The organism is Citrobacter sp. CFNIH10 (assembly GCF_002934585.1).
GTDB lineage: Bacteria > Pseudomonadota > Gammaproteobacteria > Enterobacterales > Enterobacteriaceae > Citrobacter_A > Citrobacter_A amalonaticus.
The window spans coordinates 3106877-3163329 of sequence record NZ_CP026216.1 but is presented as its reverse complement, the minus strand read 5'-3'; the positions used below and the strand labels follow the sequence as shown (position 1 = coordinate 3163329).

Genomic DNA, 56453 nt, shown 5'->3' with positions numbered 1-56453 from the left:
CACAGTAAACTGCTTATCCTGGGTTCCGGCCCGGCGGGATATACCGCAGCGGTCTATGCTGCGCGCGCAAACCTGCAGCCGGTACTGATTACCGGTATGGAAAAAGGCGGTCAACTGACCACCACCACAGAAGTGGAAAACTGGCCGGGCGATCCGAATGATCTGACCGGACCACTGCTGATGGAACGTATGCACGAGCATGCGACTAAGTTTGAAACCGAGATCATCTTCGATCACATCAATAAAGTGGACCTGCAAAACCGTCCGTTCCGTCTGATCGGTGACAGTGCAGAGTACACCTGTGATGCGCTAATCATCGCTACCGGTGCGTCCGCTCGTTATCTCGGTCTGCCGTCAGAAGAGGCATTCAAAGGCCGTGGCGTTTCTGCCTGCGCTACCTGCGACGGTTTTTTCTATCGTAACCAGAAAGTCGCGGTTATCGGTGGCGGTAACACAGCCGTCGAAGAAGCGCTGTATCTGGCAAACATCGCCTCTGAAGTTCACCTGATTCACCGTCGTGACGGCTTCCGCGCGGAAAAAATTCTGATTAAGCGTCTGATGGACAAAGTGGAGAACGGCAACATCGTGTTGCACACCCACCGCACGCTGGAAGAAGTGACTGGCGATCAGATGGGCGTCACGGGTCTGCGCCTGCGTGATACGCAGAATGCGGACAACATTGAGTCGCTGGATGTCGCAGGGCTGTTTGTTGCCATCGGCCACAGCCCGAACACGGCGATTTTCGAAGGACAGCTTGAGCTGGAAAACGGCTACATTAAAGTGCAGTCCGGGAGTCACGGTAACGCGACCCAGACCAGCATCCCGGGCGTCTTTGCTGCGGGCGACGTGATGGACCACATTTACCGTCAGGCTATCACCTCCGCAGGCACCGGTTGTATGGCTGCGCTGGATGCTGAACGCTACCTCGACGGTTTAGCCGACGCGTGCAAATAGTTTTTACAAATCAGCAACAAAAGTAAATAAGGCGACTATAGGTCGCCTTTATTTTTGCCCCGTTGTAACATTGCCCTGGCAAAAAATTCTGATAACTCACCTGCAAAGCGCGCAATGAATAAAACTCGTCAACAAGAGCTAACCCGCTGGTTAAAACAGCAAAGTGTCATTTCCCAACGCTGGCTTATGATTTCCCGTCTGCTGGGGTTTGTGAGTGGCGTACTGATTGTCGCTCAGGCCTGGATCATGGCTCGCATTCTGCAACATATGATCATGGAAAATATCCCGCGCGAGGCGTTGCTGTTGCCATTTGTCGTGCTGGTGCTGATCTTTATCCTCCGTGCCTGGGTCGTCTGGTTACGCGAACGCGTCGGATTCCATGCGGGCCAACACATCCGGTTTGAGATCCGCCGCCAGGTGCTCGACCGCCTGCAACAGGCCGGTCCGGCGTGGATCCAGGGAAAACCCGCAGGAAGCTGGGCCACGCTGGTGCTGGAACAGATTGACGATATGCACGACTACTACGCTCGTTATCTGCCGCAGATGGCGCTGGCGGTGTGTGTGCCCATCCTGATTGTCGCGGCTATTTTTCCGTCAAACTGGGCCGCCGCGTTGATCCTTCTCGGCACCGCGCCGCTGATCCCTCTGTTCATGGCGATGGTCGGTATGGGCGCTGCTGATGCTAACCGGCGTAATTTCCTCGCCCTGGCGCGTCTGAGCGGACATTTCCTCGATCGCTTACGCGGAATGGAGACCCTGCGCATTTTTGGCCATGGTGAAGCTGAAACCGAAAGCATTCGCGTCGCCTCGCAAGATTTCCGCCAGCGTACGATGGAAGTCTTGCGCCTTGCCTTTTTATCCTCGGGCGTACTGGAGTTTTTTACCTCGCTTTCCATTGCGCTGGTCGCGGTTTACTTTGGTTTTTCCTACCTCGGCGAACTTAATTTCGGCCACTACGGCACGGGCGTCACGCTGGCAGCAGGCTTCCTCGCCCTTATTCTGGCCCCTGAGTTTTTCCAGCCGCTGCGCGATTTGGGGACGTTTTATCACGCTAAAGCACAGGCAGTTGGCGCGGCAGACAGCCTGAAGACTTTTATGGAAACGCCGCTCGCCCATCCTGAACAAGGTGATGTGGAACTATCCACGCAAGAACCTGTTTCCATTGACGCCGTCGATCTCATCATTACATCGCCAGAAGGTAAGACCCTGGCGGGACCACTGAACTTCTCCCTCGCTGCCGGGCAGCGTGTCGTGCTGGTCGGTCGCAGCGGTTCGGGTAAGAGTTCTCTGCTGAATGCGCTTTCCGGCTTCCTCTCTTATCAGGGATCGCTGCGCATTAACGGGGTGGAACTTCGCGATTTGTCGCCAGAGTCCTGGCGTAAGCATCTCTCCTGGGTGGGGCAAAACCCGCAGTTGCCCGCGGCGACGATACGGGAAAACGTTCTTCTGGCTCGCCCGAATGCCAGTGAGCAAGAGTTGCGTGCCGCGCTCGACAGCGCCTGGGTCAGTGAATTCCTGCCGCTGTTACCACAGGGCGTGGATACGCCCGTTGGCGATCAGGCCGGATGTCTGTCCGTTGGTCAGGCGCAACGCGTGGCAGTAGCTCGTGCACTCCTTAATCCCTGCAAGTTGCTGCTGCTGGATGAGCCGGCTGCCAGCCTGGATGCCCATAGCGAACAGCGGGTCATGCAGGCGCTGAAAGCCGCCTCAAAACGCCAGACCACCCTGATGGTCACGCACCAGCTTGAAGATCTGGCTGACTGGGACACGATTTGGGTGATGCAGGACGGACAGATTATCGAACAGGGCTCCTGGGCCGAACTGAGTACCGCCAATGGCGCATTTGCGACGCTGTTGGCCCATCGTCAGGAGGAAATCTAATGCGCGCGCTACTGCCTTATCTGACGCTCTATAAACGTCACAAATGGATGTTAACGCTGGGCATCGTGCTGGCGATCATCACCCTGCTCGCCAGCATTGGCCTGCTGACGCTGTCCGGCTGGTTCCTCTCTGCGTCAGCCGTCGCGGGCTTTGCCGGTATCTACAGTTTTAACTATATGCTGCCTGCCGCAGGCGTGCGCGGTGCGGCTATTACCCGGACTGCCGGACGCTATTTTGAGCGGCTGGTCAGCCATGATGCCACCTTCCGCGTGCTGCAACATTTACGTATTCACACCTTCAGCAAGCTGCTGCCGCTCTCCCCTGCCGGGCTGGTTCGTTATCGTCAGGGTGAACTGTTGAACCGCATTGTGGCGGATGTGGATACGCTGGATCACCTCTACCTGCGCGTCATCTCCCCCCTGGTGGGAGCCTTCGTGGTGATTATGGTTGTGACGATCGGTCTGAGCGTGCTGGATGTCACCCTCGCCTGCACCCTCGGCGGCGTGATGCTGCTGACGCTGTTTATTATGCCGCCGGTGTTTTATCGCGCCGGGAAAACCACCGGACAAAACCTGACGCACCTGCGCGGACAGTATCGCCAGCAGTTGACCTCATGGTTACAGGGTCAGGCTGAACTGACCATTTTCGGCGCCAGCGACCGCTACCGCGCACAGATGGAGGCCACCGAGTTACAGTGGCACGAAGCGCAGCGCCGCCAGTCTGAACTGACGGCACTGTCACAGGCGCTGATGTTGCTCATCGGTGCCATTGCCATTTTGCTGATGTTGTGGATGTCGGCAGGCGGCGTAGGGGATAACGCTCAGCCTGGCGCGCTGATTGCCCTGTTTGTCTTTTGCGCGCTGGCAGCATTTGAAGCGCTGGCTCCGGTTACCGGCGCATTCCAGCATCTGGGACAGGTCATCGCCTCCGCCATGCGGATCACCGAACTGACCGAACAGAAGCCGGAAGTCACTTTCCCGACTGACGTATCCGACGTCCCGGATCAGGTCACTCTGACGCTGCGTGACGTTTCATTCAGCTACCCCGAACAGGCGCAAAAGGCGCTGGATTCGCTCTCCCTGCAGGTGAATCCAGGCGAGCATATCGCCATTCTTGGGCGCACCGGGTGCGGTAAATCGACATTACTCCAACTGCTCACGCGCGCGTGGGATCCGCAGCAGGGCGAGATCCTGCTCAACGGTTGTTCGATTGCAACCTTGAATGAAGCGACGCTGCGCAAGACCATCAGCGTTGTGCCGCAGCGCGTGCACTTATTCAGCGCCACCCTGCGCGACAACCTGCTGCTTGCGGCACCTGACGCCAGTGACGACCAGCTGACAGACACGCTGCGCCGCGTCGGGCTGGAGAAACTCCTGGACGATGCTGGCCTCAACAGTTGGCTGGGCGAAGGCGGTCGTCAGCTATCCGGTGGCGAACTGCGTCGTCTGGCGATCGCCCGTGCGCTTTTGCACGATGCGCCGCTGATGCTGCTTGATGAACCGACGGAAGGCCTGGATGCGACGACCGAAAGCCAAATGCTTGAATTGCTGGCAGAGGTGATGCGCGATAAAACGTTACTGATGGTGACGCATCGCCTGCGCGGGCTCGCGCGTTTTGATCAAATAATAGTGATGGACAACGGCCAAATTATTGAGCAAGGTAATCACGCAGATCTGTTAGCGCGGCAGGGTCGTTATTACCAGTTTAAGCAAGGTCTGTAAGCTATTATTGAACGATCCGACTCGCGTACTGGAGTTCTGCTGTCATGCGCCTGGTTCAGCTTTCCCGACACTCTATCGCCTTCCCTTCGCCGGAGGGCGCTTTACGCGAGCCAAACGGCCTGCTGGCGCTTGGAGGCGATCTCAGCCCTGCGCGCCTGCTGATGGCCTATCAACGCGGTATTTTTCCGTGGTTTTCGCCTGGCGACCCTATTCTTTGGTGGTCACCGGATCCCCGCGCCATTCTGTGGCCTGACGCGTTTCATGTCAGCCGCAGCATGAAGCGCTTTCATAAGCGTTCTCCGTATCGCGTCACACTGAATTATGCGTTTGGCCAGGTCATCGAAGGGTGCGCCAACGATCGCGATGAAGGGACATGGATCACCCAGGGCGTGGTGGAGGCCTATCATCGACTGCACGAACTGGGACATGCGCATTCCATTGAGGTCTGGCGTGAAAATACGCTGGTTGGCGGGATGTATGGCGTTTCCCAGGGGGCGCTGTTTTGCGGCGAATCGATGTTCAGCCGACAAGAGAATGCGTCAAAAACCGCACTGCTGGTTTTTTGCGCAGAATTTGTTCAGCAAGGCGGTAAATTAATGGATTGTCAGGTGCTCAATAGTCATACCGAATCGTTAGGCGCGGTCGAAATTCCGCGTCGGGTGTATCTGGAACACCTCGATGCATTACGCCAGCAACGTTTACCTCGCGATTTTTGGGTCCCTCGCACGTTATTTTTGCCCCAGGGGTGAATGTTTTCGGCACATTTTTTATCAGGGTGTTATAATTGCGGTCGCAGAGTTGGTTTAGCCCATTACCCCGCTGCCGTTAAGGATCCGTTCGCGTCAGGTAACGCCATCGTTTATCTCATCGCTCCCTTATACGTTGCGCTTCACGTGCGGCTTTGTCGTGTGTTTTTGAAGCGAATCGGAGTAATGCGCCAAATTTTGTTTGCTGCGTTTTAAACGTGCAAATCTTTACTTATTAAAAGAACTTCGGCATTATCTTGCCGGTTCAAATTACGGTAGTGATACCCCAGAGGATTAGATGGCCAAAGAAGACAATATTGAAATGCAGGGTACCGTTCTCGAAACGTTACCTAATACCATGTTCCGCGTAGAGTTAGAAAACGGTCACGTGGTTACTGCACACATCTCCGGTAAAATGCGTAAAAACTACATCCGCATCCTGACGGGCGACAAAGTGACTGTTGAGCTGACCCCGTACGACCTGAGCAAAGGCCGCATTGTCTTCCGTAGTCGCTGATTGTTTTCACGCCCGAATGGCGTCCAGATGATAAAAGGTCGGTTAAGCCGGCCTTTTTTGTTGCATGAAAATCCCCTACTCCTCCGCCATTCGCGCATACTCATCCGTCAGAAAATCCACCAGCGCTCTGACCGATGGCAGTAATCCCCTGCGTGAAGGGAAAACCGCGTGAATGACCTCTCTTCGTGGTTCCCAACCTTCCAGTAACGCAACCAGTTCCCCCGCCGCAAGCTGTTCTTTCGCCATTAAGATGGGAAGTTGCACGGCACCGACGCCGGCGATGGCCGCCTCGCGCAATGCCAGCATGTCGGTCGTGATAAATCGCGGGGTAAAGTGCACTTCCGCTCTGGCCCCTTGTGGACCATACAGTTCCCAGCGATGAATATGTTTGCCTGCCGAGAGACTCAGTCCGGGCCAACAGCTTAATTCCGACGGCGCCGTAGGGGTACCCATGCGTGCGATCAGCGCCGGGCTGGCAAACAACCGATGGGCGCGGTCGGCAAGCACCCGCATCACCAGATCGCTGTCCTCAATCGGGCGCGGACGCACTCTGATCGCAATATCAACGCCTTCCCCTACTACATCAACGCGACGGTTCGTGGCTTCGAGTTGCAACGTTACGTCGGGGTAACGCGCCATAAATTTCGCCAGCATTGGCCCCACGTGGACATGAAGCAGCGTCACCGGACACGTTAGCTTAACCACGCCCCGAGGCTCAACCTGCAATGCGGCAATCGCATCCTGCGCTGCCTGTGCTTCTACCAGCATGGCTTTACAGTGCTCATAGAACGTTTGTCCCACTTCCGTGACGTTAAACTGCCGTGTCGTCCGCTGGATGAGCCGCACCCCCAGTTGCTCTTCCAGTTGTGCAATGCGCCGGCTGAGCTTTGATTTCGGTTCATCGAGTGCACGACCTGCAGCAGCAAACCCGCCCTGCTCCACGACATGAACAAACCACGCAAAATCATTGAGATCTGGCTTTACCATTTATTGTTCCATTTTCAGAACGATGAAATCCATTTTAGCCACTACTCACCTCGCTGTCATGAATATAAGCTTATTCATAACGTAACAAGCCATTGAGGAGAGAATGATGAAAAAGGTTACAGGCGTCTATACCGCACCTCGTCCGCACTGGGTTGGCGATGGATTTCCGGTTCGTTCACTGTTTTCGTACCAGTCCCATGCAGAACAGTTGAGCCCATTTTTGCTGCTTGACTATGCCGGTCCCCATACCTTCGCGCCGGGAACGGAAAAGCGCGGCGTGGGTGAACATCCCCACCGTGGTTTTGAAACGGTGACAATTGTATACCGCGGTGAGGTTGAGCATCGCGACTCAACCGGTCGAGGCGGCATTATCGGCCCCGGCGACGTGCAATGGATGACCGCGGGTGCGGGCATTCTGCATGAAGAATTTCACTCTGAAGCCTTCACCCACAAGGGAGGAGAACTGGAGATGGTGCAACTGTGGGTGAACCTGCCAGCAAAAGACAAAATGACGGCGCCGGGTTATCAGAGCATCACCCAGGATTACATCCCAACCGTTGAGCTGCCGGACAATGCCGGGACAGCGCGAATTATTGCCGGTCAGTATCAGCAGACGACCGGTCCGGCACACACGTTCTCGCCGCTGAACGTCTGGGATATGCGGTTACAACAGGCGCGCCCGGTGACGCTTTCGCAGCCTGAAGGGTGGAGTACCGCGCTGGTCGTCCTGAAAGGCTCAATCACGGTAAATGGATCGACAACAGCAAGCGAGGCGCAACTGGTGGTATTAAGCCAGCAAGGGGACGCACTGCATCTGGAAGCCACCCACGATGCCAGCGTGTTGTTACTGTCGGGAGAGCCGCTGAATGAACCGATCGTCGGCTACGGTCCGTTTGTCATGAATACCAGACATGAAATCGCAGAAGCCGTTCGCGATTTTAACGCGGGCCGCTTTGGTCAACTCTGAGCGTGAGAAGGTCGTGAAGAGCCGCGAAAAGTGGATTCACAACGCTAAATCGCTTCCCCGACGGCTTACGTTGGGGAAGATGTACAATGCGTAACCAAACGAGAAGTAAAGCGTAAATACTGCTTGACCGTTTTAGTGCAACTCCCTATAGTAGCGCCCCGTTGCCCCCCAAGTGGTCAGGCAGCAATACAATATGGTGAGGTGTCCGAGTGGCTGAAGGAGCACGCCTGGAAAGTGTGTATACGGCAACGTATCGGGGGTTCGAATCCCCCCCTCACCGCCATCTTTCAGAAAAGAGCCGGTACTTATGTATCGGCTCTTTTCTTTTATGTTCCCCAATAGGGGGGATGAGAATCCCCGACCGGGGTTCGACAACGGGCACAGCCCGTTGGACGGAATGGCCGCAGGCCATGACGCCCGCAGGGCGAGCGAAGCGAGTCAATCCCCCCCTCACCGCCATCTTTCAGAAAAGAGCCGGTACTTATGTATCGGCTCTTTTCTTTTATGTTCCCCAATAGGGGGGATGAGAATCCCCGACCGGGGTTCGACAACGGGCACAGCCCGTTGGACGGAATGGCCGCAGGCCATGACGCCCGCAGGGCGAGCGAAGCGAGTCAATCCCCCCCTCACCGCCATCTTTCAGAAAAGAGCCGGTACTTATGTATCGGCTCTTTTCTTTTATGTTCCCCAATAGGGGGGATGAGAATCCCCGACCGGGGTTCGACAACGGGCGCAGCCCGTTGGACGGAATGGCCGCAGGCCATGACGCCCGCAGGGCGAGCGAAGCGAGTCAATCCCCCCTCACCGCCATATTCGAGAATGAGCGCGTACGCAAGTACGGGCTTTTTTTCGCATAAAAAAACCGGGCACACGGCCCGGTTTATCAACCAGTTATAGAGAGGTGAGATTAATGCGCGGCTTCCGGTTTGTGCTTCTGGGCACTCTGGAAACCATAGGTCAGCTCATTTTTCTCTTTATCCAGTGCCACGGTCACCTGCCCGCCATCCACCAGAGAACCAAACAGCAACTCGTTCGCCAATGGTTTTTTCAGGTTATCCTGAATCACGCGCGCCATTGGACGTGCGCCCATTGCCCGATCGTAGCCTTTCTCAGCCAGCCAGTTACGCGCTTCCTGGCTGACTTCCAGGGAGACACCTTTCTGATCCAGTTGAACCTGCAGCTCGACGATGAACTTATCGACAACCTGGTGGATCACCTCAGTAGACAGGTGCTCGAACCAGATAATATTGTCGAGACGGTTACGGAACTCCGGCGTGAACACTTTCTTGATTTCGCTCATCGCGTCAGTGCTGTTGTCCTGATGAATCAGGCCAATCGATTTACGCTCCGTTTCACGGACACCGGCGTTAGTCGTCATCACCAGCACTACGTTGCGGAAATCGGCTTTACGCCCGTTGTTATCCGTCAGCGTGCCGTTGTCCATCACCTGCAGCAGCAGGTTAAAGACATCCGGGTGCGCTTTTTCGATTTCATCGAGCAGCAGTACCGCATGGGGATGCTTGATGACCGCATCCGTCAGCAAACCGCCCTGATCGAAACCAACGTATCCCGGAGGCGCGCCAATCAGGCGGCTGACCGTATGACGTTCCATATACTCGGACATGTCAAAACGCAGCAATTCAATTCCCAGCGCTTTAGAAAGCTGCACTGTTACCTCGGTTTTCCCGACCCCGGTCGGACCGGCAAACAGGAAGGAACCGACAGGCTTATGCTCGTGTCCCAGGCCCGCACGGCTCATCTTGATGGCTTCGGTCAGCGCCTCAATGGCTTTATCCTGCCCAAAGACCAGCATTTTCAGACGGTCGCCAAGGTTTTTCAGCGTATCACGATCGCTTTGCGACACGCTCTTCTCCGGGATACGCGCAATACGCGCCACAACGGACTCGATATCCGCCACGTTGACGGTTTTCTTACGCTTGCTGACCGGCATCAGGCGCGCACGCGCACCCGCTTCATCAATGACGTCAATCGCTTTATCCGGCAGATGACGGTCGTTGATGTATTTCACCGCCAGTTCAACCGCCGCACGTACCGCTTTCGCGGTGTAACGGACATCATGGTGCGCTTCATACTTCGGTTTCAGGCCATTGATGATCTGTACGGTCTCTTCTACCGACGGTTCAGTAATATCAATTTTCTGGAAGCGACGGGCTAACGCACGGTCTTTCTCGAAAATATTGCTGAACTCCTGATAGGTTGTGGAGCCGATCACGCGGATCTTACCGCCGGAAAGCAGCGGTTTAATCAGGTTTGCCGCATCCACCTGACCACCCGACGCCGCACCGGCCCCGATGATAGTGTGGATCTCGTCGATAAACAGAATGCTGTTGCTATCCTGCTCCAGCTGTTTCAGCAGCGCTTTAAAGCGTTTTTCAAAGTCACCGCGGTATTTGGTGCCCGCCAGCAGCGAACCGATATCCAGCGAGTAGATGGTGCAATCGGCCATCACTTCCGGCACGTCGCCCTGCACGATACGCCAGGCCAGGCCTTCGGCTATCGCCGTCTTCCCGACGCCAGATTCCCCCACCAGCAATGGGTTATTTTTACGCCGACGGCACAGTACCTGAATGGCGCGCTCCAGTTCTTTGTCACGGCCGATCAGCGGGTCAATACCGCCAACCCGGGCAAGCTGGTTAAGGTTAGTCGTGAAGTTCTCCATACGTTCCTCCCCGCCAGCTTGCTCGTCGGTATTGGGCTGACTGCCAGGATCAGACGACTGACTCGGCTCATCTTTGCGCGTACCGTGAGAAATAAAGTTGACCACATCAAGACGGCTGACCTCATGTTTACGCAGCAGGTAAGCAGCCTGAGATTCCTGTTCGCTAAAGATGGCGACCAGCACGTTCGCGCCAGTCACTTCACTGCGCCCGGAGGACTGAACGTGGAAGACCGCACGTTGCAGTACGCGCTGAAAGCTCAGCGTCGGCTGCGTGTCGCGTTCTTCTTCGCTGGCAGGCAATACGGGTGTGGTTTGTTCAATGAAGGCTTCGAGTTCCTGACGGAGCGCCACGAGGTCCACGGAACACGCTTCCAGCGCTTCGCGGGCCGATGGGTTACTGAGCAGCGCCAGTAACAAGTGCTCGACGGTCATAAACTCATGACGGTGCTCGCGCGCTCTGGCGAAAGCCATATTTAAACTGAGTTCCAGTTCTTGATTGAGCATAGGCACCTCCCCCCAATTTTTATGCCTGCATTCAGGCTTTTTCCAGCGTACACAGCAACGGGTGCTCGTTCTCCCTCGCATACGTGTTCACCATCGCCACTTTGGTCTCCGCGACCTCTGCGGTGAAAACGCCGCAGATGGCTTTACCGTGATAGTGAACCGCAAGCATCAGTTGCGTTGCACGTTCTACATCATAAGAAAAGAATTTTTGTAACACGTCAATAACAAACTCCATCGGAGTGTAATCATCATTGACTAATATCACTTTATACATAGATGGCGGTTTTAGCGCGTCACGCACTTTATCAGCCGCCAGCTGGTCGAAATCCAGCCAGTCGTTCGTCTTACCCATTGTCAGTCGTCATCTTCAGTTACGGTTACCGGCAGAACAGTCTGCCGCTGACAAGAGCGGATGTGCACAATCAATCTACCTCAATTAATAGATAACTATCATCTATCACTGGCATCCGCGACATCTGTCACATTCCCGCCAATAGCGTTAACTGCTTCAAATTTTTGATTCATTTTTACCCACCGACCCCCGTCAGACGCTTGACGCCCCGCCTGATTTCTCTAAATTGTAATTTCGAGAGTTGGCGAGGTTTTGAACAACCCCCACTCCACCACCGGTTCATTCCATCTTACTTATATAAGATTTACGAAGGATGTCGAAGCATGGAAACGGGTACTGTTAAGTGGTTCAACAATGCCAAAGGGTTTGGGTTCATCTGCCCTGAAGGCGGCGGCGAAGATATTTTCGCTCACTATTCCACCATTCAGATGGATGGTTACAGAACGCTAAAAGCCGGACAGTCTGTCCAGTTTGATGTTCACCAGGGGCCAAAAGGCAATCACGCCAGTGTCATCGTGCCTATCGAAGCAGAAGCTGTTGCATAGCTCTTCTGTCTCATTGTGTACATCCCGCAGGTAAAATGCCAGCCCGATCGGCTGGCATTTTTATTTCCCGGGACGTTACTCTCGCGCTAACGCATCGACCGGATCCAGTCGCGCCGCGTTGCGCGCCGGTAACCAGCCAAACAGGACGCCTGTAAAGGTAGAGCACAAAAATGCCGTCAGCAGCGCGACCGGCGAGAAACCAATCTCCCAACCGGGCAGGAACAGTTGCAGCGTGAAGGCAATCAGCATCGACAGGCTGATACCCAGCGCGCCACCCACCAGACAAACCAGCACCGCTTCAATCAGAAACTGCTGCAGCACATCACTGGCGCGCGCGCCAACCGCCATCCGGATGCCGATCTCCCGCGTACGCTCTGTGACCGACACCAGCATAATGTTCATCACGCCGATCCCGCCAACTACCAGCGAAATCACCGCCACCAGCGTCAGGAATAACTGAAGAGTACGTGTGGTCTTTTCGGCGGTTTTCAAGACACCGTCCATATTCCAGGTGAAGAAATCCTTTTTGCCATGACGCAGCGTCAGCAGTCGGGTGAGTTGCTGTTCGGCCTGTGCGCTGTCGAAGCCTTCCTTCACTCGTACGGTGATCGAGTTCAGCCACGACTGCCCCATAACGCGCCCGGACATCGTGCTGTATGGCAACCAGACGCGCAGGATTTTGCTGCTGCCAAACATCGACTGCTTCTCTTCCGCCACGCCAATGACCGTCGCAGGCATGTTGCCCACGAGGATCACCTCGCCCACCACGTTCGCCTTATGCGGGAACAACTGACGTCGGGTGTTGCTGTCGAGCACCACCACCTGCGCACGGCCGTTAAGCTGTTCGCGGTTGAACGTTGTCCCTTCGCTGAACGTCATGCCATAAACGTTAAAATAGTCGCCGCTGACCCCGTTCGCGCTGGCGGCGACGTCGATATTGCCATAGCGTAAGCGCAGGTTCTGCGACACCGCGGGCGTCGCAGAAGTCACCCAGGGTTGTTTTTGGATCGCCGCAAGATCGTCGTATTTCAGCGCCTGCTGATACTGTGGATCGTCGTCGCCAAAATCTTTGCCGGGGTAGATATCAATGGTGTTGGTCCCGATGGCGCGGATGTCCGCCAGCACCAGCTGTTTCGCTGCGTCGCCAACCACCACAATCGACACCACCGACGCGATACCGATGATGATCCCGAGCATCGTCAGCAGCGTGCGCATTTTGTTGGCCGCCATCGCCAGCCACGCCATTGTCAGCGCCTCGCGAAACCCGCTGACAAACTGGCTCCAGCCGGACGCCGTTTTCACCGTCGGTTCCTGAATGCCCTGCCCCTGCGCGGCGTGTTTTGCGGGCGGATTGCGCACAATTTCGCCGTCATGGATCTCAATCACCCGCTCTGCCTGGGCGGCAACCTGGGGATCGTGGGTGACGATAATGACCGTATGCCCGCGATCGCGCAGCTGGTGCAGAATTGCCATCACCTCTTCACCGGAACGGCTGTCGAGCGCACCGGTGGGTTCATCGGCGAGGATAACTTGTCCGCCGTTCATCAGCGCGCGGGCAATACTCACGCGCTGCTGCTGACCGCCGGAAAGCTGCGAGGGTTGATAATCAACGCGATCGCCCAGACCAAGCCGCTGGAGCAGCTCCTGCGCGCGCGCCAGACGCTGTTTCCTTTCCGTACCGGCGTAAACAGCAGGGACTTCGACGTTTTGTGCTGCCGTCAGATGTGACAGCAAATGGTAGCGCTGGAAAATAAAACCGAAATGCTCCCGACGCAGTTGCGCCAGCGCATCGCGGTCCAGCGTTGAGACATCGCGTCCCGCGACCCGGTAGGTGCCGCTGGTGGGTTTATCGAGACATCCCAGAATGTTCATCAGCGTGGATTTGCCGGAGCCAGACGCCCCGACGATCGCGACCATCTCCCCTGCATTGATCTGTAGCGTGATGCCTTTAAGCACCTCCACCTGCTCTTCTCCCGAGGGATAACTGCGGCGAATATTGCTCAGTTCAAGCAATGCCGTCATTGCGCGACTCCTGGTTTGCCCTCGCCCGTCACCACTTCATCACCGGCTTCCAGCCCTTTTACAATCTCTACGTCGGTGTCATTGCGCGCGCCAATTGACACTTCGCGTTCACGAGTTTCACCGTTACGCAACAGGGTCACCTTGTAGCGATTATCCCCGACCGGATCGCCCAGCGCGGAAAGCGGGATCGTCAGAACGTTTTTCACATCCGTTAGCTGAATATGGACCTGTGCGGTCATCTCCAGGCGCAGAATACCTTTGGGGTTGGGCACTTCAAATCGGGCGTAATAGAAAATGGCATCATTCACTTTTTCCGGCGTCGGCAGCACATCTTTCAGCGTCCCTTCGTAGCGGGTCTGCGGATCGCCCAGCACGGTGAACCAGGCTTTCTGCCCCGGTTTAAGGTGAATCACATCAGCTTCAGAAACCTGTGCTTTCACCAACATCGTACTCATGTCCGCCAGTGTCAGAATGTTCGGCGCCTGCTGCGCGGCAATCACCGTCTGCCCCTGTAGGGTGGTGATCTGCGTGACTTCACCAGCCATCGGCGCAACGATGCGGGTGTAGTCGAGGTTGGTCTTCGCGGTATCCAGAGATGCCTGATTGCGTTTGATCTGCGCATCAATGGTGCCGATTTGTGCCTGTTTCACCGCCATCTCCGTCGCGGCGGTGTCCAGATCCTGTTGCGACACAGCCTGAGTTTTTGCCAGCTGTTGCTGGCGGGCGAGCGTCACCCGCGCCAGCTTCCACTCGGCTTCAGCCTGCTGGCGTTGAGCGCGAAGCTCCATCAGCGTCGCTTCCACCTCTTTGATCTGGTTTTCCGCCTGTTCGGGGTCGATAACGCCCAGCAACTGGTCTTTCTTCACTTTATCGCCAATTGCTACCGACAGCGTTTTGAGCTGACCACTCACCTGCGCGCCCACGTCAACTTTACGTAAGGCGTCGAGTTTGCCGGTTGCCAGTACGCTCTGCTGCAAATCTCCCGGCCGCACAATCAGCGTCTGATAATTTGGCACCGGCGCATTAAGCGTCCGCCAAAGGGCAAATGCCCCCAGGATGAGAATGAAAATAAGCAACAGATAGCGCTTTTTAATTTTATTTCCCTTAATACCCATAGCGATCCTGATGGTAAGTTTTCAGCTGAAATTCAACAGTATCTAAACAAACCGCAAGCGAAAAGGATAGCGCTCGAGGCATTGATGATTGGTTAAGATTCAGCGTGTTTCAATTTCCACAATCATCGCATTGCGGATTATGATCATGTCACAGATTACTGATAATACCTTTTACACTTCAGACGTTGCGTCTCCTTTACAATTATTTATGCGCCTGACAAGGGGTCAATTACTGCCGGGTAAATTCTGGCGGAAGGCCAGCTTTCGCCGTAAGTTTTTAATTCGCTCGTTACTGATGCCAAGGGCTACCCGTCAGTTGCTGGAAAACCTGACCCAATGGCCTGAGCTGAATACGCTGCTGGCCCGACAACCCCGGTTGCCAATTCGTCTGCATCGCCCGTATATGGCGGTGAATATTAAGCGCGAAACCGCACTGACCGCGCTCTGTAGTCATTATGACCTGCTGCGTCAGTTATTCAGCCGCGAACAACTGGCCCGTTATTTAAGCCAGAACGGTCTCAATCTGGCAAAATTTGAGGCCAAAGACGGTGCGTCATTCCAGCTTGATTTAGTCAGCCTGGTCTCACTGGATAAAGAAGGTGAAAGTACCGTCGTGATCCGCGACGAGCAGATGCGTATTCTGGCAGAAATTACCTTCACATTCTGCACGCTAAACGGAAAACGCACCCTGTTTATTGGCGGCTTGCAGGGCGCGGCAAATGATGTTCCACATGAGGTTATTCAGCAGGCCACGAAAGCCTGTTACGGCCTGTTCCCCAAAAGAGTGGTAATGGAAGCGCTGTGTCAGTTCGCACACATCGCCAGGGCGGAGCAGATTCTGGCGGTCAGCAACGCGGTTCATGTTTATCGCAGTTGGCGCTATATGGACAAAAAAACGCAAATGCATGCCGATTACGACGCCTTCTGGGCGTCCCTGGGCGGTGAAAAAACGCAAGGAGATTACTTCTCGCTGCCGCTGACTATTGCGCGGAAAAGCGAGGCGGATATCGCCAGCAAAAAACGGGCTGAATACCGCCGCCGCTATGCGCTGCTCGACAGCGTCGTCACGCAGGTTCCACAGTGCTTACAGGGTTAGTCCGCTCTGCCGCGCGCCAGCCACAGCACCCGGGAGAACATTTTTCTCAGCAGCGTCGGCACCGCATCCACACCTCGCCGCCCGGCTTCCATCGCCACTTCGATGGCTAAGTCGGGCTTCGATGAGCGATGGATCGCCTTCGAAATGATTTTGCGCATATTCATTGGCACATTTTCCGGGATTTGCGCCACCCGGTGAAAAACATCGGCAAACCCCTGCCGGTACATAAAGTGTTCCATATCCAGCGCTGGCAGCGTCGTCAGGTGTTCGCGCTCTTCTTCCCGGTCGTTATTCAGCAGGCTGCGCACCGTGGCGGCATATTTTTTCCCGGCTTCATCACCATCCACCAGCACGTGCCACTCAATGCCCATCCGCCGGGCAAATTTCACCAGCGGTTTAAGACCGGACTGCGCGAATTCGATCACCTTAATCCCTTCGGCATCAAAGTGATGACCGCACTGACGGGCCAGTTCGTTGATAACCCAGGTTTCTGTTTCCCCTTCCACCAGCAGCCAGCAGCGGGCAAACAGCGAGGAAGCACGGTTAAAGCGAATGTGGAACGCAATGCGTCGACCATCCTCTGCGCTCAGCCCCCCCGGTCCCAGACGCCAGGCCGCCACGCGCGAGGATTCACGCACCAGACGGCAGACATGTTCCACCGGGGTCAGCGAAAGCAACTCGCCCGAGTTGGTGGTGGTGATACGCTGAAGCGGTAGCAGATTCAGCAACTGCCACGCCACTGACAGCATGATGGGATGCAGACGCGTTTCCGGATCTTCTACTAACAGCAGTGGTCTGGCGTCTTTATGCAGCCTGACCGTGCCCTTCGCCTGCAACAGCGTGGAGAACAGCCCCAACAGAATCACCCGGTGAGTACGTCCTCCCGGTTTGTCGATCATCCGGTTGATAATATCGAGATAGCGCCAGCTTCGCTGTTCGTTGGTGGAGCGTCGGCGCATTAAGCGGTGGCGGGACTGCGAAGTGCCCTGCTCGGTAAAATAGTGCTCAAGCAGTTGCACCATCGCCGAGAGTCCCTGCCGAATCTGTCCGTCGGTGAGATTCTGCGGACGCATCGCCAGTTCGCGGGCGAGAAAATCCAGTTGGCGGGCGGTGACTTCGACATCAGCAACCTCCGGCACCGTGCCGTTACGAATACGGCGCATAAACCGCGCATCGCGTAAACGCAGCACCGGCATCAGGCGCACCAGATGCCGCGCCTGTTCGTTGATATCGTCTACCGCCAGCGGATGCCCGTCACCGTCGAGAAAACTGCGCAGCGTCATCACGCTGCCATCCTCGCCACATTCGCCTTCAAGTCGATAAAAGATGCGTTGAAAACCATCGTGACACGGTGCCCAGCACGCCTCGAGCGGCCGATAGCGGCGAACCCGGTAGCGCCCAGGCTGAGATTCACGAAACGTCAGTACGATATGCAGATGATGTTCGCGGCCTTTCATATCACCAGGAGGAAACCAGAAATCATCGCGGTCAAAATGATACAACTCAGATTCGGGTGACAGCAGCAGTGTTAACGCATCCAGTAAACTTGATTTACCCCATGCGTTCTCACCGATCAGGACGTTATTCTGCTCGAGCATCAACGACAGTCGATTGATACCGCGAAATCCCACTATCTCAACGCGTTCGAGAATCATGTATCCTCCAGAAAATCTTCACTTTCCCTTTACTCTCCTCGCAGTATAACCGCAAAACCCGGCGCGGGACGTGACAGGCATATTATTACGCAAGCTAACTGTCTGAAGGATGAACGATTTATTCTTTACTCTTTCATTCGTAATACAGAAACGCACGTTTTGCAGGATGCAAAAAATAAATCCGTTTTTGACAATCCATTTTCACAGGACTTTGCACTACACTTCCCTTAAGAGAAATCTATGGAAGGAATGACGCCGCATTGCCCTAAATCAAACTAACGGGTTTTATTTGACTAGAGAACGGATGACGATCGTTTTTAAAATAGCGAGCTATTTATTTGTCGTCATTCAGGCAGACAATAAATATTGATTACCACTATTTTTTTGTGGTTATTTTTTACATTGAGGTGGATATGTTGAGAAAATTAGCAGCCGAATGTTTTGGTACATTTTGGCTTGTTTTTGGTGGCTGCGGCAGCGCCGTTCTGGCAGCAGCGTTTCCGGAATTAGGTATTGGTTTTGCGGGTGTTGCCCTGGCCTTCGGCCTGACCGTATTAACCATGGCCTTTGCTGTTGGCCATATTTCCGGCGGGCATTTTAATCCGGCGGTGACATTAGGCTTATGGGCTGGCGGCCGTTTCCCGGCAAAAGAGGTTATTGGCTACATTATTGCCCAGGTAGTCGGCGGTATTATTGCAGCGGCAGTCCTGTATTTAATTGCCAGCGGTAAAGCCGGTTTTGATGCAACCGCCAGCGGTTTCGCCTCCAACGGTTATGGCGAGCACTCTCCGGGTGGCTACTCCATGCTGTCCGCGATTATTATCGAAATCGTGCTGACTGCCGGCTTCTTGCTGGTGATTCACGGTGCAACGGACAAACATGCACCGGCAGGTTTTGCGCCGATCGCTATCGGTCTGGCATTAACCCTTATCCACTTGATCAGCATTCCGGTGACCAATACGTCTGTGAACCCGGCGCGGAGTACCGCGGTCGCTATCTTCCAGGGCGGTTGGGCGTTAGAACAACTGTGGTTATTCTGGGTGATGCCAATTATTGGCGGGATTCTCGGCGGTCTTATTTACCGTACGCTGCTCGAAAAACGCGATTAATGTCAGAACACCCGACGGCGCATACCCGTCGGGTCAAACGCGCTTCAGCCGGACCTTGTCCGGCTTTTATTTTGCATCTTTACTGAACCCGCGTAATTGGGTAGTGTCATGGCGCTGTCTCGCTAATTCAAAGGACCCGGCTGTTCATGTTTTCAGGACTTCTCATCATTCTGCTTCCGCTGATAGCAGGTTATCTCATTCCGCTTCGGCACACCGCGGCATTAAAACTGATCAATCGACTATTGAGCTGGATGGTTTATCTGATTCTCTTTTTTATGGGGATCAGCCTGGCCTTTCTGGATAATCTGGCGAGCAATCTGCTGGCGATATTTCACTATTCCGCCGTTAGCATTACCGTTATTTTGCTGTGTAATATTGCCGCATTACTGTGGCTGGAACGCGCATTACCCTGGCGACATCATCATCAACAAGAGAAACTGCCCTCCCGTATCGCGATGGCGCTTGAGTCACTGAAACTGTGCGGCGTGGTGGTGGTTGGCTTTTTGCTGGGGTTGAGCGCGCTGCCCATTTTGCAACACGCCATAGAAGCAAGCGAATATACGCTGATCCTGCTGCTGTTGTTGGTCGGCATCCAGTTACGCAATAGCGGGATGACGTTAAGGCAGATTGTTCTGAACCGACGAGGCATGATTGTGGCGGTCGTGGTCGTCGCCAGCTCCATGATTGGCGGCCTGATTAACGCGTTGATTCTCGGTCTGCCAGTGAAAACTGCGCTGGCGATGGCGTCGGGTTTTGGCTGGTACTCCCTTTCTGGTATTTTGCTGACCGAATCCTACGGTCCGGTGATCGGCAGCGCCGCGTTCTTTAACGATCTGGCGCGCGAACTGCTCGCGATTATGCTGATCCCGGGTCTGGTACGCCGCAGTCGTTCTACTGCACTGGGACTGTGTGGTGCCACGTCGATGGACTTTACCCTGCCGGTGTTACAGCGTACCGGTGGGCTGGAGATGGTTCCAGCGGCGATTGTTCACGGCTTTGTCCTCAGTTTGCTGGTGCCCATTTTGATGGCTTTTTTCTCCGCTTAACGCCCTCTTTGGCGGTAGGCCACTGCCGCCAAAATTGCGCTAAATCAATCTCCCTGTAAGTTGTATCAGAAATCCCTTTTATCCCTCTGCGCACAGGCATAATCTTAAACATGTATATCAAATATAACTTTTAAGGTGTGACCATGTTTTGTGTGCAATGTGAACAAACCATCCGTACTCCGGCAGGAAACGGCTGCTCTTACGCGCAGGGTATGTGCGGTAAAACGGCTGAAACCTCTGATCTGCAGGATCTGCTGATCGCCTCCCTACAAGGTCTGTCTGCATGGGCGGCTAAAGCTCGTGAATATGGCATCATTAATCATGACGTTGATAACTTTGCCCCGCGTGCTTTCTTCTCCACGCTGACCAACGTTAACTTCGATTCTCCACGTATCGTCGGCTATGCTCGCGACGCTATCGCGATGCGTGAAGCGCTAAAAGCCCAATGCCTGAGCGTTGACGCCAATGCGCACTGCGACAACCCAATGGCTGACCTGCAACTGGTTAGTGACGATCTGGGCGACCTGCAGCGTCAGGCCGCCGAATTTACCCCGAACAAAGACAAAGCCGCGATTGGCGAGAACATTCTCGGCCTGCGTCTGTTGTGCCTGTACGGCCTGAAAGGGGCGGCGGCCTATATGGAGCACGCGCACGTTCTCGGGAAGTACGACAACGATATCTACGCGCAGTACCATAAAATCATGGCGTGGCTGGGTACCTGGCCTTCCGATATGAACGCTCTGCTGGAGTGCTCAATGGAAATCGGCCAGATGAACTTCAAAGTGATGAGCATTCTGGATGCCGGTGAAACCACTAAATACGGCCACCCGACGCCGACCCAGGTTAACGTGAAAGCGACCGAAGGGAAGTGCATCCTGATCTCAGGTCATGACCTGAAAGATCTGTATAACCTGCTGGAACAAACCGAAGGTACTGGCGTTAACGTCTACACCCACGGTGAAATGCTGCCCGCGCACGGTTATCCGGAACTGCGTAAATTCAAACATCTGATTGGTAACTACGGTAGCGGCTGGCAGAACCAGCAGGTCGAATTCGCCCGCTTCCCTGGCCCTATCGTGATGACCTCTAACTGCATCATCGACCCGACCGTTGGCAGTTACGACGATCGTATCTGGACTCGCAGCATCGTCGGTTGGCCGGGTGTGAGCCACCTGGAAGGCGATGACTTCGGTCCGGTTATCGCGCAGGCCCAGCAAATGGCAGGCTTCCCGTACAGCGAAATTCCACACCTGATCACCGTCGGTTTCGGTCGTCAGACCCTGCTGGGCGCGGCGGACACCCTGATCGATCTGGTGAGCCGTGAAAAACTGCGTCACATCTTCCTGGTTGGCGGCTGTGACGGCGCGCGCGGCGAACGTAACTACTTCACCGATTTCGCCACCAGCGTACCGGATGATTGCCTGATCCTGACCCTGGCCTGCGGTAAATATCGCTTCAACAAGCTGGAGTTCGGCGATATCGAAGGCCTGCCGCGTCTGGTTGATGCCGGTCAGTGTAACGATGCGTACTCCGCTATCATTCTGGCAGTGACGCTGGCAGAGAAACTGGGCTGTGGCGTAAACGACCTGCCGCTGTCGCTGGTACTCTCCTGGTTTGAACAGAAAGCGATTGTCATTCTGCTGACCCTGCTGTCTCTCGGTGTGAAAAACATCGTTACTGGCCCGACGGCGCCTGGTTTCTTCACGCCGGATCTGCTGGCGGTACTCAACGAGAAATTTGGTCTACGTTCCGTGACCACCGTTGAAGAAGATATGAAGCAGTTGCTGAGCGCGTAAGGAGTAAAAAATGACAATGCCAACTCATCAGTGCCCATGGCGGATGCAGGTTCATCACATCCATCAGGAAACGCCGGATGTATGGACAATTTCGTTGCTGTGCCACGACTATTATCCGTATCGCGCCGGGCAGTATGCACTGATCAGCGTGCGTAATTCGGCGGAAACGCTGCGCGCTTACACGCTCTCTTCAACGCCGGGCGTCAGCGAGTACATTACGCTGACCGTTCGCCGGATTGACGACGGTGCGGGCTCACAGTGGTTAACCCGCGACGTGAAGCGTGGCGACTACCTCTGGCTGTCCGATGCAATGGGCGATTTCATCTGCGAAGACAAAGCCGATGATAAGTTCCTGATGCTGGCAGCCGGTTGTGGCGTCACGCCGATCATGTCGATGCGCCGCTGGTTGGCGAAGTACCGTCCGCATGCTGACGTACAGGTGATCTTCAACGTGCGCTCGCCGCAGGATGTCATTTTTGCCGAAGAATGGCGTCAGTATCCGGTCACGCTGGTGGCGGAAAACAACGCCACGGCCGGTTTTGTCGCCGGTCGCCTGACCACTGCGCTGTTGCAACAGGTACCGGATCTGGCCTCCCGCACGGTGATGACCTGTGGCCCGGCGCCGTATATGGATCTGGTCGAGCGGGAAGTGAAAGCGCTGGGCGTCACGCGCTTCTTTAAAGAACAGTTCTTCACCCCGGTAGCGGAAGCGGTAACCAGCGGTCTGAAATTCACTAAGCTGCAGCCAGCGAAAGCATTTTACGCGCCGGTCGGTACGACGCTGCTGGATGCGCTGGAAAGCAACAAGGTGCCCGTCACCGTTGCCTGCCGCGCGGGCGTCTGCGGGTGCTGTAAAACCAAAGTGGTTTCCGGCGACTATACGGTCAGCAGCACCATGACGCTAACCGATGCTGAAATCGCCGAAGGCTACGTACTGGCCTGCTCCTGTCACCCGCAGGGCGACTTAGTGCTCGCCTGAGTCAACAAAGCCCGGTTCGTCCGGGCTTTTTTTTACCGCCAGGCTGAATTATCCGCAACCGAAAACCGTCCCGCACCGAGAAACGCCACCGCCAGTGCGCCGATAAAGAAATAGACCAGACTTTCAATTGCCCAGGCGCCAGTTTTATCCAGCGCCCAGGTTTCATTCATCCCGACCATCAGCCACGCCACAATCATGGTGAATGCCAGCACCAGCGCCGCAGGACGCGTCAGGATCCCGAGAATAATCAGACAAGGCGCAATCACTTCCCCCACCAGTACGCCGTACGCAATAAAGCCCGGTAACCCTTTGGCAATCAGCATTCCGCTAATGCCATCAATCCCGGCAAACAGCTTATGCAGCCCGTGAAACAGCATCAATCCCCCAACCGCCAGGCGTAATAAAAACTTGCCAAAATCCTCGTGCGTCAGCATCCGATTCACTGCATTTAACAATGTGGTAAGCATCTGAATTTACCCCTGGTTCACTCTGATTTTTTCACGCTACGCGTTATCCCCCCTGAAAGGAAGCCGCTGAAAATAAGGGGGTGCCACGCAGCGTAATCACTATCTTCATCTAAACTTGTAACCGGTATCACAATTAAGGAGATGGAAAACCATGAAACAAACGGTTGCCGCTTTTATTGCTAAAACACTGGAACAGGCAGGTGTGAAACGTATCTGGGGCGTGACGGGCGATTCGCTGAACGGCCTGAGCGACAGCCTCAATCGCATGGGAACGATTGAGTGGATGTCGACCCGTCATGAAGAAGTTGCCGCGTTTGCGGCGGGTGCGGAGGCGCAACTGACCGGTGAACTGGCGGTTTGCGCAGGGTCTTGTGGACCCGGTAACCTGCATCTGATCAACGGTCTGTTTGATTGTCATCGTAACCACGTCCCGGTGCTGGCCATCGCCGCCCACATTCCGTCCAGCGAAATTGGCAGCGGCTATTTCCAGGAGACGCACCCACAGGAACTGTTCCGCGAATGTAGCCACTATTGCGAGCTTGTTTCCAGCCCGGAACAGATCCCCCAGGTCCTGGCGATTGCCATGCGCAAAGCGGTGCTCAATCGCGGCGTCTCGGTGGTGGTATTACCAGGCGATGTGGCATTAAAACCGGCGCCAGAAAGCGCCAGCAGCCACTGGTATCACGCGCCCTTACCGATCGTCACGCCCGCAGAAGAAGAGTTAAGAAAGCTGGCCCAACTGTTACGCTACTCCAGCAACATCGCCCTGATGTGCGGCAGCGGCTGCGCGGGTGCGCATAAAGAACTGGTCGAGTTTGCCGCCAAAATTAAGGCCCCTATCGTTCACGCCCTGCGCGGTAAAGAACATGTCGAATACGACAACCCATATGATGTGGGGATGACCGGATTGATCGGCTTCTCATCCGGCTTCCATACCATGATGAATGCCGATACGCTGGTGCTACTCGGTACGCAGTTCCCTTACCGCGCGTTCTACCCAACCGACGCCAAAATTATTCAGATTGATATCAACCCCGCCAGTATCGGCGCGCACAGTAAGGTCGATATGGCGCTGGTAGGCGATATCAAAGCCACGCTGACGGCACTGCTGCCGCTGGTGGAAGAGAAAACCGAACGTAAATTCCTCGATAAGGCATTGAGCGATTATCGCGATGCGCGTAAGGGCCTCGACGATCTTGCCAAACCCAGCGAAAAGGCGATCCACCCGCAGTACCTGGCGCAACAAATCAGCCATTTTGCCGCCGATGACGCCATCTTTACCTGCGACGTCGGTACGCCGACGGTGTGGGCCGCCCGCTACCTGAAAATGAACGGCAAGCGCCGTCTGTTGGGCTCGTTTAACCACGGTTCGATGGCTAACGCCATGCCGCAGGCGCTGGGCGCACAGGCCACCGCATCGGGACGTCAGGTCATTGCCATGTGCGGCGACGGCGGATTCAGTATGCTGATGGGGGATTTCCTGTCGGTGGTCCAGATGAAGCTCCCGGTCAAAATCGTGGTCTTTAACAACAGCGTGCTGGGCTTTGTGGCGATGGAGATGAAGGCCGGTGGTTATCTCACTGACGGTACGGAGTTGCACGACACTAATTTTGCGCGCATTGCCGAAGCGTGCGGCATCACCGGTATTCGGGTGGAAAAAGCCGCAGACGTTGATGAAGCACTACAGCGCGCCCTGTCAATCGACGGCCCGGTGCTGGTGGATGTAGTTGTGGCAAAAGAAGAACTGGCCATTCCGCCGCAGATCAAACTGGAGCAGGCCAAAGGCTTCAGCCTGTATATGCTGCGCGCCATCATCAGCGGTCGCGGCGATGAGGTGATCGAACTGGCAAAAACCAACTGGCTCAGGTAAAACAATGCACATCGCCTTTCAAACAATAGGGATGTGCAATGATTGATCTACGCAGTGATACCGTCACCCGTCCGAGTCGCGCCATGCTTGAAGAAATGATGGCCGCCCCGGTGGGGGACGACGTGTACGGGGATGACCCTACCGTTAATGCTCTCCAGCAATACGCCGCTGACCTTTCAGGTAAAGAAGCGGCGTTATTTTTACCCACCGGCACCCAGGCCAACCTCGTGGCGCTACTGAGCCACTGCGAGCGTGGCGAAGAGTATATCGCCGGTCAGGGGGCACATAACTATCTGTATGAAGCCGGCGGCGCGGCGGTGCTCGGCAGCATTCAGCCGCAGCCGATTGACGCTGCGCCAGACGGAACGTTACCGCTGGATAAAGTCGCCGCCAAAATAAAGGCAGATGACATCCACTTTGCCCGTACCCGCCTGTTAAGCCTCGAAAATACCCACAACGGCAAAGTCCTGCCACGAGAGTATCTGAAAGAGGCATGGGAATTTACCCGTGAGCGCGGTCTGGCGCTGCATGTCGATGGCGCACGTATTTTTAACGCTGTCGTGACGTACGGCTGTGAACTCAAAGAGGTCGTGCAGTATTGCGACTCCTTTACCATCTGCCTGTCCAAAGGGCTGGGGACGCCGGTCGGATCGCTACTGGTCGGCAGCCACGATTACATTAAGCGTGCGACCCGCTGGCGCAAAATGACCGGTGGCGGCATGCGTCAGGCCGGTATCCTGGCGGCAGCTGGACTGTATGCCCTGAAAAATAACGTTGCGCGCCTGCAGGACGATCACGACAACGCGGCCTGGCTTGCAGAGCAGCTACGGGAAGCCGGGGCGGACGTGATGCGTCACGACACCAATATGCTGTTTGTCCGCGTCGGTGAGGCCAACGCCGTAGCGCTGGGTGAATACATGAAGGCACAGGGGGTGCTGATCAACGCGTCGCCGATTGCCCGTCTGGTGACCCATCTGGATGTTTCACGGGAACAGCTTGCTGATGTCGTCGCCCACTGGCGCGCGTTCCTGACTCGTTAAGGAGAGAGATGTGCCGCAACGCATAGTGGTTCTTGGCGCCAGTGGTTACATTGGTCAACATCTGGTGCAGGCGCTCAGCCAGCAAGGACATCAGGTACTGGCGGTGGCACGTCGCATTGAACGGCTGGACAAACAGCAGTTGCCCAACGTCAGCTGTCATAAGGTCGATCTGAATTGGCCGACGCAGCTTGCGTCTCTGTTGACGAATGTTGATACCGTCTACTATCTGGTACACGGTATGGGAGAAGGCGGCGATTTCATTGCCCATGAGCGTCAGGTCGCGCTTAACGTGCGTGATGCTCTGCGTGAAACGCCGGTCGGGCAACTGATTTTTCTCAGCTCCTTGCAGGCGCCGGAACACGAGCAGTCTGACCACCTGCGGGCGCGGCAGATCACCGCCGATACCCTGCGCGAGTCTGGCGTACCGGTAACGGAACTGCGCGCCGGGATCATCGTCGGAGCCGGTTCCGCCGCTTTTGAAGTGATGCGCGACATGGTCTACAACCTGCCGGTGCTGACCCCGCCGCGCTGGGTGCGCTCACGTACCACGCCCATCGCGCTGGAAAACCTGCTGCATTATCTGGTGGCCTTGCTGGATCACCCGTCCCGTGAGCATCGGATCTTTGAAGCCGCCGGGCCACAGGTGCTTAGCTATCAGCAGCAGTTCGAACATTTCATGACGGTGAGCGGCAAGCATCGCTGGCTTATCCCCATCCCCTTTCCCACCCGTTGGATTTCCGTCTGGTTCCTGAATGTCATCACCTCGGTGCCGCCTACCACCGCGAAAGCGTTGATACAGGGCCTCAGACACGATCTGCTGGCCGATGACAGCGAATTGCGGGCGTTGATACCCCAAAAGCTTATCGCCTTTGACGATGCTGTACGCAGCACGCTGAAGGAAGAGGAGAAACTGGTGAACTCCAGCGACTGGGGTTACGACGCGCAGGCGTTTGCCCGCTGGCGACCGGAATACGGTTTTTTCGCCAAACAGGCCGGGTTTACCGTAAAGACATCCGCCAGTTTGCCGGCGTTGTGGCGGGTAGTGAACCGTCTTGGCGGCAAAGAGGGCTATTTCTTTGGCAATGGATTGTGGAAGATCCGCGCCGCGCTGGATCTGCTAGTCGGGCATCGGCTGGCAAAAGGTCGTCCTGAACACGAACTGCTTCAACCGGGCGATACTGTAGACAGTTGGAAAGTGATTATCGTCGAGCCAGAAAAACAGCTCGCGCTGCTGTTTGGCATGAAAGCGCCAGGCCTGGGACGGCTGAGCTTTACCCTTGACGATAAGGGCGATCATCGCGAAATTGACGTGCGTGCCTGGTGGCATCCGCACGGTATGCCAGGGCTTTTCTACTGGCTGCTGATGATCCCGGCGCACCTGTTTATTTTCCGGGGGATGGCAAAGAAAATTGCCAGACTTGCAGAACAAATCACAGATAAATCGTAAAAACTTACTGTATTGTTTCACGTTTCCCATTGCATACCGACGTAATTCACGGAAGAATGCGCACGACGTTTTATTAAACACAGTGGACTGATATGAAGGTACTGGTTACCGGCGCAACCAGCGGCTTAGGACGAAACGCGGTTGAGTTTTTGCGCAACAAAGGCATCAGCGTCAGAGCGACCGGTCGCAACGAAGCGATGGGTAAACTGCTCGAAAAAATGGGCGCGGAGTTTGTGCATGCGGATCTGACCGAGCTGGTCTCTTCGCAGGCGAAGGTTATGCTTGCGGGCATCGATACGCTGTGGCACTGCTCAAGTTTCACCTCACCCTGGGGAACTCAGGAAGCCTTTGATCTGGCAAACGTACGTGCGACCCGCCGTCTTGGCGAATGGGCCGTCGCATGGGGCGTGCGTAACTTTGTTCATATTTCCTCTCCATCGCTTTATTTCGATTATCACCATCATCGCGATATCAAAGAAGATTTTCGCCCGCACCGCTTTGCCAACGAATTTGCCCGCAGCAAAGCCGCTGGCGAAGAGGTCATCAGCCTGCTGGCCCAGGCCAACCCGCAGACCCGGTTTACGGTGTTGCGCCCACAGAGCCTGTTTGGCCCACACGACAAAGTGTTTATTCCCCGTCTGGCGCACATGATGCACCACTACGGCAGCGTGCTGTTGCCGCACGGCGGCAGCGCGATGGTCGATATGACCTACTATGAGAACGCAATCCACGCGATGTGGCTGGCGAGTCAGGAACTGTGCGACAGCCTGCCGTCCGGTCGGGTGTACAACATCACCAACGGCGAACCCAGAACCCTGCGCAGTATCGTGCAAAAGCTGATTGATGAACTGAATATTCACTGCCGGATCCGTTCCGTGCCCTATCCGATGCTGGATATGATTGCCCGCAGCCTGGAGCACTTTGGCAATAAGTCTGCCAAAGAACCGGCGTTAACCCACTACGGGGTGTCGAAGCTGAATTTCGATTTTACGCTGGATATCAGCCGTGCTGAAACGGAACTGGGGTATAAGCCGGTGGTGACGCTGGATGAAGGCATTGTGAAAACGGCCGCGTGGTTGCGCGACCACGGAAAACTGCATCGCTAACCTTGCCCATACTTTTCCAGTAACGCCTCAGCAATCGCCTGCGTTTCGGCATCGGCAACGCCGTTCCACAACGTCGGGCGGAAGTGCATCTGAAACGCCATCACAACGCGCTGCTGTTCACGCGCGGTCATTTCAGGCTTCACCTCATACCCATAACGCGACAACAGATCCAGCAGTGAGGCCATCTCAACGGGCGTATGCGGCGCCCGCCCAGCGAGGTAGAAATTTACCCGCTGCGCATCGGGCCAGGCGCCAATGCCTTGTGCTGCCAGCGCTCGCCAAGGAAACAGCGGACCGGGATCGTCTTTTCGCTGTGGGGCAATATCCGCATGCGCGACCACGTTCTGTGGCTTGATGTCGTAACGGGCGATAATGTCTTTTGCCAGCGGGATCAGCGCCTGAATCTGCGCAGGCTCAAACGGGGCAAAATATTTATCACCCGCCGATTTTTGCCAGCCGCGATTTTCCAGCTCAATGCCAATCGAGGTGTCGTTGATGCGCGTCGCGCCGCCCCAGAAACTGATACCGGCATGCCACGCCAGATCCTGTTCCGGCACCAGTTGCCAGATACGCGGTTTACCACGATGCAACGGCGGCACGGACGGGATCAGATAATGCGAACTGACGTTTTTATCCGTCAGCGTCGCCAGCGAGCTATCGAAGTCATCCGCGGTATAGTGGATCACCAACACTTTGATGCGCGGATATGCCGCCTGCGCCTGATGACGGGTATCAAGCTGATAACCGTCTTTATCAACGATCCCTTTTTCGCCCGCGCATCCCGTCAACAGTAACGCAAAGGCCGCCAGCCATAACCCCTTTCTCATCGACGCGTTTTCACCGCCGTCCCGCTGACGCTGACCATCAGCATGCTGCTGTCTTTGCCGACCGTTTCATAATCGATATCAATGCCCACGACGGCGTCAGCGCCCAGCGCTTTCGCCTGCTCGCCCAGCTCTGCGAAAGCAATTTCACGCGCTTTGCGTAACTCTTTTTCGTAAGCGCCTGAACGACCGCCGACGATATCGCGGATACCGGCAAAAAAGTCCCGGAAAATATTCGCGCCCAGAATGGCTTCGCCTGTGACCACACCGCAGTATTCCACGATGCTTTGTCCTTCGAGCGTGGGGGTTGTCGAAAATTGCATGATGTCTCTCCTGGTTACATTCAGCACATTATCAGCGCCATACACTATCATTGAAAGGATATAATTGATTATCGTAGATGACTGTTATCTTAGAAGACTCATGGCAGAACGCTTATAAGGAAATCACTATGCGCTATTCGAAACTCTCCCTGCTCATCCCTTGCGCGCTGCTGCTCAGCGCCTGCACTACCGTCACGCCAGCCTATAAAGACAACGGGCCGCGTGCGGGGGCCTGTGTGGATGGCGGCCCGGACAGTGTGGCTCAACAATTCTATGACTATCGTATCCAGCACCGCAGTAATGATCTCACCGCCCTGCGCCCTTATCTGAGCGACAGCCTGGCGAAACTGCTGTCGGATGCCAGTCGTGACAGCGCGCATCGTCAACTGATGAGCAGCGATCCGTTCTCCAGCCGCGCCACGCCGCCGGACAGCGCCAGTGTTGCCAGCGCCTCGACCATTCCGAATAGTGATGCACGAAACATCCCGCTACGCGTTGCGCTGAAACAGGGCGATCAGAACTGGCAGGATGAAGTGCTGATGATCCGTGAAGGCCAGTGCTGGGTCATTGATGATGTTCGCTATCTCGGCGGCAGCGTGCATGCCCCGGCCGGTACGCTTCGTCAGTCGGTTGAAAACCGTTAATCTCTCCGCTTAAACGCGCTAAAAATCGTACCCCCCGTAAATTGTCCGGCATTCTGCATGGAATGCCGACAATTGTTCTTACCGACCTTCCCCCTCGCTATTTTGTGCTATGTTTAATGAGAAATGCGCGTTATATTTAACTTTTAAAGCATAAATATTGCATAACTATTCTGTCAAAGGTACTATCTGCGGCTTCAATAGCTATCAGACGGCCAGTATACGAGCATCAATGAGTATTCAATTAAACGGCATTAACTGCTTCTACGGCGCGCATCAGGCGCTGTTCGATATCACGCTGGATTGCCCGCAGGGTGAAACACTGGTGTTACTGGGCCCAAGCGGGGCCGGTAAAAGCTCACTGCTGCGGGTACTCAATCTGCTTGAGATGCCGCGTTCCGGTACGCTTAACATTGCGGGAAATCACTTCGATTTCCGCAAGACGCCGTCAGATAAAGCAATTCGCGAGCTGCGTCAGAACGTCGGAATGGTCTTTCAGCAATACAATCTTTGGCCGCACCTCACCGTGCAACAGAATCTGATTGAGGCACCCTGCCGCGTGCTGGGTCTGTCGAAAGATCAGGCACTGGCGCGCGCCGAAAAGCTGCTTGAACGCCTGCGCCTGAAACCTTACAGCGATCGCTATCCGCTGCATCTCTCCGGCGGACAACAGCAGCGTGTGGCCATTGCCCGCGCGTTGATGATGGAGCCGCAGGTGTTGCTGTTTGATGAACCCACCGCCGCGCTGGACCCGGAAATTACCGCGCAGATCGTCAGCATCATTCGTGAACTGGCGGAAACTAAAATTACACAAGTGATCGTGACGCACGAAGTGGAAGTGGCGCGTAAAACCGCCAGCCGCGTCGTGTATATGGAAAACGGTCATATCGTCGAGCAGGGTAATGCGAGTTGCTTTGCCGACCCGCAGACCGAAGCATTTAAAAACTATCTCTCTCACTAAGATTCGGGACAACACAATGAAAAAAGTTCTGATTGCCGCGCTTATCGCAGGCTTTAGCCTTTCCGCTACAGCAGCCCAGACCATTCGTTTTGCGACCGAAGCGTCCTATCCTCCGTTTGAATCCATGGACGCTAATAACAAGATTGTCGGCTTTGATGTCGATCTGGCCAATGCGCTGTGTAAAGAGATCGACGCGACCTGTACCTTTACCAACCAGGCATTTGACAGCCTGATCCCAAGCCTGAAATTCCGCCGTTTCGACGCGGTGATGGCCGGGATGGATATCACGCCCGAGCGTGAAAAACAGGTGCTGTTCACGACCCCTTACTATGACAACTCCGCGCTGTTCATTGGTCAGCAGGGTAAATTCACTGGCGTTGATCAGCTGAAAGGCAAGAAAGTGGGCGTGCAGAATGGCACCACTCACCAGAAATTCATCATGGATAAGCACCCGGAAATCACTACCGTTCCGTATGACAGCTACCAGAATGCGAAACTGGATCTGCAAAACGGCCGTATTGACAGTGTGTTCGGTGATACCGCGGTGGTCACAGAGTGGCTGAAAGACAATCCGAAGCTGGCGCCGGTTGGCGACAAAGTGACGGATAAAGATTACTTCGGCACCGGCCTCGGCATCGCCGTACGCCAGGGCAATGAGGAACTGCAGCAGAAATTCAACACTGCGCTGGAAAAAGTGAAGAAAGATGGGACTTACGAGACCATCTATAACAAATGGTTCCAGAAGTAAGCCTTGATGAACGAATTTTTCCCACTTGCAAGCGCCGCCGGGATGACCGTCGGCCTTGCCGTTTGTGCACTGATCCTCGGCCTGGCGCTGGCAATGCTTTTCGCCGTCTGGGAGTCAGTGAAATGGCGTCCTGTCGCGTGGACGGGTTCCGCGCTGGTCACCATTTTACGCGGCCTGCCGGAAATTCTGGTGGTGCTGTTTATCTATTTCGGCTCCTCTCAACTGCTGCTGATGCTCTCTGATGGCTTTACGATCAATCTGGGCGTCGTGCAGATTCCGGTACGAATGGAGATCGAAAACTTCGACGTCAGCCCCTTCCTGTGTGGGGTGATTGCCCTCTCTCTGCTCTACGCAGCCTATGCGTCTCAAACGTTGCGCGGCGCGCTAAAAGCGGTACCGCTGGGGCAGTGGGAATCCGGCCAGGCGTTGGGACTGTCGAAGACCGCCATTTTCTTCCGGCTGGTGATGCCGCAAATGTGGCGTCATGCGCTGCCGGGGCTGGGCAACCAGTGGCTGGTATTGCTGAAAGATACCGCGCTGGTGAGCCTCATCAGCGTCAACGACCTGATGCTGCAAACCAAGAGTATCTCCACGCGAACCCAGGAACCGTTTAACTGGTACATTATCGCTGCGGCGATCTACCTGGTGATTACGCTGGTGAGCCAGTACATTCTCAAACGCATTGACCTGCGCGCGACACGTTTTGAGCGGAGACCAGGCTGATGTTTGAGTATTTACCTGAACTGCTGAAAGGACTGCATACCAGCCTGACCCTGACGGTGGCGTCCATTGTCGTTGCCCTGATTCTGGCGTTGATTTTCACGATTGTTCTGACGCTGAAAACGCCGGTGGTAGTCTGGCTGGTGCGTGGCTATATCACGCTGTTTACCGGTACGCCGCTGCTGGTTCAGATCTTCTTGATCTACTACGGACCGGGTCAGTTTCCGTCTCTGCAGGAGTATCCGGTTCTGTGGCATCTGCTGTCAGAGCCGTGGTTGTGCGCCTTGATTGCACTGTCGCTGAACAGCGCAGCTTATACCACTCAACTGTTCTACGGGGCGATTCGCGCGATTCCGGAAGGCCAGTGGCAGTCCTGCGGCGCGCTGGGGATGAGCAAGAAAGACACGCTGGCAATCCTGTTGCCGTATGCCTTTAAACGCGCCCTCTCCTCGTATTCCAACGAAGTGGTGCTGGTGTTCAAAAGTACCTCTCTGGCATATACCATCACGCTGATGGAAGTGATGGGTTATGGTCAGCTGCTGTACGGTCGCACCTATGATGTGATGGTGTTCGGCGCAGCGGGAGTTATCTACCTGATCGTCAACGGCCTGTTGACGTTAATGATGCGTCTGATCGAGCGCAAAGCGCTGGCATTCGAACGTCGAAACTAAGCACTTTATTGCATAAATCACAACCAACAAGACGGACAAGTTTATAACCTGTCCGTCTTTTTTTATTTATCACAAAATATTTAATCATTTTTATTGCATACAAATTCATTTACTGGCATTGTAAATCCATGCCGCAGAAACGGCGCCTCATCATAACGGGAGTCCAACCATGAAAAAGTTAGTTCTGGCCGCATTACTTGCCTCTTTCGCCGTCGGTGCCTCTGCCGCTGAAAAAATCAGTTTTGGCGTCTCTGCGACCTATCCACCGTTCGAATCTATGGATGCCAATAACCAAATCGTCGGCTTCGACCTCGATCTGGCAAAAGCCTTATGCAAACAAATGCAGGCAGAATGTACTTTCACCAACCATGCATTTGACAGCCTGATCCCGGCGCTCAAGTTCAAAAAATATGACGCCGTGATTTCCGGTATGGATATCACTCCAGAGCGGAGCAAACAGGTGGCGTTTACGACCCCCTACTATGCCAACTCGGCGCTGGTGATTTCGAAGAAAGATACCTATAAAACCTTTGCCGACCTGAAAGGTAAACGTATCGGGATGGAAAACGGCACCACTCACCAGAAATACTTGCAGGACAAGCACCCGGAAGTGAAAACCGTGGCCTATGACAGCTATCAGAATGCGTTTATCGACCTGAAAAATGGCCGTATTGATGGCGTATTCGGTGATACCGCCGTGGTGAACGAGTGGCTGAAAACTAACCCGCAGTTGGGTGTGGCAACCGAGAAAGTCACCGATCCACAGTACTTCGGTACCGGCCTCGGCATCGCGGTTCGCCCGGATAATAAAGTGCTGCTCGATAAACTGAACGCTGCGCTGGCGGCGATCAAGGCCGATGGTACGTACCAAAAAATCAACGACCAGTGGTTCCCGCAGTAAGACAGAGAGTTGGCTGTAGAATGCCTGATGACGCGACGCTTATCAGGCCTACAAAATACACTTCACTCGCAAGCCGGATAAGGCGCCATCGCCGCTATCCGGCAAACCGTGACTCGTCCTTCAGCAACAATGTCAGCACTTCATAATGCGCGGTATGTGGGAACATATCGAAAAGCTGTACCCGTTCAATGCGATAGCCTGGCAATGCGGCAATGTCTTTCGCCATCGTCTGCGCATTACAGCTGGAATAGATGATAAATTGCGGTGCCATTCGGCTGAGGTAATCACACAAGGATTTACCAATTCCGCGGCGCGGCGGGTTCACCAGCACCAGATCCGGCACAGCCCCCTGCCCGGTGGCAAACTGCGTCGAATCCAGCGCCTGAAAATGAAGATTGGTTAAGCCCAGTTCCGCCGCTGACTGCTTCGCACAGACAATGGCTTCCGGCGCAATTTCAATTCCCGTCAACTGCATCTGCGGCGTCGCGCAGTGCAGACCAAACCCACCGACACCACAGAACAGATCCCACATGTGGTTCACCGGCAACTGCCGCACCCAGTCACGCGCTGTGGCATATAATTGGCTTGCCACCGCCGGGTTGGTCTGGAAGAAACTGTGCGGGCGGATCCACAGCGGCACGTCGTTAAACCGCTCCGCCAGCGCCTGCTGTTCAGTCATGAAGATTTCTGTCTCCCCTTCCATAATCGCCATATGTACCGGCTGAAGATTGACGCTGATGACCTTCAGTTGCGGCAGTTGCGCCTGCAACCACGGCAGCGCAGCACGCAACTGCGCCAGTTTACTGTCGGAACGCAGAACAAAGCGCAGCATCATACCGCCATCAAACTGACTTTCCGTCAGCAAAAGGTACTTAAGCTCTCCACGTTTGCGCGCCACGTTGTAGGGAGTTAGTCCGGCCCGCGCAATAAACGGTTTCAGCACAACAAACACCGGCGCAAACGAGGCCGGATAGAGCGGGCAATCGCACAGATCTTCTGGCGTACCATCGCGATGCAACATGCCCAGCAACGGTTTTTCCACGCTGCCGCTGACCACCATCTTCGCCTTATTGCGAAACGCCTGCTCCGGGCCGCTGACCGGCACGCACCATTCTCCGACGGGAAAACCGGTAAGCAAATTTCGCAGATCGGCGGTTTTGGCGGTGAGTTGCTCGCCCACGGGCTGCGTGATCCACTGACAGGAACGACAACGATCGGCGTCATAGAGTGCGCACTGCATACGGAAACCTTTATCTAAACAGGGGCGAGGATTATACACATTATTGTAAGCGGAAGAAGCGACGACTGGCCGCGGGCACAAACAGTAATAACAGCACCAGCATATCGGGCAGTTTTTGCATTACCAGCGTACGCAGAATCTCCCGCTTTGACTCACCCGCAATGCTGAACAGCTCTGGATAGCCGTAGCCCAGCGAGGCCGCCCACAAATAGCTGGCGGCAATCACCTGCGTGAGGAGATAGATCCAGCGCGCCCAGTTACGCCCTTTCACCAGTGAAAACGCACACCAGATTTCAATAAATACCAGCATCAGGCTGCCGAGAAAAACCAGCGTTAAATTCCATGTCTGCACGCTGCGATGAATAAACTCGCCCAGTCCGCGAATGCCAAGGGTGTTGAAAATCATCAGCAGATCGAGCCCACGGATCATAATAATGGCGAGCGCCGCCACCTGCACCAGCGTGGGCACATTCAGGCGGGCATGTGATGAGGATGTTTTATTAAAAAATCCCAACGAATCGTCTTCCATGAAAACAATGCCGCGACGAGCGCGGCATTATGTAGCCAGGTTGGCAGATTTTAGTGTCTTCAGTCACGTCTTGCACGTTGGATATCGCGGATCCGCTGTTTTTCCGTGCGAGCCATCAAATACCAGGCGATAAAACCAACAATTCCCACCACCCCGAGTATCAGCGTCGCCAGGGCGTTAATTTCCGGGTTAACGCCCATCCGCACGCTGGAGAAGACCAGCATCGGTAACGTGGTCGCGCCCGGTCCGGAGACAAAGCTGGCAATGACCAGATCGTCCAGCGACAGGGTAAACGCCAGCAGCCAGCCGGAGACCACCGCTGGCATAATCATCGGCAGCGTAATCACAAAGAACACCTTCAGCGGCGTCGCCCCCAGATCCATCGCCGCTTCCTCAATGGAGCGATCCAGTTCACGCAGGCGCGAGGAGATCACCACCGCCACATACGCCGTACAGAACGTGACGTGTGCCAGCCAGATAGTCAGCATGCCACGATCTGACGGCCAGCCAATAGCGTGCCCCAGTGCGACAAACAGCAGCAACAAAGAGAGCCCGGTGATCACATCCGGCATCACCAGCGGCGCGGTGATCATAAAGGCAAAGCCGTTCGACCCGCGAAAGCGACCAAAACGCACCATCACCACCGCAGCAATCGTGCCGAGTATCGCCGCCATGGTCGCCGCGCAGGCGGCGATGGTCAGACTCAACCCCACTGCGCTCATCATTGCGCTATCGCGGAACAGTTCGCCATACCAGCGCGTTGACCATCCAGCCCACACCGTGACCAGTTTGGAACTGTTAAACGAGTAGATGACCAGCATCAGCATCGGTGCATACAGGAAAGTAAACCCGAGCACCAGAATCACAATCCGCCAGGGCGAACGAATTAACGGTAAGTTGTTCATCCGTGGGCCCCTCCGCTTTTTTGCTGATGTTTGTGAAACCACATAATCGGGACGATCAGCAGCAGCAACATGACAATCGCGACCGCAGACGCCACCGGCCAGTCGCGGTTGTTAAAGAACTCTTGCCACAGCACGCGACCAATCATGATGCTGTCTGGCCCGCCGAGCAGTTCCGGGATCACAAACTCGCCCACCGCCGGAATGAACACCAGCATAGAACCGGCAATAATGCCGCCTTTGGTCAGCGGGACGATCACACTAAAGAACGTTTTCAACGGACGCGCACCCAGATCCAGCGACGCTTCCACCAGCGAGTAATCAATCCGCGTCAGTGCGGTATAAATCGGCAGCACCATGAACGGCAAATAGGCGTACACAATACCGATATACACCGCCAGATTGGTGTGCAGAATGGTCAGCGGCTGGTCAATTACGCCCAGCCACAGCAGAAAGTTATTCAACACGCCATTATTTTTCAGTATCCCCATCCAGGCATATACGCGGATCAAAAACGAGGTCCACGACGGCAGGATCACCAACAGCAGCAGAATATTACGCGTTGACGGCTTGCTGTGCGCCACCGCCCACGCCAATGGATACCCCAGCAGCAGACAGCAGAGCGTCGAGATCCCCGCCACCTGTAGTGACTGCAGATAAGCATCAAAGTAGAGCGGATCGTCCGTCAACTGCAGGAAGTTACCGAGATTAAGGGTGATCGACAGTTGCCCGTCGGCCCACTCCATCAGCTCCGTATACGGCGGGATCGCTCGCGCCATCTCCGCCAGACTGATTTTAAAGACGATCAGAAAAGGCAGCAGAAACAGCAGGATCAGCCAGACGTAAGGCAGCGCTATCACCAGTTTGCGCCCGTGTTTCATCTGCACGCGCGCCAGCCAGAACGTAAAGCCGCCTGGTTTTTCTACGCGTGCCGGAGGTTCAAGTGTACTCATCTTCGCTCCTTAAACCGTCAACACCACACAACTGTCCGCATCCCAGCACAGACGCACCTCATCGCCCCAGGTCGGCAGACCTTTGCGATAACGGTGAGCGTTTTGCAACTGGGCGCTGATCATCTGTCCGCTTTTCAGGCGAACGTGATAGATGGAGAGATCGCCAAGATAGGCAATGTGCACCACTTCACCGACGGCGAAGTTAAAACCGTCGGCAGGCGGCTCTTCGCAGAGCATGATTTTTTCCGGACGCAGCGCCACGTGCACCGGCACGTTATCCACCACCGACGCATCCGGATCGACCTTCAACGGATGCACCAGCCCAGGAGAATAGAGCACCAGACCGTCTTCCTGGCGCTCTTTAATTACGCCCTCAAAGACATTGACCGAGCCGATAAACTCTGCGCTGTAGCGCGTGGTCGGGTGCTCGTAAATTTCTTCCGGCTCACCGATTTGCACAAACTTGCCACGGTTCATAATGGCGATGCGCCCGGCCATGGTCATCGCCTCTTCCTGATCGTGCGTCACCATCACGCAGGTTACGCCGACGCGCTCAAGGATATCGACCACTTCGAGCTGCATACGGTCACGCAGCTTTTTATCCAGTGCGCCCATCGGTTCGTCGAGCAGCAGAAGTTTAGGCCGTTTTGCCAGGCTTCTCGCCAGCGCCACACGCTGACGCTGACCGCCGGAAAGCTGATGCGGTTTGCGTTTAGCGAACTCCTGCATATGCACCAGACCTAACATCTCGTCGACCCGGCTGGCAATTTCTGCTTTCGGCAGTTTGTCCTGCTTCAGGCCAAAGGCGATATTCTGTTCCACCGTCATATGGGGAAACAGCGCATAGGACTGAAACATCATATTGATGGGCCGTAAATAAGGCGGCACCTGGGACAGGTCGACGCCATCCAGCATGATTTGTCCGGTAGTAGGTTGTTCAAACCCCGCTAGCATGCGCAACAGCGTGGATTTTCCACAGCCTGATGCGCCCAGCAGGGCAAAGATTTCGCCTTTATAAATGGTCAGACTTACGTCATCGACAGCGTGCTGACCATCGAAGGATTTGGTCAGGTTGCGGATTTCGAGGAGCGGCGTCAGCGCTTTACGGGTTTTCGCCTGCGGGCGTGGGGTGGCATCATTCACGGGGTGCTCTCCGGCAGAAACAAATCATGGTGCAGGCGCACCAGAACGGTGCGCCAGTTGCCGGGAGCGCTTCGCTTGCCCGGCCTACGGTAAAAGGTTATTTACCGCTTTTCACCTTGGTCCAGGCACGCGTACGGACGCGGTCAATCTTCGGATCCTGAACTTTCAGGGTGAACATCTTCGCGCGCACGTCTGCTGGCGGATAAATACCTGGATTATCACGCACTTCTGCACTCACCAACGCCGTCGCCTCTTTGTTGGCATTCGCGTAGAACACATGGTCAGAGATATGCGCAATCACATCCGGGCGCAACAGGTAGTTGAGGAACTGATAGGCCTCGTCTTTATTTTTGGCATCTGCTGGCATCGCGAAGACATCAAAGAAGGCCATCGCCCCTTCCTTCGGAATCGAGAAGGAGATATTGACGCCATTCTTCGCCTCTTTCGCCCGGTTGGCGGCCTGCCAGACATCTCCTGCCCAGCCAATCGCCACACAGGTATCGCCGTTAGCCAGGTCGTTGATGTACTGCGAAGAGTGGAAGTAACGGATATTCGGCCGCAGCTTGAGCAGCAGATCGGTAGCCGGTCCGGTATAGTCGTCTGCTTTGGTGCTGTTCGGATCTTTACCCAGATAGTTCAGCACGGTGGCAAACACCTCTTCCGGCGCATCGAGGAAAGAGACGCCACAGCTCTTGAGTTTTTCAAGATTTTCCGGCTTCAGCACCAGATCCCAGCTATTAACCGGGGCATCAGCGCCGAGCACCGCTTTCACTTTATCGACGTTGTAACCAATACCGGTGGTCGCCCACATATACGGCATCGCGAATTTATTGTCCGGGTCGTGTTTGGCGACCAGTTTCAACAATTCCGGATCGAGGTTTTTCCAGCCCGGCAGTTTGCTCTTATCCAGCGGCTGGAAAACGCCTGCCGTCAACTGACGTTCAAGAAAGCTCGCGGAAGGCACTACCAGATCAAAACCGGTGCTGCCTGCCATCAGTTTGCCTTCCAGCACTTCGTTGGAGTCAAAAACGTCATAGACCACTTTGATGCCGGTCTCTTTTTCAAAATTAGCAACCGTATCCGGCGCAATATAATCAGACCAGTTATAGATATGGAGTGTTTTTTGTTCTGCAGCGAGCGTGCCGGCAGAGACGGCCATCAGAGCACCCGCAACCAGACCCGATAGCCATTTTTTATTTAAGGCGGTCATAATCTCTTTCCTTATCAAAGTTCGTTAACAAACGAACCAAAAAAGTTGCACTCAATGCTATGCAAGAAACGTGCATAGTTTGTCACTCGGCAAAAACCAGGAAGAGTGGACGCTCCCCCGACCGTTATTGCTCGCTGTAATTAAGCTTCGCAAGAATAACTTTAGCCAGGGTTTCAGGCTATAGCCCAGATTAAAAAACGCCTTTTATCAATTTTTTATGCAATTTATGTCTATGTGATAAAGCGAAATAGCGGGAAAGGAGGTGAATAATTCTTTAAAGAAAGGTTAAATGCAGAATAAAAGAACGTAAACCGCAGCCGCTCTGGCAGCGACTGCGCTATACGCGCCATACTTCACGTTAAAATCAGTGAAGAAAATGGTTCTCAACGCTGCTTTTTTGCGCGTCTTCTTCGGCGGTAAACAGCATCTGGTGCGCGCCCGCTTCAAGAATGACCATGGATATCTGCTCTTCGCTCTGGCGCACGAACCACTCGAACTGCGCGTAAGTTACCCCTTGCATAACGGATAAAGACTGGCAAACCACCAGCTTTGGCAGATTATCATCCTGCATATCCAGGAACGCTTTCACAGTGAGGGAACTGGCATTGATGGCAGACAGATCCGCGGCCAGCGGCAGTAACGCAGAAGGCCTCACTTCAGCCATCGCGGAAAACAGCAGCGTATTATCGACGAGATCTAATTTCGCATCGTAGATGCCGTCAAAATTTTGCATGTGTGGTAAATGCAGTGCCTGACAGGTATCACATTCAAAAAAACTCATGCCCAGGTCGTCGAGCCATTGCCGCAACGTATCCAGAGTGGGAACGACCAATTCTGTCATAATAATGTGCTACCTCTTACGATAAAAAAATACCGGCACAGCTTACGCAAAAAGTGTTCGTCATGCCACGATCATCGGCGATATTAAAGACTAGCCACCCGTTTTGAGACAAAATTCAGCCGTCGCGTGGCGTTCGATCCACTGAATCATCCGCCCGGCGATATCGATACCGGTGGTTTTTTCGATCCCTTCCAGACCCGGAGAGGCATTCACTTCCATCACCAGCGGGCCGCGCTCGGCGCGTAAAATATCAACACCAGCGACATCAAGCCCCATCGTCTGCGCGGCTTTTATCGCAATTTTGCGCTCACGGGGAGTAATGTTGGCAATGCAGGCGACGCCGCCGCGATGGAGATTAGAACGAAAATCGCCGTCCTTCGCCCGTCGTTCGATGGCAGCAACCACCTCATCCCCCACCACCAGACAGCGAATATCGCGGCCTTTGGCCTCTTTAATATATTCCTGAACCAGAATGTGGGCGTTAAGCCCCCGGAACGCATCCACGACGCTCTCGGCAGCCTGACGGGTTTCTGCCAGTACCACGCCAATTCCTTGCGTTCCCTCCACCAGTTTCACCACCAACGGCGCGCCACCAACCATATCGATCAGATCGCTGGTGTCATCCGGCGAGTGCGCAATGCCGGTAATCGGGAGATCGATACCCTGACGCGCCAGCAACTGCAACGAACGCAGCTTATCGCGGGCGCGGGTAATCGCTACAGATTCATTCAACGGATAGCTGCCCAGCATCTCAAACTGGCGTAGCACCGCCGTACCATAAAAGGTAATCGCCGAACCAATACGCGGAATGACGGCATCAAAATGAGGCAACTTGCGTCCTTTATAATGAATTGAGGACGCCGCCGGATTGATGTTCATATAACAGGAAAGCGGGTCGAGTATTTCAACCAGATGACCACGCGTCATCGCCGCTTCACGCAGGCGCTTACACGAGTAGAGCGTTCCATCCCGGGACAATATGGCAATTTTCACCCTGCACCTCTCTGCATCACTCGATCACTATCCCGCGTATCATACACAGCGGCGGAATTTTTAGCGCGTGGCCCAACCCTGTTTATGCAAATATTCCAGGATAAAGGGACGATTTTCCTTAATCAGCGTGCGGCGAATATGATCGCTCCAGGTGTCACGGCGGGTATTGCTGCCACGGCTGAGATAATACTGCGCGAGCTGTTCGTCATAATCAGCCAGCACGTCCTTGTCGAGCGGCTGATAACGATTTTCGTGCATCACTATCGCTGCGGGCAGGCGCGGCTTCAGCTCCGGGTTATCAGCAGGCCAGCCCAGGCACAGCCCAAACAGCGGCAGTACGTGTTTTGGCAGCGCCAGCAACTCGGTGACAGATTCGATATTATTGCGCAATCCGCCGATATAGACACCACCCAGTCCCAGCGATTCCGCCGCCGTCAGCGCGTTTTGCGCCATCATCGCCGTATCAACGACGCCCAGCAACAACTGCTCTGCAAGGCCTAATTGTGCTTCAGGGCAAATCTGCAGATGACGGTTGAAGTCGGCGCAGAAGACCCAAAACTCAGCGGCCTGCGCGACGTGCTGTTGACCGCCGGTTAAGGGTACCAGTGCGTCACGTAGTACCGGATCCGTAATACGAATAATGGATGTACACTGCAAAAAGCTGGAGCTGGAAGTCGCCTGAGCGGCGGCCAGAATCGCCTCTCGCTGTTCAGGCGTAATCGGTTGATCGGTATAATGGCGAATCGAGCGGTGATGACGCAGAAGGTTAATGGTTGGAGTCATTCTCTTTTTCTCTGTCAGAACGGGATGAATCGGATGAGGGCTTCATCAGCTGGGGCGCCAGCCGCTGCGCGACTTGCCAGACGAATGCCAGTGCGGCGGGGATCATCAACAGCACGCCCAAAAAAAGCATGATAATGACCGCTAACGAGCTGTTAAACGGCGCGGGAAGCGTCAGGTAGTGGTTCAGCAACAGCAAAGCCAGCGCCAGGAGCACCATACCCACCATTTCCAGAATCAATACACTTTTCGGTAACGCGCCGGTCATACGCACAGGAAGCCCCCTTTTGTGAGACATAGTGTAAGGCGTTCAGCGTGAATGTGTTTAACAGATATAGACTAAATGTATCGAAGTAAAAGGTGCAACCTACTGTTCAAGACTGACGATTAGCGTCATCATAGCAGCCATTCGCCGTCAGGCTTTGAGTTCGAGGAGAGAGACTACAATGTTTACTGTTATTTTTGGTCGCCCGGGTTGCCCTTACTGTGTACGCGCAAAAGAACTGGCAGAGAAACTGAGCAACGAGCGCGATGATTTCAACTATCGCTACATCGACATCCACGCGGAAGGCATCACCAAAGCGGACCTGGAAAAAACCGTCGGCAAACCGGTTGAAACCGTGCCGCAGATTTTTGTTGATCAGAAACACATCGGCGGTTGCACCGATTTTGAAGCCTGGGCGAAAGAGAATTTGAACCTGTTCGCCTGAGTACTGTGAGTGATGTCATAACGCCCTCTTCGGAGGGCGTTATTGGTTTTTACGCTGTCGCGGTCTGAACAAACTGCTAATGAACAGGAAGCATAAGGCTCCCAAAGCGCACCAGAATACGGCGCTGAATAACCACGCCATCTCCTGCCACAGCGAGCGAGTGGGCGTAAAGAAAAGACGCGTGAGCAGCAAACAACAAGGTGCCGCAAGCATCGCGCCAAGGAGCGGTTTGATCACCTCCCGGCGATGAGAGCAAAAACTGGCGACCGCGCCTGGCAGCGTAAAAAACAGTAGCCCAATTTCAGGATGCCCGGCCGCCCGAAATGCCCCTTTCATGTTCATCGTCAGAAAAAGACAGACAACCACAAAGAGCACAAAGCAGCAGACCGCTCCTACCCAACCATGCTTATATTTCAATCTTTTCTCCTGACACTGTCTCTATCGAACACACTTTTCGCCAAAGGCGTCCAGTCAGATAAAGCCGTTCAGCATTCCGTGCCAAAATACGCCAACACGATTCTTATAGCCGTTGATACGTAATGAGATTAAACTAGCCAGATTATATTGTTGTGCCGCTTATATTCGGGCTGTGAATATGTCACAATCGCCCTTATTTGATGGCAAAACAGTAGCCTAAATTACCATTTCTTTCAACAGCTTACTCGTAAACAAGAAGTTAGTCTCCGTGAATATAAACGTCGCCGATTTGTTAAATGGGAATTACATCCTGTTATTATTCGTTGTACTGGCTCTCGGCCTGTGTCTCGGTAAATTGCGTCTGGGTTCCATCCAACTGGGTAATTCCATTGGCGTTTTAGTCGTCTCTCTCTTATTAGGGCAACAGCATTTCAGTATTAACACTGACGCACTGAATCTGGGCTTTATGCTGTTTATTTTTTGTGTCGGCGTTGAAGCGGGTCCTAACTTTTTTTCCATTTTTTTTCGGGACGGGAAGAATTACCTGATGCTGGCTCTGGTGATGGTCGGCAGCGCGCTGCTGATCGCCCTCGGTTTGGGTAAGCTATTTGGCTGGGACATCGGCCTGACGGCCGGTATGCTGGCTGGCTCAATGACGTCTACCCCGGTTCTGGTCGGTGCTGGCGATACGCTGCGCCATTTTGGAATGGAGAGCGCACAGCTTTCCCGGGCGCTGGATAACCTGAGCCTGGGCTACGCACTGACCTACCTGATCGGTCTGGTCAGCCTGATCGTCGGCGCACGCTATCTGCCAAAATTACAGCATCAGGATCTGCAAACCAGCGCCCAGCAAATCGCCCGTGAACGCGGTCTGGACACCGACACGAACCGGAAGGTGTACCTGCCGGTCATTCGTGCTTATCGCGTCGGCCCGGAACTGGTCGCCTGGACGGACGGAAAGAACCTGCGGGAGCTCGGCATTTACCGCGCAACTGGCTGCTACATTGAACGCATCCGTCGTAACGGTATTCTGGCAAACCCGGACGGCGACGCCGTGCTGCAGATGGGTGATGAAATCGCGCTGGTCGGCTATCCGGATGCTCACGCCCGCCTCGACCCCAGCTTTCGTAACGGCAAAGAGGTGTTCGACCGCGACCTGCTCGACATGCGGATCGTCACGGAAGAGATCGTGGTGAAAAACCACAATGCCGTGGGACGCCGTCTTGCGCAACTGAAGCTCACCGATCACGGCTGCTTCCTGAACCGCGTGATTCGCTCGCAGATTGAAATGCCAATTGATGACAACGTGGTGCTCAACAAAGGCGACGTATTGCAGGTCAGCGGCGACGCGCGCCGGGTGAAAACAATCGCGGATCGTATTGGCTTTATCTCGATTCACAGCCAGGTCACCGATCTGCTGGCCTTCTGTGCGTTCTTCATTATTGGTCTGATGATCGGCATGATCACCTTCCAGTTCAGCAACTTCAGTTTCGGCATCGGTAACGCCGCTGGATTGCTGTTCGCCGGGATCATGCTGGGCTTCCTGCGTGCTAACCATCCCACATTTGGCTACATCCCGCAGGGGGCACTGAATATGGTGAAAGAGTTCGGCCTGATGGTCTTTATGGCGGGCGTTGGCTTAAGCGCAGGCAGTGGCATCGGTCAGGGGTTAGGGGCAATTGGCGGTCAAATGCTGATTGCTGGTCTGATCGTCAGCCTGGTGCCGGTGATCATTTGCTTCCTGTTCGGCGCCTATGTCTTGCGCATGAACCGGGCGCTTCTTTTTGGCGCCATGATGGGGGCGCGTACCTGCGCACCGGCAATGGAAATTATCAGCGATACCGCGCGTAGCAATATCCCGGCACTCGGTTACGCAGGCACCTACGCGATAGCCAACGTGCTGCTGACACTGGCGGGGACACTCATCATCATCATCTGGCCAGGCTTAGGATAAAACTGAAGTTGTCCCTTAAGTGAAAATTTTTTGCAGATATGTAGAACTTTTCCTCAAGGTGTCAGTCATAACTAGTGCCACTGCTTTTCTTTGATGTCCCCAATTTGTGGAGCCCATCAACCCCGCCGTTTTGGTTCAAGGTTGATGGGTTTTTTGTTGCCTGAAAAAATAATCATTAAGAATCAATTATTTAGCTATAGTCTTTGAAGCCATTGGCGGCAAAGTGGCGGCATAAAGACAGATGGATCACCACCTTTCATTATCCCAACGCTTATGATGTTCTGTATTAGCCTGACAGAACCCATCAAGATCAGGAAACAAAGTTAGTTGCCTCACATCAAAAGTCCCTTCAAGAAGTTCTAAAAATTTTTTCTTCATTTCTGGGGTGATGCCTATTGCAAGGTATGCTTCTGGTCTTTGATCAAAATCCAAACTGCCCATCGGGCTTTCACTTACGATGCTATACATGAACTGGGCACTTTGAGCGGCAATTCTTTTCGTAACTGCAGGCGGTTCCCAAGTTATAGCTCCCGCTTCACTTACACCCTCGATGAAAATTTGATCGTATTCCCGTTCCTCTGCCTCACCTTCCTGACCGCGCACAAAATCAGCTTGGATACCGAAAAGAAGCCCAGTTTTTTTGGGTTCAGAATGGCAAGCAAACCACAATGCAACGAGAACATTTCTTGAAAAATCGATCAATCTAGTTGCTGCGCCATGATGTTGGAGTTTTGCCAAAACCTCAAAGTCAGCTAATCGTCGCCCTTCCTCATAGCCATATCCTTTGTGGCGCGCTTTCCTCAAAATTTCAAGTTCATAGAGTCTCATTCTTCTTTCGGTTACACGGCGGTGAGTAAGATATAATCGTCTGTACGCTGCGCTATGGATTGGCCAATCTATATTTCCTTGCCCCCGCCACATGTAGACATTGGCTCTGTGCCTTGAATGATTCTCTGTTACTTCAATTAGCTCGCCTAAACTTGATGGCACAGAGATTTCACCAAACAGCTTTGTTTTTAGCATTTTTGCATATGCTCCCACGAAGAAAATTTTACAACCCGAAATTTCGCAATGTCGTATGTCTACATCATATTGATATCAAAGCTTTTTACATTTTGCACTCTTATCGATATCATTTTGCCGTTGATTTTATAGGGATATGATTATGGCACTAACTAAATGTAAAGAATGCAAAAAAGAAGTTTCTACCTCTGCAAAGACCTGCCCGCATTGTGGGGTTAAAGATCCCGGCTTTGGCGCAAAACAAAAACTGGGCGGGTGTCTAATCCTGATTGTGATTGTCGCTGCTGTGATGTACTTCATCGGAAGCGGTGATGATAAGCAGGCAGCTGCGGCACCAAAAACATGCTCAAACACAGATACCCAATGCAACTATGACCAGAACCTGGTTGATGCAGTCAGTAAATGCAAACCACTGATCGAGCGTTCCGCAAAATATGAATATGAATGGACTGACGGAATTTTAGACACCATTTTTTCACACGCGCGGATTGATTCGAAAAAGAACCAGCTGACCTACATCGGCGATAAGGTAAAATTCACCAATGGCTTTAACGCCAAAATGAACATGACCTACGCCTGCACCATCGACCTGAAAACCAAAAACGTGGTAGATGTCAGCGTTCATGAAGGCAAACTGTAACGCCACACTTTTCAGTTTCTGAAAAACTGGTGATTGCCACGCAGCCCGCTCCACTCCTGGAATTGCGGGCTTTTCTTTGCCCTGCTTTCCAGCGCTGATTGATCTTCTAAACCTCACGTAAAATTTATTTTTCTTTTACTTTTCAACATCTTGATTTTTTACTTAGATCCTCCGCAGATCCTTCAAACTGAAAAATACTGAAATTCTTTTCAATCTTTTCAGTTTCCAATCTCAGCAAAGCCGCCAGAACTGGCGCGGGCTGGCGATATCTTTTGAAGAAAAATCCAACTGAAATATTTTTACGATCCAAAACCCGCAGGCGGGTGCGGTGTAGCGCCGTTTCCGTCGTGGAAAGATTTATTTTGTCACGTTCAGGCGCAGCCAGCGCAGCGCTGTGCGCCTGATCTATTTCAGGTATCCCGCTGGGTTGTTTTGGCTTGTGGGTGCGGTAGGTTGCTTTCTGTGGGCTAAATGGCGGGCATAAAAAAACCCGCATTACGCGGGCTTTCGTTTAGTGCTTTGGACTACTGGCCAATGACTGGCGAATACTTGCCATTAAGCTGCTCAGCCTTCTGGCTGGCGGCACGTATGGCGCTGGCATTCTCCGGTGCACCTGTATTGCTGTGGGTGTGGCTGGCCGTTTGCTCTGCGAGCTGCTGCAACACGTCCAGCGTGTCCAGCATCAGTTGCGCGATGTTCACGCTATCGGAACCAATCCAGACCACTGGCGCAATAATCTGCTGCTGTGCTGCCGCCACACTTTTGCGGATATTCCCGATCTGCTCCGTAAGGCTCCCGGCAACATTCACAGACTGATCGCCAGCAATCTTCATTTCGGCATTGCCGCCGACATTGGCCAGCCAGTTTCCCTTCACTGCCTGGCTGTAATTGCCGGTACTGATTTGCACAATAGCGCCAGCCATCAGCGTGGCCGCGCCCAGAACCGTAGTCTTGTCCGTCGCCTTGATTGTGGTTTCACGGCTTACCAGCTCGCGGGCTTCCGCATCGGCTTTGATATTCCTGGCCATTGATGTTTCACTGATCGCCTGGTCAGTCTGGCGCACCCAATCCCCCGACTGTGTGACACGCTGCGATACTTCCGCGCGCTGCTGCTGCAGCTGCTCCCCCGGTTTAATATCCGGCAGACTGCTCCCCTCCGGCACGGTCTGGCGGATAAATGGCTTATCTGGCCTGCCCCCGGTAAATCCAATCTCAACTTTTGTCCCTTCTGGCGGAAACTGAAACATCCCAGAATCATTCCCGGCCATCGGCACCGGCAGCGGCACAGCGTTATAAACAGGTGTCTGCTTATCCGGGTTTCCGTCTGCGTCAAGCAGCTGCACATTCACCGCATAGCGCGGGCGGAATGGATCGGCAAAATTACCGCTACTTACCGCTTCCGTAGGTGCCAGCACCCTGGCGAATTTCGGCAGGTGCAGACCTGCAGCCAGCTCCGGGTACTGGCTTTCTACCTGGCGCTGCAGCGGGCTTTTTTGCAGCGCCTCCCCCGTGGTTTTGTTGCGCGGTGTCCAGGTAACATCCATCGTGTCGTTATTCAGCTGGATACGCGTCACGCGCTCGCCGTTCATTTCCACTCCCGGCCTCAGGCTCTGAACAACCGGCAGTGTCATGGTGTTGCCACCGGCCGCCCCCTGGCTGAACTCTGCCGGGATATCCACGGCTTTACCGGCGAATAATGACAGCTCCGCACCGCCAATATATAAACCGCCATCCGGCAGCTGATACCAGATGTAATCCGTGATACCAAAGGCTTTGCCCAGATTGCTCAAAAGCTGGTAGCCGCTGCCGCTGTGGGTGAAATGGGGGATCGGTTTATCTGCATATTCAGCATCTGGCACGCTCACCGTAATGCCGCTGTTTTCTTCCAGCCAGCTGGCCACCTTGCGCAAAGTTGGATGCTGAAACGAGCATGGCCACGACTTTTCAAACACGCCGACCAGCTCACGCACAAACAGACGCTGAAAACCGTTTTCTGCCGGTTGCGAGCGCTCAACATAGCCGGTAAACCAGCGCAGGATCAGGTCGGTGTAACCCACATCGAGGCGCACCAGCTTGCCGGTATAGTCTTGGGTGGTCTGTGCCGTGATAAACCCGCGGCCGCAGCTGTTCAGCTCCAGCACCAGTTTTGCATCGGCAATATGAACTTCATCACTGGATAGATAAAGACGTTTAACGGGTTTCATGCTTACTCCAGCGCATCATTGACCGGCTTAAGCACCTTGCGTTCAAACCACGTCATTTTCTCTTCATCCTCGGCGGCATCCTGTCCGCCCCCTGTTCCCGCTCCGCCAGCAGTCTGTTTTTTGGCAGTAGTTTTGCTGTCTGCCCTTGCCTCTCGCTTTTCCTGGACGCTGATATGTTCAGTCAGCGTAAACGTCACCAGCCAGGCCATTTTCCCATCCTGCTGGGGGGCATCAAGCGACCCCGTGAATGTTGCCTCACGGAAATTAACCGCACGCGCCATTTCATGGGCTACACGGTATTTCTGCCGCTGGCCGCTGCTATCGGTGGCCGTCGCCAGCTCAAAGACACGCTTAAGCACATCAGGAGACTTGAACGGAATTTCTCCCGACACACGCAGCTCTTTGCCTTTTACGCCCTGCTCTGATTTCGTCGTGGCACTGGTCTGGCCGGACTGGTCTTTATCCTGAAATTGCTGCGTAAGCGTGACACGCATATTTTTCAGCGGGATGGCTTCGCCATTAAGCGCCAGCGTTGTGATCGAGGTCATGAATCATTCCTTTTATCCCGTCGAGGTTATCCCCGACCAGCATCATGGCTGCAGTGTGAACGGCGGATGGCAGCGGAATATCTTTCACCAGTGCCAGCAGACTAGTGGCCAGATCCCCGCTGGCCGTAAATACCCACGCCCTGGCTGATTTTGTTTTCAGGTCATCCAGACCGCTGGCAATCTCCTGCATTAACCCGGTGCGCAGCTGCGCAAAATCATCCAGTTGCTTTTGCAGCGCATCCATATCAACTGGCAGCGCCGCATCTTCCTGGGCTTTCTTTACCGCTGCAGCGGCCAGCGCAGCCCGATTTGTTGGAACCGATAGCGGCATGGCCACCGGCAGGCCACCATTTAACCCGGCCGGGATCTGCATTTTTTCGCTGGCCAGCTGCGCGGCGGATTGCGCCAGGCGCTTAACCTGCGTGAAAGCCGGTGCGGGAAATACATCAACCAGCTGGCTTAGGCTGTTCATAAAGCTGTCATGCGACTGGCTGGCCACCATCAAGATCACAACGTCAGAAGCGCCGCCTATACCGGCGGCTTTTTCAGCCAGGTAAGCCACGGCATTGGCCGGGCTGAGATAAGCGCCGTTTTCCGTCTGCTGCCCCAGCCCATAAACCCACGGGTGCGCGGGAACAATTGAACAATTAACCGCAGCCAGTGAATCAGAAAACGCCAGACGAGCTTCACGCCACATAACCCGGCACCTCTGGCCACTGAATTTCCGGGGCTTGTGAAATATCAATTCTCATTAAAAGCACACGGTATTTTTTCCATTCACTCAGTAGCGAGATTTCTTTTTCAGTAGCAATATTTTCGTCTACTGCATCCTGCAGCCATGAAATTTCCGCACCGGCATCGTCAACCAGACTACGTTTTGTTTGCTCGGCCTGTTCCATTAATTGTTCCACTGTCGGCGCTGGAATATCCACCCACACTGGATTACCCGAGCTATCTCCACCACGTTTTTTACCTTCTGGCGGCTTCTCTCCTGCATAAACCTGATATTCATCTTGGGAAACTTCACGCAAATCAGCTGGCCAGTACCCCTTTTTTTCATAATCCGTTTTCATCGACTCGAAAAAGAAAGTATTCTCTTTGGCGCTAAAAAAAATCTTTTTATCCATTTTCAGCATCCTATTCCAACACAAAAGAAAGGTTTTGATACAAGGGCACCTGTTCTTTCCATTAATGTGACCTGCATATTACGATCATCAAGTCGCTTCACGCCTGCAATAGCAGAGGCCGGGGCAGTACTGGCAACGTTTGAAGCCAGAAGGCCAAAGCAGCGCGCTGGCCACCCGATTGGAAAACCGCCTGCCGACCATCCGGTTGAATCGGTATTTCCCCAGAACCATTGCAAAATAATGCCATTAGGAAAACGAACCCAGCCAGCATCCGCCATCAATTGTGTAAAATCAGCGTTTTTCGTGTACCCCTGAAGCTCCCACCCATTCTGGAAAATCATCTGCCGAATGTCGCCATTCAGAGTTAGTGCATTTACACGACGATCAGATATATTACCGGCTGAAGATAATGCGACATCAAGGTAGTTTGCACCGTTGGCCATTATACCGCCGATAATTGACGACATAATCGCTCCACCAAACGAAAAATCGACTCCACAGGCGCTTCCATTCTCTGAACTTTTATTCTTAATATGAATACCAGAAAAACCGCTATCCTTTTCAACCACCAATTCATGACCTATAAGAGAAAGAATACCCTTAATAACAACATCGCCATCAACTTCACCGCCAGATCGGGAAAGTGCATTTTTAGCCAATGTAATAAATTCATCTAATGACAAATTTTTAATAGCTTCTGACACATCAGTGATATCACTTAAATTTGCATTTTTCCGCAAAAAATCATTATTAGCCTGCTGCTCTGACAAATTCCCTTTCGGCCTTAAATCCGTAATATTTCCGTTTTCATCAATTTCCGCCAAAGCAAAAACATAATGCTTCACACCACTCTGCACATAATCAGTCAGGGCTTCCGCAACAACTACATTAGCAGTCACTGCCCAGGTACTCGTCAACGTCCCCGACCAGCTAACATCCATCCAGACTTTTACAGGCTTAGCTGTAACGGTGATATTTTTATTTTCAGCCAAATCTGCACGTAAACCAGCAACATACCCTATGCCGCGCGTAACAAAGTACTGACTACCCGCCTTGTTAACCAGCCAGCCATCATCGAAAAATGATGCAGCCCCATAAATATCAATATTTTCCAGACGCTGGCGTTCATCCATTCCAGACATACGTGCAGTGAAGTCAATCTGCCAGGTTTCAGCCGGTGTATTGATTCCTGTTTCCGCCTGTGCGCCGTTATACTCCATCAGAAAAGAACGGGTAAGAACATTGCCCTGCTGCCCTTCACTGGTTTTTAGCTTCTGCTGTTCCGGCGCATGAACAATCATTGCAAGGGTGCCGGTTGCCTTATTAATCAGCCCAATCCAGTTAAATGAAAAATCACCAACATCAGCCCCCAGAACAACGGAATGCACGACGGCATTTTCATTTACAACGCCTTTTCGGCTTACCAGCTGGCGGTAAACAATCTGCTCTGCAGGAGGCATCTGTTCACTACGGTCAACTGGCAATGATGGGTCAAGTCCAGGTACATTCGCGAAAACAAACTCATCCAACAGAATGCTCTCACCGGTCGCGCCCTGCTGGGCTTTCCACTGTTCAAAAGCCTGAGTAATGGCTGTCTGTGACATATTTTCTCCTTACAAACTTGCGCTAAAAATTGCGCTGCCGGTTTCCGTTCCGGCAAGCCTTGCCGGATAAACTATGTACTCACCCTGATCCCATCCCGCCCGGATAAGCAGGCTCTCAGACGTGATAACCTCAAACTGATAGCGGCGGCAGGTTCGCCCGTACTGCCGAATTATCTGAATCATTAACTGCGTGTTATCGGCAACCTGGCTATCCGACACGCGAACAAGAATCACATCCCAATCAATGCCCGGCTGGCGTTCCATCAGCTCGACATAACCAATCCCCAATCGGTCGAAAATATTAATAAATCCTTCGACAGACCCCGCATCAGCCGCATTAACAAACGCATAGGCAACGCGCTTACGAAACAGGCTTAATGGCTCACCATCAAAACGGGATATATCCCGGTCATAAGCCATCAGATTTAATATCGATTCACCGCAGGTAAGTGGATCAAGCTGTGCCAGCGGCCAGGTAATCCATTGGTAAACCTCCGCCCAGAACCGGCGCATAACGGCCAGCAACTTGCCCGACTCGCCCTTATTCATCCAGGACGGTAGCGCCATTCCAACCAGTTTTTTCAGAAATTCAGTCATTAGCCAGCTCCACTATCAGTGAATTGAGGCGAGGCACATTCAGCCCGCTGGTAATATCTTTAAGAGAAAATTCCACAGAATCCGCCTGCGGAAACTGTCTGTGGATCTCGCGCCCCAGCTGCGAGAAAGAAAACCGCGAATATGGCCACGTTCTTTTCACATCAAAATCCGTGTTTTCCCTGAATGCACTGCGGATCAGGTTTTCTACCCCAGACCTTAACGACTTCGCATCACTTTCTGCCATGTTGCTGACGCTCGGCACATATACCGTAACCGTCAGATCGTGGCGGGTTTCTGGCATGGCAAAACATTGCATATCGTCGCCGTGGCCGTGATGCCCCTGGGTATTGATATAATCATTCACGGCATCAACAAATGGCGAGGAAGCCACCCCGGAATCCAGAAGCAAATAAGCATTGGCCGTACCAGGGCCACGCGGGGCATCATGCTCAAAGAAAATACGATCAATGCTCAGCGCGGTAACGGCAGCAATCATTGCCCGGTAAACCGCGTCAGTGTGGTAATTCCCTACCAGGTTAAACTGATTGCGGCAGCGCTCGCGTAATTCATCGTCGCTTTCCTCATCTGCACCTGGCTTTGTCAGCCAGTCCTCTTCACTGGCCACCTGGCTGATACCATCAACGGCCACCGGCAGAATGCGGTAATACCCCGGCGCTAAGTTATACGCGCCCCCGGTTTCGGTCGCCCGTACAGCGATCAGCGCGCTGGCCGCGCCAGCAGGGATCACCACATCGGCTACCGTGGCCAGCACGTAAACTTTCCCGTTAATTCGCTCAGTCTGCACCAGCGTCCCGGCCTTGACCGTTGTCGCCGTTTTAGCATCGGACTTGATAAAGCGGATCACACCCTCAGCCGCGCTGGCGGGCTTCGCCGTCACGTTCACCGCCCAGGCCAGCAGGCGCAACAGCGCGCCGCCAGCCGTGGCAACAAACATATTTGTCAGCACTACCGCCACAAGAGCATCTTTCAGCCACATTACCGGCGCGGTCACAATTGCAGTGATCAAGCGCCAGAACGGCGACATGCGGGATGTATTCGTGACCATTCCTTCATCGGCCACGATGGCATTAAAGCGGGCTTTCACCTCATCTTCCGTCACCGGCATTCCGCTGGTTTTCAGAACCTCTTCAAAATCTACCTGCGGCTTTTCCGTCATAAATCCACCCGTGAAGAAATGCTGCCAAAATCGTACGTGCTGGCCGTAACCCAAAGCCGCTTCTGGCTTTCTTCGCTAATTGCCGCCGTTCCCGGCACAATGCGTTCATCACTTTCAATCAGTATTTCCAGCTGGGTGAAAATATCGGCGCGCATTGTTGGGCTTCGTTCCGCAACTAATTGCGTAACAAGACCACTTTCCAGAATGGAATGAACAATATCCTGCCCAATGCTTTTTCGGTTGTTGCACAATTCAGGCTCATTACCGGCGTTAAGCACAAAATCACCGTTTTCAATAAGCAGATCGATATAAAGCAAATCACTCATTAATTCAGCTCCTGCCATTCCATTAATTGCCCCGGTGTCATTGCCTCTTGAGTATGGAAATGAACCTCACCAATTTTCCGGCTATTGTCCGTTACCGCTTTTGAATTACTGCTGATTGTTTTATTAATTCCGCCCGGTTCAATGCCTTTTAAATCTCCACCAGTGGAAAGGGTATTAGTTAACGGTGACGCGTTATCGCCTGCCGTTGAAATATTCACACCGGGAATTTTATTTAGTTTTTCAACAATCCAGTTCCACGATTGCAGAAAACCGCCTTTAATGGTCTGCCAGACATTGTCGAATAACGACACAATACCGCTGGCCATTCCGCTTAATGCCTGAACAGGTGAAAAGCCGGTCAGCATCGCAACAAAGTTATTCCAGCCATCAGTGATAAATTTCCAGGCGGTATCCCAATGCTTAACCAGCAGATAAACACCTGCCGCCAGTGCCGCGATGGCACCAATAACCAGCAGAATTGGCCAGCTCATAAAGTTGATCGCAATGCCGGACATTATCGCCGCCATTCGCACAGCTAACAGCACACCGCGCAGCGCGGCTAATGAAGCATTCCAGACAATAACGGCTTTTTGCGCCGTCCAGAGAACAGCGGTATAAATCAGCGTGACTGACGACAACATACGCCAGACACCTGCCAGCCCCAGCATGATGAACTTAGATACTCCCATGACAATGTTTACCGTTGCCCCGACTGCGGCAAAGCTCAGCAATGCCATTGCAGCGAACCCCACCACACGGGCAATGTTGGGAAACATCTGCATCCAGCGGGCGAACGTCTGTCCCATATCCGCCAGGCGGTTCAGCACCGGATAAAGCACCGGGATCAGCGTCAGGCCAATCACGGTTTTAATCGCGGTCAGGATGGCCACAAAGCGATCCCACGGTTTCACCATCTTGCTGGCCATTTCCTGGGTACGTTTCAGCCCATCAGCGCCGCCCAGCTCCGTGATATTCCGCTGCAGCACGGCCACATTGCCATAAAGATGCTTAACCACCGCCGAACTATCGCCAAACGCGGCATCAAGCTCCGCCTGTGCTTTCAGGTTCCCTTCCAGGCTTTTGCCGTATTTGCCCTGCAGCTTGATCAGCATTTCAGGCATGGACAGCATTTTGCCGGTGGAGT

57 protein-coding genes, 1 tRNA gene, 3 other RNA genes and 1 pseudogene (2 of these 62 running past the window's edge) are annotated in these 56453 nt (G+C 53.9%); 30 read left to right on the top strand and 32 right to left on the bottom strand.

What is annotated here, in order from left to right; all coding sequences use genetic code 11:
- From trxB to infA, 6 genes and pseudogenes are all read left to right on the top strand, one after another.
- Positions 1 to 954, top strand: the 3' portion of a protein-coding gene (gene trxB / locus C2U53_RS18840) for a thioredoxin-disulfide reductase (RefSeq protein ID WP_043001206.1). 15 nt of this gene lie to the left of the window's left edge; only the last 954 of its 969 coding nucleotides appear in the window; its start codon lies off the left edge, out of view; it ends in the stop codon at positions 952 to 954.
- Positions 955 to 1068: 114 nt separating this feature from the next.
- Entirely contained in the window at positions 1069 to 2835 is a 1767-nt protein-coding gene (gene cydD, locus C2U53_RS18835) for a cysteine/glutathione ABC transporter permease/ATP-binding protein CydD (RefSeq protein ID WP_043001207.1), read from the top strand.
- On the top strand, positions 2835 to 4556 hold the full coding sequence (gene cydC, locus C2U53_RS18830; protein ID WP_104446273.1) for a cysteine/glutathione ABC transporter ATP-binding protein/permease CydC: 1722 nt from the start codon (positions 2835 to 2837) through the stop codon (positions 4554 to 4556). Before cydD ends, cydC begins: the two co-directional genes overlap by 1 nt.
- Before the next feature lie 44 nt (positions 4557 to 4600).
- On the top strand, positions 4601 to 5305 hold the full coding sequence (gene aat, locus C2U53_RS18825; protein ID WP_043001209.1) for a leucyl/phenylalanyl-tRNA--protein transferase: 705 nt from the start codon (positions 4601 to 4603) through the stop codon (positions 5303 to 5305).
- Positions 5306 to 5496: 191 nt separating this feature from the next.
- A pseudogene (locus tag C2U53_RS30770) lies at positions 5497 to 5673 on the top strand (hypothetical protein); the annotation flags it as partial.
- The gene (gene infA, locus C2U53_RS18815) at positions 5601 to 5819 is read left to right on the top strand and encodes a translation initiation factor IF-1 (RefSeq protein WP_001040187.1); all 219 of its coding nucleotides are present in this window, start codon (positions 5601 to 5603) and stop codon (positions 5817 to 5819) included. The pseudogene C2U53_RS30770 and the gene infA, both read left to right, overlap by 73 nt.
- 75 nt (positions 5820 to 5894) lie before the next feature.
- Here the strand turns inward: infA and C2U53_RS18810 are convergent, their stop codons facing one another.
- Positions 5895 to 6806 (bottom strand): LysR family transcriptional regulator, encoded by a 912-nt coding sequence (locus C2U53_RS18810; protein ID WP_043001210.1) that lies wholly within the window; start codon positions 6804 to 6806, stop codon positions 5895 to 5897.
- 106 nt (positions 6807 to 6912) lie between these two features.
- Between C2U53_RS18810 and C2U53_RS18805 the strand changes: the two genes are divergently transcribed.
- The 5 genes from C2U53_RS18805 to C2U53_RS18785 all read left to right on the top strand — a co-directional run bounded on the left by C2U53_RS18805 (position 6913) and on the right by C2U53_RS18785 (position 8583).
- On the top strand, positions 6913 to 7773 hold the full coding sequence (locus C2U53_RS18805; protein ID WP_043001211.1) for a pirin family protein: 861 nt from the start codon (positions 6913 to 6915) through the stop codon (positions 7771 to 7773).
- 195 nt (positions 7774 to 7968) lie between these two features.
- Positions 7969 to 8056 (top strand) — tRNA-Ser (locus C2U53_RS18800).
- 44 nt (positions 8057 to 8100) lie between these two features.
- A non-coding RNA gene (locus C2U53_RS18795) (RtT sRNA) lies at positions 8101 to 8232 on the top strand.
- A gap of 44 nt (positions 8233 to 8276) precedes the next feature.
- Positions 8277 to 8408: non-coding RNA, RtT sRNA (locus C2U53_RS18790), on the top strand.
- 44 nt (positions 8409 to 8452) lie between these two features.
- A non-coding RNA gene (locus C2U53_RS18785) (RtT sRNA) lies at positions 8453 to 8583 on the top strand.
- 97 nt (positions 8584 to 8680) lie between these two features.
- Here C2U53_RS18785 and clpA read toward each other — a convergent pair.
- The 3 genes from clpA to C2U53_RS30365 all read right to left on the bottom strand — a co-directional run bounded on the left by clpA (position 8681) and on the right by C2U53_RS30365 (position 11482).
- Positions 8681 to 10957 carry an ATP-dependent Clp protease ATP-binding subunit ClpA gene (clpA, locus tag C2U53_RS18780; RefSeq protein ID WP_043001212.1) on the bottom strand — a complete coding sequence of 759 codons (2277 nt, stop codon included), beginning with the start codon at positions 10955 to 10957 and terminating at the stop codon, positions 8681 to 8683.
- Between the two features lie 31 nt (positions 10958 to 10988).
- Positions 10989 to 11309 (bottom strand): ATP-dependent Clp protease adapter ClpS, encoded by a 321-nt coding sequence (clpS, locus tag C2U53_RS18775; RefSeq protein WP_042320277.1) that lies wholly within the window; start codon positions 11307 to 11309, stop codon positions 10989 to 10991.
- Between the two features lie 98 nt (positions 11310 to 11407).
- Positions 11408 to 11482 carry a hypothetical protein gene (locus C2U53_RS30365; protein WP_212807582.1) on the bottom strand — a complete coding sequence of 25 codons (75 nt, stop codon included), beginning with the start codon at positions 11480 to 11482 and terminating at the stop codon, positions 11408 to 11410.
- A gap of 150 nt (positions 11483 to 11632) precedes the next feature.
- Between C2U53_RS30365 and cspD the strand changes: the two genes are divergently transcribed.
- Complete coding sequence (gene cspD / locus C2U53_RS18770; protein WP_042284847.1) at positions 11633 to 11854, top strand: cold shock-like protein CspD; 222 nt, start codon at positions 11633 to 11635, stop codon at positions 11852 to 11854.
- A gap of 75 nt (positions 11855 to 11929) precedes the next feature.
- Here the strand turns inward: cspD and macB are convergent, their stop codons facing one another.
- Positions 11930 to 13876, bottom strand: a complete 1947-nt coding sequence (macB, locus tag C2U53_RS18765; RefSeq protein WP_043001213.1) for a macrolide ABC transporter ATP-binding protein/permease MacB — start codon at positions 13874 to 13876, stop codon at positions 11930 to 11932.
- On the bottom strand, positions 13873 to 14991 hold the full coding sequence (gene macA / locus C2U53_RS18760) for a macrolide transporter subunit MacA (protein ID WP_043001214.1): 1119 nt from the start codon (positions 14989 to 14991) through the stop codon (positions 13873 to 13875). Before macA ends, macB begins: the two co-directional genes overlap by 4 nt.
- A 145-nt stretch (positions 14992 to 15136) precedes the next feature.
- Here macA and C2U53_RS18755 point away from each other — a divergent pair, with 145 nt between their 5' ends.
- Positions 15137 to 16087, top strand: coding sequence for a VirK/YbjX family protein (locus tag C2U53_RS18755; RefSeq protein ID WP_043001215.1), 951 nt, complete (start codon positions 15137 to 15139; stop codon positions 16085 to 16087).
- Here the strand turns inward: C2U53_RS18755 and C2U53_RS18750 are convergent.
- Positions 16084 to 17742: an ATP-dependent endonuclease gene (locus C2U53_RS18750; RefSeq protein WP_043001216.1), complete on the bottom strand. Its 1659-nt coding sequence runs from the start codon at positions 17740 to 17742 to the stop codon at positions 16084 to 16086. The two genes, C2U53_RS18755 and C2U53_RS18750, sit on opposite strands and share 4 nt — an antisense overlap.
- Positions 17743 to 18155: 413 nt before the next feature.
- Here C2U53_RS18750 and aqpZ point away from each other — a divergent pair, with 413 nt between their 5' ends.
- The 4 genes from aqpZ to hcr all read left to right on the top strand — a co-directional run bounded on the left by aqpZ (position 18156) and on the right by hcr (position 22672).
- Positions 18156 to 18851 (top strand): aquaporin Z, encoded by a 696-nt coding sequence (gene aqpZ / locus C2U53_RS18745; protein ID WP_044327096.1) that lies wholly within the window; start codon positions 18156 to 18158, stop codon positions 18849 to 18851.
- A gap of 146 nt (positions 18852 to 18997) precedes the next feature.
- Positions 18998 to 19897 carry a lysine exporter LysO family protein gene (locus C2U53_RS18740; protein WP_044256361.1) on the top strand — a complete coding sequence of 300 codons (900 nt, stop codon included), beginning with the start codon at positions 18998 to 19000 and terminating at the stop codon, positions 19895 to 19897.
- A gap of 143 nt (positions 19898 to 20040) precedes the next feature.
- Positions 20041 to 21693 carry a hydroxylamine reductase gene (gene hcp, locus C2U53_RS18735; RefSeq protein ID WP_043001978.1) on the top strand — a complete coding sequence of 551 codons (1653 nt, stop codon included), beginning with the start codon at positions 20041 to 20043 and terminating at the stop codon, positions 21691 to 21693.
- Positions 21694 to 21703: 10 nt separating this feature from the next.
- Positions 21704 to 22672 carry an NADH oxidoreductase gene (gene hcr / locus C2U53_RS18730; RefSeq protein WP_104446272.1) on the top strand — a complete coding sequence of 323 codons (969 nt, stop codon included), beginning with the start codon at positions 21704 to 21706 and terminating at the stop codon, positions 22670 to 22672.
- Positions 22673 to 22704: 32 nt separating this feature from the next.
- Here hcr and C2U53_RS18725 read toward each other — a convergent pair whose 3' ends face one another.
- Positions 22705 to 23139, bottom strand: a complete 435-nt coding sequence (locus C2U53_RS18725; RefSeq protein ID WP_104446271.1) for a DoxX family protein — start codon at positions 23137 to 23139, stop codon at positions 22705 to 22707.
- Between the two features lie 151 nt (positions 23140 to 23290).
- On the opposite strand from C2U53_RS18725, the gene poxB reads away from it, so the two are divergent.
- The 4 genes from poxB (at position 23291) to C2U53_RS18705 (ending at position 28602) form a co-directional block, all read left to right on the top strand.
- Entirely contained in the window at positions 23291 to 25009 is a 1719-nt protein-coding gene (poxB, locus tag C2U53_RS18720) for a ubiquinone-dependent pyruvate dehydrogenase (RefSeq protein WP_104446270.1), read from the top strand.
- Positions 25010 to 25047: 38 nt separating this feature from the next.
- On the top strand, positions 25048 to 26049 hold the full coding sequence (ltaE, locus tag C2U53_RS18715) for a low-specificity L-threonine aldolase (protein WP_044256368.1): 1002 nt from the start codon (positions 25048 to 25050) through the stop codon (positions 26047 to 26049).
- A 10-nt stretch (positions 26050 to 26059) separates the two neighbouring features.
- Positions 26060 to 27496: an SDR family oxidoreductase gene (locus C2U53_RS18710; RefSeq protein ID WP_043001222.1), complete on the top strand. Its 1437-nt coding sequence runs from the start codon at positions 26060 to 26062 to the stop codon at positions 27494 to 27496.
- A gap of 92 nt (positions 27497 to 27588) precedes the next feature.
- Positions 27589 to 28602, top strand: a complete 1014-nt coding sequence (locus C2U53_RS18705) for an NAD(P)-dependent oxidoreductase (RefSeq protein WP_043001223.1) — start codon at positions 27589 to 27591, stop codon at positions 28600 to 28602.
- On the opposite strand, the gene C2U53_RS18700 is transcribed toward C2U53_RS18705, so the two are convergent.
- Positions 28599 to 29429, bottom strand: a complete 831-nt coding sequence (locus C2U53_RS18700) for an N-acetylmuramoyl-L-alanine amidase (RefSeq protein ID WP_104446269.1) — start codon at positions 29427 to 29429, stop codon at positions 28599 to 28601. The two genes, C2U53_RS18705 and C2U53_RS18700, sit on opposite strands and share 4 nt — an antisense overlap.
- The gene (locus C2U53_RS18695; RefSeq protein ID WP_042320310.1) at positions 29426 to 29749 is read right to left on the bottom strand and encodes a heavy metal-binding domain-containing protein; all 324 of its coding nucleotides are present in this window, start codon (positions 29747 to 29749) and stop codon (positions 29426 to 29428) included. Before C2U53_RS18695 ends, C2U53_RS18700 begins: the two co-directional genes overlap by 4 nt.
- 128 nt (positions 29750 to 29877) lie before the next feature.
- On the opposite strand from C2U53_RS18695, the gene C2U53_RS18690 reads away from it, so the two are divergent.
- From C2U53_RS18690 to artJ, 6 genes are all read left to right on the top strand, one after another.
- On the top strand, positions 29878 to 30393 hold the full coding sequence (locus C2U53_RS18690) for a lipoprotein (RefSeq protein ID WP_043001225.1): 516 nt from the start codon (positions 29878 to 29880) through the stop codon (positions 30391 to 30393).
- Between the two features lie 229 nt (positions 30394 to 30622).
- Complete coding sequence (artP, locus tag C2U53_RS18685) at positions 30623 to 31351, top strand: arginine ABC transporter ATP-binding protein ArtP (protein WP_043001226.1); 729 nt, start codon at positions 30623 to 30625, stop codon at positions 31349 to 31351.
- A 16-nt stretch (positions 31352 to 31367) separates the two neighbouring features.
- Positions 31368 to 32099 (top strand): arginine ABC transporter substrate-binding protein ArtI, encoded by a 732-nt coding sequence (artI, locus tag C2U53_RS18680; protein WP_043001227.1) that lies wholly within the window; start codon positions 31368 to 31370, stop codon positions 32097 to 32099.
- 6 nt (positions 32100 to 32105) lie between these two features.
- On the top strand, positions 32106 to 32822 hold the full coding sequence (gene artQ, locus C2U53_RS18675) for an arginine ABC transporter permease ArtQ (protein WP_104446268.1): 717 nt from the start codon (positions 32106 to 32108) through the stop codon (positions 32820 to 32822).
- Positions 32822 to 33490, top strand: coding sequence for an arginine ABC transporter permease ArtM (gene artM / locus C2U53_RS18670; protein ID WP_042320323.1), 669 nt, complete (start codon positions 32822 to 32824; stop codon positions 33488 to 33490). Before artQ ends, artM begins: the two co-directional genes overlap by 1 nt.
- Positions 33491 to 33659: 169 nt before the next feature.
- Positions 33660 to 34391 carry an arginine ABC transporter substrate-binding protein ArtJ gene (gene artJ / locus C2U53_RS18665; RefSeq protein ID WP_044264219.1) on the top strand — a complete coding sequence of 244 codons (732 nt, stop codon included), beginning with the start codon at positions 33660 to 33662 and terminating at the stop codon, positions 34389 to 34391.
- A gap of 94 nt (positions 34392 to 34485) precedes the next feature.
- Here the strand turns inward: artJ and rlmC are convergent, their stop codons facing one another.
- The 10 genes from rlmC to C2U53_RS18615 all read right to left on the bottom strand — a co-directional run bounded on the left by rlmC (position 34486) and on the right by C2U53_RS18615 (position 43256).
- A complete protein-coding gene (gene rlmC / locus C2U53_RS18660) occupies positions 34486 to 35631 on the bottom strand; it encodes a 23S rRNA (uracil(747)-C(5))-methyltransferase RlmC (protein ID WP_104446267.1) in 1146 nt (381 codons plus the stop codon).
- Between the two features lie 40 nt (positions 35632 to 35671).
- Positions 35672 to 36160, bottom strand: coding sequence for a YbjO family protein (locus C2U53_RS18655; RefSeq protein WP_043001232.1), 489 nt, complete (start codon positions 36158 to 36160; stop codon positions 35672 to 35674).
- 59 nt (positions 36161 to 36219) lie between these two features.
- Complete coding sequence (gene potI, locus C2U53_RS18650) at positions 36220 to 37065, bottom strand: putrescine ABC transporter permease PotI (RefSeq protein ID WP_104446266.1); 846 nt, start codon at positions 37063 to 37065, stop codon at positions 36220 to 36222.
- Positions 37062 to 38015: a putrescine ABC transporter permease PotH gene (gene potH / locus C2U53_RS18645; RefSeq protein WP_043001233.1), complete on the bottom strand. Its 954-nt coding sequence runs from the start codon at positions 38013 to 38015 to the stop codon at positions 37062 to 37064. The genes potI and potH overlap by 4 nt, the downstream gene beginning before the upstream one ends.
- A 9-nt stretch (positions 38016 to 38024) precedes the next feature.
- Positions 38025 to 39158: a putrescine ABC transporter ATP-binding subunit PotG gene (gene potG / locus C2U53_RS18640; RefSeq protein ID WP_044264253.1), complete on the bottom strand. Its 1134-nt coding sequence runs from the start codon at positions 39156 to 39158 to the stop codon at positions 38025 to 38027.
- Between the two features lie 97 nt (positions 39159 to 39255).
- Positions 39256 to 40368 carry a spermidine/putrescine ABC transporter substrate-binding protein PotF gene (gene potF / locus C2U53_RS18635; protein ID WP_104446265.1) on the bottom strand — a complete coding sequence of 371 codons (1113 nt, stop codon included), beginning with the start codon at positions 40366 to 40368 and terminating at the stop codon, positions 39256 to 39258.
- A gap of 364 nt (positions 40369 to 40732) precedes the next feature.
- Entirely contained in the window at positions 40733 to 41209 is a 477-nt protein-coding gene (locus C2U53_RS18630) for a YbjN domain-containing protein (protein ID WP_043001235.1), read from the bottom strand.
- A gap of 90 nt (positions 41210 to 41299) precedes the next feature.
- Positions 41300 to 42202 carry a 30S ribosomal protein S6--L-glutamate ligase gene (gene rimK, locus C2U53_RS18625; protein ID WP_044256380.1) on the bottom strand — a complete coding sequence of 301 codons (903 nt, stop codon included), beginning with the start codon at positions 42200 to 42202 and terminating at the stop codon, positions 41300 to 41302.
- Between the two features lie 60 nt (positions 42203 to 42262).
- Positions 42263 to 42985 (bottom strand): oxygen-insensitive NADPH nitroreductase, encoded by a 723-nt coding sequence (nfsA, locus tag C2U53_RS18620; protein ID WP_104446264.1) that lies wholly within the window; start codon positions 42983 to 42985, stop codon positions 42263 to 42265.
- Entirely contained in the window at positions 42969 to 43256 is a 288-nt protein-coding gene (locus C2U53_RS18615; RefSeq protein ID WP_043001238.1) for a DUF1418 family protein, read from the bottom strand. Before C2U53_RS18615 ends, nfsA begins: the two co-directional genes overlap by 17 nt.
- 172 nt (positions 43257 to 43428) lie before the next feature.
- Here C2U53_RS18615 and C2U53_RS18610 point away from each other — a divergent pair, with 172 nt between their 5' ends.
- Entirely contained in the window at positions 43429 to 43692 is a 264-nt protein-coding gene (locus C2U53_RS18610; protein WP_000495514.1) for a GrxA family glutaredoxin, read from the top strand.
- Positions 43693 to 43731: 39 nt separating this feature from the next.
- Here C2U53_RS18610 and C2U53_RS18605 read toward each other — a convergent pair whose 3' ends face one another.
- Positions 43732 to 44109, bottom strand: a complete 378-nt coding sequence (locus tag C2U53_RS18605; RefSeq protein ID WP_043001239.1) for an inner membrane protein YbjM — start codon at positions 44107 to 44109, stop codon at positions 43732 to 43734.
- Positions 44110 to 44377: 268 nt separating this feature from the next.
- On the opposite strand from C2U53_RS18605, the gene C2U53_RS18595 reads away from it, so the two are divergent.
- The gene (locus tag C2U53_RS18595) at positions 44378 to 46063 is read left to right on the top strand and encodes an aspartate:alanine antiporter (protein ID WP_043001240.1); all 1686 of its coding nucleotides are present in this window, start codon (positions 44378 to 44380) and stop codon (positions 46061 to 46063) included.
- A 246-nt stretch (positions 46064 to 46309) separates the two neighbouring features.
- Here C2U53_RS18595 and C2U53_RS18590 read toward each other — a convergent pair whose 3' ends face one another.
- Positions 46310 to 47086: an FRG domain-containing protein gene (locus C2U53_RS18590; RefSeq protein WP_104446263.1), complete on the bottom strand. Its 777-nt coding sequence runs from the start codon at positions 47084 to 47086 to the stop codon at positions 46310 to 46312.
- A 142-nt stretch (positions 47087 to 47228) separates the two neighbouring features.
- On the opposite strand from C2U53_RS18590, the gene C2U53_RS18585 reads away from it, so the two are divergent.
- A complete protein-coding gene (locus C2U53_RS18585) occupies positions 47229 to 47726 on the top strand; it encodes a hypothetical protein (protein ID WP_104446262.1) in 498 nt (165 codons plus the stop codon).
- 142 nt (positions 47727 to 47868) lie between these two features.
- Here the strand turns inward: C2U53_RS18585 and C2U53_RS30360 are convergent, their stop codons facing one another.
- The 10 genes in view from C2U53_RS30360 to C2U53_RS18535 are tightly spaced (at most 28 nt apart) and all read right to left on the bottom strand, a layout consistent with a single transcriptional unit that may run on beyond the window.
- A complete protein-coding gene (locus C2U53_RS30360; protein ID WP_246876125.1) occupies positions 47869 to 48222 on the bottom strand; it encodes a hypothetical protein in 354 nt (117 codons plus the stop codon).
- A 28-nt stretch (positions 48223 to 48250) separates the two neighbouring features.
- Entirely contained in the window at positions 48251 to 49930 is a 1680-nt protein-coding gene (locus tag C2U53_RS18575; RefSeq protein ID WP_104446261.1) for a hypothetical protein, read from the bottom strand.
- 2 nt (positions 49931 to 49932) lie between these two features.
- The gene (locus C2U53_RS18570; protein WP_104446260.1) at positions 49933 to 50478 is read right to left on the bottom strand and encodes a hypothetical protein; all 546 of its coding nucleotides are present in this window, start codon (positions 50476 to 50478) and stop codon (positions 49933 to 49935) included.
- Complete coding sequence (locus C2U53_RS18565; protein WP_104446259.1) at positions 50450 to 51175, bottom strand: hypothetical protein; 726 nt, start codon at positions 51173 to 51175, stop codon at positions 50450 to 50452. Before C2U53_RS18565 ends, C2U53_RS18570 begins: the two co-directional genes overlap by 29 nt.
- Positions 51165 to 51605: a tail fiber assembly protein gene (locus tag C2U53_RS18560; protein WP_104446901.1), complete on the bottom strand. Its 441-nt coding sequence runs from the start codon at positions 51603 to 51605 to the stop codon at positions 51165 to 51167. The genes C2U53_RS18565 and C2U53_RS18560 overlap by 11 nt, the downstream gene beginning before the upstream one ends.
- Positions 51606 to 51607: 2 nt before the next feature.
- Entirely contained in the window at positions 51608 to 53209 is a 1602-nt protein-coding gene (locus C2U53_RS30355; protein ID WP_104446258.1) for a phage tail protein, read from the bottom strand.
- Between the two features lie 9 nt (positions 53210 to 53218).
- Positions 53219 to 53806 (bottom strand): hypothetical protein, encoded by a 588-nt coding sequence (locus tag C2U53_RS18550; RefSeq protein ID WP_104446257.1) that lies wholly within the window; start codon positions 53804 to 53806, stop codon positions 53219 to 53221.
- The gene (locus C2U53_RS18545) at positions 53799 to 54983 is read right to left on the bottom strand and encodes a baseplate J/gp47 family protein (protein WP_104446256.1); all 1185 of its coding nucleotides are present in this window, start codon (positions 54981 to 54983) and stop codon (positions 53799 to 53801) included. The genes C2U53_RS18550 and C2U53_RS18545 overlap by 8 nt, the downstream gene beginning before the upstream one ends.
- On the bottom strand, positions 54980 to 55309 hold the full coding sequence (locus C2U53_RS18540) for a DUF2590 family protein (protein WP_104446255.1): 330 nt from the start codon (positions 55307 to 55309) through the stop codon (positions 54980 to 54982). The genes C2U53_RS18545 and C2U53_RS18540 overlap by 4 nt, the downstream gene beginning before the upstream one ends.
- On the bottom strand, positions 55309 to 56453 hold the 3' portion of the coding sequence (locus C2U53_RS18535) for a phage tail tape measure protein (RefSeq protein WP_104446254.1). Its footprint extends 736 nt past the window's final position; 1145 of the gene's 1881 nt are visible here — the last part of the coding sequence; its start codon lies off the right edge, out of view; its stop codon occupies positions 55309 to 55311. Before C2U53_RS18535 ends, C2U53_RS18540 begins: the two co-directional genes overlap by 1 nt.

What these genes read in the sequence shown, in the direction of transcription:
- cydD (WP_043001207.1), top strand. Translation starts at nt 1,069, where the DNA reads ATGAATAAAACTCGTCAACAAGAGCTAACCCGCTGGTTAAAACAGCAA.
- cydC (WP_104446273.1), top strand. Translation starts at nt 2,835, where the DNA reads ATGCGCGCGCTACTGCCTTATCTGACGCTCTATAAACGTCACAAATGG.
- aat (WP_043001209.1), top strand. Translation starts at nt 4,601, where the DNA reads ATGCGCCTGGTTCAGCTTTCCCGACACTCTATCGCCTTCCCTTCGCCG.
- infA (WP_001040187.1), top strand. Translation starts at nt 5,601, where the DNA reads ATGGCCAAAGAAGACAATATTGAAATGCAGGGTACCGTTCTCGAAACG.
- C2U53_RS18810 (WP_043001210.1), bottom strand. Translation starts at nt 6,806, where the DNA reads ATGGTAAAGCCAGATCTCAATGATTTTGCGTGGTTTGTTCATGTCGTG.
- C2U53_RS18805 (WP_043001211.1), top strand. Translation starts at nt 6,913, where the DNA reads ATGAAAAAGGTTACAGGCGTCTATACCGCACCTCGTCCGCACTGGGTT.
- clpA (WP_043001212.1), bottom strand. Translation starts at nt 10,957, where the DNA reads ATGCTCAATCAAGAACTGGAACTCAGTTTAAATATGGCTTTCGCCAGA.
- clpS (WP_042320277.1), bottom strand. Translation starts at nt 11,309, where the DNA reads ATGGGTAAGACGAACGACTGGCTGGATTTCGACCAGCTGGCGGCTGAT.
- cspD (WP_042284847.1), top strand. Translation starts at nt 11,633, where the DNA reads ATGGAAACGGGTACTGTTAAGTGGTTCAACAATGCCAAAGGGTTTGGG.
- macB (WP_043001213.1), bottom strand. Translation starts at nt 13,876, where the DNA reads ATGACGGCATTGCTTGAACTGAGCAATATTCGCCGCAGTTATCCCTCG.
- macA (WP_043001214.1), bottom strand. Translation starts at nt 14,991, where the DNA reads ATGGGTATTAAGGGAAATAAAATTAAAAAGCGCTATCTGTTGCTTATT.
- C2U53_RS18755 (WP_043001215.1), top strand. Translation starts at nt 15,137, where the DNA reads ATGTCACAGATTACTGATAATACCTTTTACACTTCAGACGTTGCGTCT.
- C2U53_RS18750 (WP_043001216.1), bottom strand. Translation starts at nt 17,742, where the DNA reads ATGATTCTCGAACGCGTTGAGATAGTGGGATTTCGCGGTATCAATCGA.
- aqpZ (WP_044327096.1), top strand. Translation starts at nt 18,156, where the DNA reads ATGTTGAGAAAATTAGCAGCCGAATGTTTTGGTACATTTTGGCTTGTT.
- C2U53_RS18740 (WP_044256361.1), top strand. Translation starts at nt 18,998, where the DNA reads ATGTTTTCAGGACTTCTCATCATTCTGCTTCCGCTGATAGCAGGTTAT.
- hcp (WP_043001978.1), top strand. Translation starts at nt 20,041, where the DNA reads ATGTTTTGTGTGCAATGTGAACAAACCATCCGTACTCCGGCAGGAAAC.
- hcr (WP_104446272.1), top strand. Translation starts at nt 21,704, where the DNA reads ATGACAATGCCAACTCATCAGTGCCCATGGCGGATGCAGGTTCATCAC.
- C2U53_RS18725 (WP_104446271.1), bottom strand. Translation starts at nt 23,139, where the DNA reads ATGCTTACCACATTGTTAAATGCAGTGAATCGGATGCTGACGCACGAG.
- poxB (WP_104446270.1), top strand. Translation starts at nt 23,291, where the DNA reads ATGAAACAAACGGTTGCCGCTTTTATTGCTAAAACACTGGAACAGGCA.
- ltaE (WP_044256368.1), top strand. Translation starts at nt 25,048, where the DNA reads ATGATTGATCTACGCAGTGATACCGTCACCCGTCCGAGTCGCGCCATG.
- C2U53_RS18705 (WP_043001223.1), top strand. Translation starts at nt 27,589, where the DNA reads ATGAAGGTACTGGTTACCGGCGCAACCAGCGGCTTAGGACGAAACGCG.
- C2U53_RS18700 (WP_104446269.1), bottom strand. Translation starts at nt 29,429, where the DNA reads ATGAGAAAGGGGTTATGGCTGGCGGCCTTTGCGTTACTGTTGACGGGA.
- C2U53_RS18695 (WP_042320310.1), bottom strand. Translation starts at nt 29,749, where the DNA reads ATGCAATTTTCGACAACCCCCACGCTCGAAGGACAAAGCATCGTGGAA.
- C2U53_RS18690 (WP_043001225.1), top strand. Translation starts at nt 29,878, where the DNA reads ATGCGCTATTCGAAACTCTCCCTGCTCATCCCTTGCGCGCTGCTGCTC.
- artP (WP_043001226.1), top strand. Translation starts at nt 30,623, where the DNA reads ATGAGTATTCAATTAAACGGCATTAACTGCTTCTACGGCGCGCATCAG.
- artI (WP_043001227.1), top strand. Translation starts at nt 31,368, where the DNA reads ATGAAAAAAGTTCTGATTGCCGCGCTTATCGCAGGCTTTAGCCTTTCC.
- artQ (WP_104446268.1), top strand. Translation starts at nt 32,106, where the DNA reads ATGAACGAATTTTTCCCACTTGCAAGCGCCGCCGGGATGACCGTCGGC.
- artM (WP_042320323.1), top strand. Translation starts at nt 32,822, where the DNA reads ATGTTTGAGTATTTACCTGAACTGCTGAAAGGACTGCATACCAGCCTG.
- artJ (WP_044264219.1), top strand. Translation starts at nt 33,660, where the DNA reads ATGAAAAAGTTAGTTCTGGCCGCATTACTTGCCTCTTTCGCCGTCGGT.
- rlmC (WP_104446267.1), bottom strand. Translation starts at nt 35,631, where the DNA reads ATGCAGTGCGCACTCTATGACGCCGATCGTTGTCGTTCCTGTCAGTGG.
- C2U53_RS18655 (WP_043001232.1), bottom strand. Translation starts at nt 36,160, where the DNA reads ATGGAAGACGATTCGTTGGGATTTTTTAATAAAACATCCTCATCACAT.
- potI (WP_104446266.1), bottom strand. Translation starts at nt 37,065, where the DNA reads ATGAACAACTTACCGTTAATTCGTTCGCCCTGGCGGATTGTGATTCTG.
- potH (WP_043001233.1), bottom strand. Translation starts at nt 38,015, where the DNA reads ATGAGTACACTTGAACCTCCGGCACGCGTAGAAAAACCAGGCGGCTTT.
- potF (WP_104446265.1), bottom strand. Translation starts at nt 40,368, where the DNA reads ATGACCGCCTTAAATAAAAAATGGCTATCGGGTCTGGTTGCGGGTGCT.
- C2U53_RS18630 (WP_043001235.1), bottom strand. Translation starts at nt 41,209, where the DNA reads ATGACAGAATTGGTCGTTCCCACTCTGGATACGTTGCGGCAATGGCTC.
- nfsA (WP_104446264.1), bottom strand. Translation starts at nt 42,985, where the DNA reads ATGACTCCAACCATTAACCTTCTGCGTCATCACCGCTCGATTCGCCAT.
- C2U53_RS18610 (WP_000495514.1), top strand. Translation starts at nt 43,429, where the DNA reads ATGTTTACTGTTATTTTTGGTCGCCCGGGTTGCCCTTACTGTGTACGC.
- C2U53_RS18590 (WP_104446263.1), bottom strand. Translation starts at nt 47,086, where the DNA reads ATGCTAAAAACAAAGCTGTTTGGTGAAATCTCTGTGCCATCAAGTTTA.
- C2U53_RS18585 (WP_104446262.1), top strand. Translation starts at nt 47,229, where the DNA reads ATGGCACTAACTAAATGTAAAGAATGCAAAAAAGAAGTTTCTACCTCT.
- C2U53_RS30360 (WP_246876125.1), bottom strand. Translation starts at nt 48,222, where the DNA reads ATGCGGGTTTTTTTATGCCCGCCATTTAGCCCACAGAAAGCAACCTAC.
- C2U53_RS18575 (WP_104446261.1), bottom strand. Translation starts at nt 49,930, where the DNA reads ATGAAACCCGTTAAACGTCTTTATCTATCCAGTGATGAAGTTCATATT.
- C2U53_RS18570 (WP_104446260.1), bottom strand. Translation starts at nt 50,478, where the DNA reads ATGACCTCGATCACAACGCTGGCGCTTAATGGCGAAGCCATCCCGCTG.
- C2U53_RS18565 (WP_104446259.1), bottom strand. Translation starts at nt 51,175, where the DNA reads ATGTGGCGTGAAGCTCGTCTGGCGTTTTCTGATTCACTGGCTGCGGTT.
- C2U53_RS18560 (WP_104446901.1), bottom strand. Translation starts at nt 51,605, where the DNA reads ATGGATAAAAAGATTTTTTTTAGCGCCAAAGAGAATACTTTCTTTTTC.
- C2U53_RS30355 (WP_104446258.1), bottom strand. Translation starts at nt 53,209, where the DNA reads ATGTCACAGACAGCCATTACTCAGGCTTTTGAACAGTGGAAAGCCCAG.
- C2U53_RS18550 (WP_104446257.1), bottom strand. Translation starts at nt 53,806, where the DNA reads ATGACTGAATTTCTGAAAAAACTGGTTGGAATGGCGCTACCGTCCTGG.
- C2U53_RS18545 (WP_104446256.1), bottom strand. Translation starts at nt 54,983, where the DNA reads ATGACGGAAAAGCCGCAGGTAGATTTTGAAGAGGTTCTGAAAACCAGC.
- C2U53_RS18540 (WP_104446255.1), bottom strand. Translation starts at nt 55,309, where the DNA reads ATGAGTGATTTGCTTTATATCGATCTGCTTATTGAAAACGGTGATTTT.